This is a genomic window from Acinetobacter sp. 1566109 (assembly GCF_000582255.1).
Classification (GTDB): Bacteria; Pseudomonadota; Gammaproteobacteria; order Pseudomonadales; family Moraxellaceae; genus Acinetobacter; species Acinetobacter nosocomialis.
In genome coordinates, this window is sequence record NZ_JEYB01000031.1 from 1 (window position 1) to 43,940 (window position 43,940).

Consider the following 43,940-nt stretch of genomic DNA (forward strand, 5'->3'; position numbering starts at 1 on the left):
CTACAAAGACAATTTGTTGACCTTTACTCTTTAATCGGAAGCTATGGTGACCCGGTGTATGCCCTTGTGTATTGATTACTTCAAAACCTTGAATGACATCGCCATCTTTAAAAGTCTTGAAAGCTTTTTTCGCTTGATACGGTGCAAGCGCAGCTTTTATATTTTTAACCGTTCCTAAATAGTTTTCTTTTTTATCTGCAGGTACAGTTTTTTCAGAAGCTGGATTTAACCAATAGTCAGCTTCACGTTCATGTGCATAAATAGTTGCATTAGGAAATACAGCTTTTCCATTTTGAGCAATACCACAAACATGGTCTGGATGTAGATGGGTTAATAAAACCGTTTTCACGTTAGCAAGTTGATAGCCTGCCAATTCAAGATTTTTAGCAATTGAACCCAACTGTGGGCCAAAACAACTTGAAGCACCACTATCAACAAGAGTTAAACTTTTACCGTCATCTACCAAGAATGCATTTACCGAAGTTTGAACCCCTTTCTCATTAACAGCGGCGTATTTTGTTAAAATTTTAGTCTTCTCAGCCTGACTCAAATTTTTAAATAACTTAGGGTCTAAATAGATGGTACCGTCAAGTAATGAGGTGATGCGGTAATTACCAAATTGATGCTTATAATATCCCGGTACTTGTTGAGCTGAGGCAGGCTCTGCATAGCTTACATGTAACCCACCCATGACAAGTCCTAATGCTACAAATAATTTTTTCATCTCTTCTTCTCTATCAAGTTATAAAGTCAAAATCTTTAAAAAAGATTTAATATTTTTTTTAAGGGCCGCGATATATAATGCATGAAAAGTGTTAAAAATATAAGTGAATGAATAGTTATTCTCCCTACAAAGGCAAAAGCGGACTAAAGCGCATCTTGAATGCGACAGGTTATTCAATTTCAGGATTTAAAGCAGCTTATAAAAATGAAGCCGCTTTCCGACAAATTGTTTTAATTAATATTGTGCTTATCCCTACTAGCTTTTTTCTAGATGTAACTCGCGGTGAACATGCACTTATGGTGGTTGTGTGTTTATTTGCAATTATTGTAGAACTATTCAATTCTGCGATTGAAGCGGTAGTTGACCGTGTATCACTTGAAAAACACCAACTCTCTAAAAATGCTAAAGATATGGGAAGTGCTGCTCAATTTGTCGCGCTTTCAATTATTGCAGTAACATGGCTTATCATTTTATTAGGTTAAAAAAAACCATGCTTATAAGAGGATAAGCATGGTGTAACAAAAAAGAGGAACTACAGCTACTGTTCCTGACTATAAGTTTAAGAATATCAACTTAACTTTTTCTTAATTTATATAAGAAATAAAAAAATCCCTGCAAATGCAGGGATTTTTTTATTTAGACGTTGATGTTTATTACATCATGCCGCCCATTCCACCCATACCGCCCATGTCTGGAGCAGCTGGTTTGTCTTCAGGAATGTCAGTAATCATACATTCTGTAGTCAACATTAAGCCAGCAACAGAAGCAGCGTGCTCAAGTGCAGAACGAGTTACTTTAGCTGGGTCAAGGATACCCATTTCTAACATATCGCCATATTCACCAGTTGCAGCGTTATAACCGAAGTTACCTTCACCTTTCTTAACTGCATTGATTACTACAGATGGCTCATCACCAGCGTTCGCAACGATTTGACGAAGTGGAGCTTCGATCGCACGACGTAAAATGTTGATACCTGCAGTTTGATCTTCGTTAGCACCTTTTAAGCCTTCAAGCGCATTTACGGCACGTACAAGCGCAACACCACCACCAGCAACAACACCTTCTTCAACTGCTGCACGAGTTGCGTGAAGAGCGTCGTCAACGCGGTCTTTCTTCTCTTTCATTTCAACTTCAGTTGCTGCACCGATTTTAATTACAGCAACACCGCCTGCCAATTTAGCAACGCGTTCTTGTAATTTTTCACGGTCATACTCTGAAGTAGATTCTTCGATTTGAGCACGGATTTGTTGAACACGCTCAGCGATAGCAGCAGCATCACCAGCACCATCAACAATAACTGTATTTTCTTTAGAAACAGTGATTTTGTGCGCTGTACCTAAATCTTGAAGAGTCGCTTGTTCTAAAGACATACCAACTTCTTCAGAAATAACAGTTGCGCCAGTCAAGATCGCGATGTCTTGAAGCATTGCTTTACGGCGGTCACCGAAACCAGGAGCTTTAACAGCACATACCTTGATAATACCGCGCATGTTGTTTACAACAAGAGTTGCAAGCGCTTCACCTTCAACATCTTCAGCGATGATAAGAAGTGGTTTACCAGTTTTAGCAACTGCTTCTAAAACAGAAATCAATTCACGAATGTTGCTGATTTTTTTATCAACAAGAAGGATGAACGGATTTTCAAGTTCAGCAGTCAAAGTATCTTGCTTGTTAGCAAAGTATGGAGAGATATAACCACGGTCAAACTGCATACCTTCTACAACGTCTAATGCGTCTTCAAAGCCAGAGCCTTCTTCTACAGTGATTACGCCTTCTTTACCTACTTTTTCCATCGCTTGAGCGATAAGTTTACCAACAGTAGTATCAGAGTTAGCAGAGATAGAACCCACTTGTTCAATTGCTTTGAAATCATCAGCTGGCTTAGCAATAGAACGGATATTTTCAACTACAGTTTTTACTGCAATGTCGATACCGCGTTTTAAATCCATTGGGTTCATACCAGCAGTTACTGATTTGATACCTTCATTTAAAATTGCTTGAGCAAGTACAGTCGCAGTTGTTGTACCGTCACCAGCGATGTCGTTAGTTTTGCTTGAAACTTCACGTACAAGTTGAGCACCCATGTTTTCAAACTTGTCTTTTAATGAAATTTCTTTAGCAACAGTTACACCGTCTTTAGTGATGTGCGGCGCACCGAAAGAACGGTCGATTACAACGTTACGGCCTTTAGGACCTAAAGTCACTTTAACCGCATCTGCAAGTACGTTTACCCCTGCAATCATTTTTGAGCGAGCTGAATCACCAAATTTTACGTCTTTAGCTGACATATTAAACTCCGAATCTTTTTAAATACTGAATCTGATAATGAATTGAGTTATGGATCGATTAGCCTTCTAATACAGCTAAGATGTCTGACTCTTTCATAATTAAGAGTTCTTCACCGTTTACTTTAACTGTTGTACCTGCATAAGTACCAAATAACACCTTGTCACCAACTTTAACATCCAAAGCACGTACGCCGTTATCAGTGATTTGACCATTACCTACTGCAATTACTTCACCTTGAGATGGCTTTTCAGCAGCAGAACCTGGCAATAAAATACCGCCAGCAGTTTTGGTTTCTTCTTCTACGCGACGAATCACAACGCGATCATGTAATGGACGAATGTTGCTCATAATTAACTCCATCAGACTTAGTCTTTTTGATTAATCGTTATTGCTTTAATCCAGAGCAATAACAAAATATTTAGATGTCACTTTTGTGGGGATGAAAAAAATGGCTTCAAGGGGAAATAAGAAAAATTTTTCTGTTTTTTGAATATTTTTTAAACAATCAAATATTTAATCTCATCTAAGCCAAATCAATCTGTAGTGAATTCAGCCTGCTGTTCATTAAACCAATAATGCTGAATCTTTCCTGTATTTGAAACCGTATTAAAGCTATTTGGATTATGATGATATAAACGAGTAGAAGTTGCTGTACCCGCATGAATATCATAAATAGGATGATCTATTTCCAGATGGTAAATTTGAGTTAAATCATATATAGCCGTTTTATGAAGATGACCATGCAGCATTCCGAATAATCCAGTTGTACTCCACTTCTCTAAGGCGATTTTTCCTAAAACCGGACAATCCTTTATTCCATGCTTATTATCGGGTGGTGTATAAAAAGGTTGATGGAAAACCACTAGCTTTAATTTATCTTTAGGCCCTTTTTGTAAACGCTCATAAGTATCTTGAATTTGTTCAATCGAAATATGACCACGCGTATGGTAACGACGGCGTATGCTATTTACACCAACAATATAAAAATGTTCGGTTTCTAAAGTTGGCTCCAGTTCACCAAAAAAATATCGATAACGAGTAAATGGAGAAAAAAAACGATTCCAGACATGATACAAAGGAATGTCGTGGTTGCCTGGCACCACTAAATAAGGAATATTGAGACTATCTAAATATTGCCGACATTTAAAAAATTGTTCGTATTTGGCACGTTGAGTAATATCTCCACTTACAACAATTACTTCAGGCTGTTGCTGAATACAGAAGTGCCTAATTGCCTCTAAACACTCTTGTTTTTCCGTTCCAAAGTGTAAATCAGACAGATGTAATAACATTCGGCACCATTATATTTAAAGCATTTTTTTCTACAGTGAAATTTAAAGGTGGTTTCATCTCTATGATTTCACCATCTAAAGCAACTGTAAGTTTCGATTTTTTTGCACATTCGACTACAACATGATCTGCACAAAAACTATATACATCTTGGGCATCTTCAACTTTACCTTGAATCCACTGCCAAAGCATATTCAGTAAACTCAGCTTATCACTTTTTGTAATTACAACTCCAGCAACTCGTCCCTGTGCTGCACATTCTGCAATTCTAAGTTTCATATCACATAGTTGTAATTGATTATTCCCAAAGAAAATAAGAGGTGCTTTAACGGGATATTTTTTACCATCTACGGTTATAGATAGCTTCATTGACTTATTTTCTCTTAACAAAACATCTAAAGCTGATGTATAGGCATGTAAAGGAAGCCTTCCTAAATATTTATTGTAGAGTTCGCGCTTTTTGATAAAGAGTGGATATAGTCCTAAACTAGCATTATTTAAATAAATATGATCATTGATTGCTGCTATATGTACTGACCGAGGAATGCCTGTAGCAATCACTTGTGCTGCTTCTAAAAGATCTAGCGGAATATCTAAAACTTTAGCGACATAGTTAAAAGTACCTAAAGGCAAGATTCCCATTGGAATAGAAGTATTCTTAAGTTTAGATGCAACAGCATTTAATGTGCCATCCCCACCAGCTGCAACAACCACCCCTATATTTTCGTTTTGTGAATGCCGATGAATAACATTATTCATCAGATCATCGAACAATGTATTTTCATTTAATTCAAATACTTGTATTTCAAAACCATGTTCAGTAAATACAGTCATCAGTTGCTCATAAACATCTTCATGTTTTGAAGCGTGAAATCCTGATTTTTCGTTATAGATGATCGAAAGAGGTTTCAAGGGCCGCATTTTATTATCGTAAAGTAAGATGTTTATTCTATTTTGTATATAAAATCACCTATTAAAAGTCTCTTTATGTAAATTTTGAATGATCTTCATTTGTTTAATCAATAATAATTCTCAAAAAAAATTTAAGAGTTAATTTATTGATTTTAAATAAAATAACTTAAGTAAATAACACACATATAACATAAAAATATAAAAGCAAAAACCATATAAAATATCATAAGCAAATGATTTTTAAATAAAAACAATCGGAATTCCAAATATCTAATTGTTAGTCTTTAGTCTTATTTTTTTTATGATTTTATGCTTTAATACAGCCACTTTTTTATTTGATCTTTCATTGTACCCCAATGAATAGACTTGTACGTTGTACATATTTTGAATAGGCCTCACCATGACCACAGTGAACGCACCAGAATTCGTTCGTCATCCTAAGCTTATAGCATGGGTTGAAGAAATTGCAAACTTAACCAAACCAGCAAAAATCGAATGGTGTGACGGAAGCGAAGAAGAGTATCAACGTCTAATCGACTTGATGATCGCTAACGGCACCATGCAGAAATTAAACCAAGAAAAACATCCTGGTTCTTATCTTGCAAATTCTGACCCATCTGACGTTGCGCGTGTTGAAGATCGTACTTACATCTGCTCTCAAAATAAAGAAGATGCTGGTGCGACAAACAACTGGGAAGATCCAGCTGTTATGCGTGAAAAATTAAATGGTTTATTTGAAGGTTCAATGAAAGGCCGTACGATGTACGTTGTTCCTTTCTCTATGGGTCCTTTAGGTAGCCATATTGCTCATATCGGTATCGAGTTAACTGATTCTCCTTATGTTGCTGTTAGCATGCGCAAAATGGCACGTATGGGTAAAGCTGTTTATGATGTATTAGGTACAGACGGCGAATTTGTTCCTTGTGTACACACAGTAGGTGCTCCACTTGCTGAAGGTCAAAAAGACGTTGCATGGCCTTGTAACCCAGAGAAATATATCGTTCATTACCCAGAAACTCGTGAAATCTGGTCTTTCGGTTCTGGTTACGGCGGTAACGCATTACTTGGTAAAAAATGTTTAGCTCTTCGTATCGCTTCTGTCATGGGACGCGAACAAGGTTGGTTAGCTGAACACATGCTTATTCTTGGTGTGACTAACCCTCAAGGTGAAAAACACTACATCGCTGCTGCATTCCCATCTGCTTGTGGTAAGACAAACTTTGCAATGTTAATTCCACCAGCAGGTTATGAAGGTTGGAAAATCGAAACTGTAGGTGACGATATTGCTTGGATCAAACCAGGTGAAGACGGGCGTTTATATGCGATTAACCCTGAAGCTGGTTTCTTCGGTGTAGCTCCTGGTACAAATACCAAGACTAACCCGAACTGTATGGCAACACTTCATAAAGATGTTATCTATACAAACGTAGCAGTAACTGAAGATGGTCAAGTATGGTGGGAAGGTCTTTCTAAAGAAGTTCCATCAAACTTAACAAACTGGAAAGGTCAACCTCACGTAAACGGCGAAAAAGCAGCACATCCAAATGCTCGTTTCACTGTTGCAGCTGGTCAATGTCCATCTATCGATGCTGACTGGGAAAACCCAGCAGGTGTTCCAATTTCTGCATTCATCTTCGGTGGTCGTCGTGCAGATACAGTTCCTTTAGTTTCTGAAGCTTTTGACTGGGTTGACGGTGTATATAAAGCGGCAACTATGGGTTCTGAAACTACTGCTGCTGCTGTTGGTCAACAAGGTATCGTTCGTCGTGACCCATTCGCGATGCTTCCATTTGCTGGCTATAACATGGCTGACTACTTTGACCACTGGTTAAGCCTTGGTGCAAAAGTAAGCGAGAAAGCTGAAGCTTCTGGCAACAAATTACCGAAAATCTTCAACGTAAACTGGTTCCGTCGTGATGCTGAAGGCAACTTTGTATGGCCTGGTTTCGGTCAAAACATGCGTGTTCTTGAGTGGATCATTGACCGCTGTGAAGGTCGTGCAAACGCTGTTGAAACACCAATCGGTTTTGTTCCAACATATGAAGACTTGAACTGGAAAGGCACTGAGTTCAGTAAAGAACAATTTGACCTTATCACTACTCAAGATAAAGACCAGTGGGTTACTGAAATTGAAAGCCACACTGAGTTATTCAATAAACTTGGCGAGCGCTTACCAAAAGCATTAAAAGAACGTCAAGCAGCATTACTTGAAGCTGTAAAAACTGGCTTCTAATTGCTAAATATAAAAAAGGCCGCTTTATGCGGCCTTTTTTATTATGCGGCATCATCTTTTAGTCGACGTTCAGATAAGTAAGCTTCTAACACTTTTACCTGTTTTTCATTAAACGCCAAACCTAATTTAGATCTTCGCCAGAGTATGTCTTCTGCAGTATTTGCCCACTCATATTCGCATAAATATTTAACTTCACATTCAAATAAATCATGACCAAAATTTTGCCCCAATTGTTCTATACTATTTCGTTCATGAAGCATGTTCCAAACTCTTGTGCCATATGCATGTGCCCAACGTTTGGCAAGGGATTCTGAAACTCCATTTACACTTAATTGAATCTGGTTGATTAAATCATCTAATGTAGTCCAGTTCTCAGCACCGGGTAATGGTTCATTGGCAGTCCACTCCTCTGCCATTTCACTAAAGAACGGAGACAAATGCTCTAAAGCGGTCTCAGCCAGTTTCCGATAAGTCGTAATCTTGCCACCAAATACCGATAACAATGGTGCCGTTTTATCTTCCGTCTGTAGTGCCAAAGTATAGTCGCGGGTAATTGCCGAAGGGTTATCAGACTCATCATCACATAAAGCACGTACACCTGAGTACTGACTTACAATATCTGCTCGCGTTAACTGGTTTTTAAAATGTGAATTTGTCACTGTCAAAAGGTAATCTATTTCTACATCAGTAATCTCTACCTTTTGTGGATCACCTGTGTATTCCTGATCTGTTGTACCAATGAGGGTATATTTTTCTAAATAAGGAATTGCAAAAACGATCCGTCGGTCTTCGTTTTGCATAATAAAAGCCTTATGACAGTCATATAGCTTTGGCACAACAATATGGCTTCCTTGGATCAATCGGACTTGATAAGGAGATCTTAAATTTAGATTTTCACTAATAATTTCTTCAACCCAAGGACCAGCTGCATTTACTAAAGCTCTTGCACGTATCTGATAAACCTCTGCTCCACTTTGTAGTTCCAAATACCAAAGTTCTTGTTCTTTATAAGCCTTAACACATCGTGTTCGTGTCACGACTTTGGCACCCTGCTCTTTAGCTTGTAGCGCATTTAACACCACAAGACGTGCATCATCTACAGTACAGTCAGAATATTCAAAGCCACGCGTTATCGCTGGTTTTAAGGGACTATCTTCTTTGAAATAAATCAGATTTGAACCTAATAATTTTTCTCGTTTTCCCAAATGATCATAAAAAAATAGGCCCGCTCGAATTAACCATGCAGGACGCAAATGCGGTCTATGAGGCATAATAAAACGCATTGGTGCAATAATATGTGGCGCTTTCGCCAACAACACTTCTCGCTCTGCTAATGCTTCTCTGACTAACCTGAATTCTTTATGTTCTAAATAGCGTAGACCACCATGAATTAATTTACTGCTAGCAGATGAGGTGTGACTGGCTAAATCATCTTTTTCACACAAAAATACCGATAGTCCACGGCCTGCTGCATCGTTGGCAATACCCACTCCATTAATACCGCCACCAATTACAGCAATATCATATACTTTTGAATAATCATTAGTTTGTACTGTCATTTCTCATATTCTTTTTATTGTTGATCTTATAAAAATTAAAACATCAAATTGATGAAACAACAATCAAAAAAGTAGAATAATCAATTTTGAATAAATAAACATTGAGCCGCTAATTAATTACTCTACTTTTAATTTAACTCATTAAAGAACAAATCAATCCTCAGCCCAACTTTGACTGCGTTTCACTGCTTTCAACCAACCCTTATAAATAAACTCAGATTGTTCAGCAGACATTTTGGGTTCAAAAACTTTTTCTATGGCAGATTTATTTCTTAACTCGTGCAGATCTTGCCAGAAACCCGTTGCTAAACCTGCAAGGAAAGCTGCGCCCAAAGCAGTGGTTTCTTTCATTATTGGACGTTCTACAGGGGTTGCTAAAATATCAGACTGAAATTGCATCAAGAAGTTATTTTCCGTTACGCCACCATCAACACGGAGCGTACGAAGTTCTTCTTCTGCATCTTGCTGCATAGCATCTAAAACATCTCGAGTTTGAAAAGCAATGGACTCTAAAGTTGCACGAATAATATGTTCAATACTAGCCCCACGCGTCAGACCAAAAATTGCTCCGCGTGCTGTCGGGTCCCAATACGGTGCCCCCAATCCGGTAAAAGCTGGAACGACATATACACCATTACTGTCTTTTACTCGTGTTGCATAATGCTCAGAATCTTTAGCGTTCTTAATAACCTTTAATTCATCGCGTAACCACTGTACACAAGAGCCACCATTAAACACGGCACCTTCTAAAGCATAATTCACTTCACCGCTTGCACCGCATGCAATAGTGGTCAGTAATCCATGCTCTGAACGAACAATCTTCTTACCTGTGTTCATGAGTAGAAAGCAGCCTGTACCATAGGTATTTTTAGCCTGTCCTGACTCAACACACATTTGACCAAAAAGTGCAGCCTGTTGATCACCCGCGATTCCCGCAATAGGAATACCTACTTCTTGGCCACTAATGGTATGTGTATACCCATAGACCTCAGATGAACTACGTACCGCAGGTAGCATTGCTCTAGGAATATCTAAAGCTTGTAAAAGTTTTTCATCCCATTCAAGCTTTTCGATATCAAACAGCATAGTCCGTGAAGCATTGGTAAAATCAGTGACATGAACAGCGCCATTGGTTAGTTTCCAAATGAGCCACGTATCCACCGTACCAAACAACAACTCTCCTCGCTCAGCACGCTCACGGCTGCCTTCCACGTGATCTAAAATCCATTTAATTTTTGTGGCCGAAAAATATGGATCAATCACTAAGCCTGTGGTTTTACGAATATATTCTTGCCAACCTGCTTTATGCAATTGATTACAAATTTCAGTCGTCTGTCGGCTCTGCCAAACAATCGCATTGTAAATCGGCTTACCTGTTTTTTTATCTCAGACAATGGTGGTTTCTCGCTGGTTTGTAATCCCAATTGCTGCAACTTGCTCACTCTTGATGCCTGCTTGAGCCAAAGCCTCTACCCACACAGCGCTTTGAGTTGCCCAAATTTCCATTGGATCATGTTCAACCCAGCCCGGCTGAGGGTAAATCTGAGTAAACTCTCTTTGAGCAATACTGACAACATTTGCATCATGATCTAAAACAATTGCTCTTGAGCTTGTTGTGCCCTGATCAAAAGCAACAATATATTTCTTTGGGCAATTTGACATCTGAATGTCCCTTTCATTATCCACACACATCTAGTCCACAATGCAAAGACATTATGCCTAACTGTATTTATTTAAAATTTTCTTTGGAATATATCATTATTTTTAAGGGATATAGGTTTTCTTCGCCCAAACATTACTCATTCTTTATCGGTTTTTACTACTTGGGAAAAAATAATATTCTAAAAATCCGAGTAAGCTTATAAAAATGAACTGATCGGCTAATTTGAAATCACATAAATATTCAACTTATTCCTTTGCTTAAATAATAAACATTGTTTTACAGACATAAAAAAAATAAAGTGAAATACTCCTCTAGATAATATGTAAAAACGGAATAAATCTTCTCTTCTATAGCATTCAACCCAAGCGAAACATGGAGCGACTCATGGTTGATCAACCTTCTACCGCAACACCTCCACATTCTAATTTAGATACAAAAACCCGTCTAAAATCAATTTTGGGCGGTTCTGCTGGCAACCTTGTCGAATGGTACGACTGGTATGTATATGCCGCATTTACGCTCTATTTTGCTCATGCTTTTTTCCCAAAAGGGAGCCAAACTGCTCAACTTCTTCAAGCAGCTGCAATTTTTGCAGTAGGCTTCCTTATGCGTCCGATTGGCGCATGGATAATGGGGATTTATTCAGACCGTAAAGGACGTAAAGCTGGCCTTACGCTTTCTGTCACCTTAATGTGTGTTGGCTCTCTACTCATTGCGGTTACCCCTTCCTACGAAAGTATTGGCGTATTTGCACCATTACTTTTGGTTATTGCACGTTTAATTCAAGGCTTAAGTGTAGGTGGTGAATACGGTGCAAGTGCGACATATTTAAGTGAGATGGCTGAAAAGAACCGTCGTGGTTTTTTCTCAAGCTTCCAATATGTCACCTTAATTGCAGGACAACTTACAGCTTTATGTGTACTACTCATCTTGCAAATGGTACTCACCGAGCAGCAATTGCATGACTGGGGATGGCGTATTCCCTTTTTCATTGGTGCACTTTTAGCAATTGTGGTATTCCGTATTCGCCGTGGGCTATTAGAAACACAATCTTTTAAAAATGCTCAAACAGAGACAGATCAGCCAAAATCAGGAATGTTTGCTTTATTTAAGCATTATCCTAAAGAAGCTTTTACAGTATTGTTCTTAACTGCTGGTGGTACACTCGCTTTTTATACTTACACCACCTATCTACAAAAATATTTAGTCAATACATCTGGTTTTACCAAACCTGAAGCGACTCAAATTACTACTTTAGCATTATTTATTTTTATGTGTTTACAGCCATTGGCGGGGGCATTATCAGATCGAATTGGGCGTAAACCACTGATGATTTTCTTCGGGGTAACAGGTGTTTTATTCACATATATTTTATTTGATGCTCTCGCAAACACGCATAACTACTGGACTGCATTCTGGTTATGCTTTGGGGGCCTGATCATGGTGACTGGCTACACTTCAATTAATGCTGTCGTGAAAGCTGAACTTTTCCCAGCACATATTCGTGCTTTGGGCGTAGCTCTCCCTTATGCAATTGCAAACACTTTATTTGGAGGAACAGCCGAATTCTTCGCATTAAGTTTTAAAGAAGCTGGTCATGAATCTTGGTATTTCATTTATGTCAGTATTATGATTTTCATTTCATTGCTGATTTATATCTTTATGAAAGACACCAAACATCATTCAAAAATCAAAGAACATTAATATTTTTATTAGAGCTAATATCATGAGCCGATGTTAGCTCTAAACTAGTGAATAACCACAAACAACGCTTCTATTTTATGAGATACTGCGTATAAGAAAATAAGGACGATACTGATGAATAAAAGTATTTTATGTTTGGCATTAAGTAGTATGTTTATTTTAACTGCTTGTCAGACTACGCCTCGACAATATAATGGTTCAACTGGCTATCAGATTGAAAACCAAACTAAAACTTCAGCGACTCTAGCTTATACTTTAGCTGGCCGTAGTAACCAGCAACTTGATGAGCGCAAATTACAACGTGCTTGTCAGAATGTGTTAGGTGCCCAGAAAGTTTATAAATTATCAATTTTAAGCATCAACGAAATTCCTAATCCAGCTAAAGATGAGCATTATGGAATTCAACTCGGTGAAACTCGCGCGTCTTTTGGCTTATCAAATACACCTAGCTTAAATAATGGTGAAGATTATGCGACACGCCAAGCACTTGAAGCACGCCCAAGTACATTGAAAGTTGTTCGTTATACTTGTTCATAACATAAAAAAGACGCTGTTCTTTTACAGCGTCTTATAAAAACTTACATTTCTAAATTCTTTTGCTTCATCCAAATCTGGCCACGTTGTCGCACTTCTTTCTTCAATTTTTTCATATTTTGGATGACTAAAATTTTTAACACGGCTATCGGCTACCCATACTTCTGGTGCAAATTTTAAAAATTCGTCTAAGAAAAAGCGGTTACATTGGTCATATAACACATCAGCAGCGAGTAAAACATCAACCTGCTCAGCTTTATATAAATCATCCAGATATTCGAGCTCTACATCATTAAGTAAAGCATTTTCACGGCAAGCATTTAGACTAACCTGATCAATATCACAGCAGATTACGCGTTTTGCTCCTGCCATTTTCGCAGCAATTGCCACTACACCAGAACCTGCTCCGAAATCTAACACCACTTTATCTTTAACATGGTGCGGCTCTGCAAGTATCCACTGAGCCATCGCCAAACCTGATGCCCAACAGAAAATCCAATACGGCGTGTCATTCCAGATACGGCGAATAACTTCGTCATCTAAACGATCAGTTGGAAAAACTGGAGGAATCAACCATAAAGAAATTGGAGTTTCTGGCAACTGTTGTGCCATTAATTCACAATGAGGAATGACTTCATGTAGGGCTTGAAGTAAATGTTCAGGGGCTTTAGACAGTTGAAAGGTGCAGCTCATAAATAAGCTCAACAATTTACAATTACTATTTGATACGCGTTAACGTCATCCGCAATTGTTCGAGGTAGGACTACATTAAACTAAAATGTTTCTGCGACTCATCTATAGCTAACCAGTAGCTGACGAGTTTTGCGGATGACAAATGGTTTTGGTTACTTTTCCCGAAAGAAAAGTAACATACGAGCTCCTAACATTTGCGTTAAACGGTAGGACGCCGTCGTGAATAAATTAAATTAACCTAAAGCTTTTTCAGCAGCTTCTACAGTTTGGCGAATCAAAGTAGTAATGGTCATTGGACCAACACCACCCGGTACTGGTGTATAAGCAGAAGCAATTTCTTCAATACCTTGTAATTGAATATCGCCTACACCGCCTCCATCACGTGGGTGGAAACCAGCATCTACAACAACTGCACCCTGTTTAATCCAGTCTTTTTGAATAAGTTCAGCTTTACCTACAGCACCAACAATAATGTCAGCCTGTTTCACAAGCTCAGGTAAGTTTTGTGTACGTGAATGACAAATCGTTACTGTTGCATTTGCTTGTAACAACATCATTGCCATTGGTTTACCTAAAATTGCTGAACGGCCAACCACAACCGCGTGTTTACCAGCAATTTCGATGTTGTTTTCTTTAAGAATTGTCATGATACCCGCAGGAGTTGCTGAACCATATGCAGCCTCACCCATCGCCATACGGCCAAAACCAAGGCAAGTTACACCATCTACATCTTTTGCTAATGAGATCGCATCAAAACACGCACGCTCATCAATTTGTGCAGGAACTGGATGTTGTAAAAGAATACCGTGAACATCTGGATTGGCATTAAGCTTTTCGATTTCAGCTAATAATTGTTCTGTTGTGGTTTCTTGTGGTAATTCGATTTTTAATGAATCCATACCTACTCGACGGCAGGCATTTCCTTTCATACGTACATAAGTTGCAGAAGCACCATCATCTCCAACCAAAATAGTCGCTAAAATCGGGGTACGACCTGTTTTTGCTTTCAAAGCTTCAACACGTACCAACAAATTTTCTTCAATTTGCTTTGCTAATGCACGACCGTCTAAAACCAATGCCACAGCACATCTCCAAGGTAGACATGAATTTAATGTGCCAATAATACATGATAATTTCGACAATTTTATTCTAGATGTTGTTTTTATGTGCATCTTCGCTCAAAACAGTATTGTTTTTTTTGTAAAGGTTGCTAATATGTGCATCACCAAATGTAGGCGGGGTGGCAGAGTGGTCATGCAGCGGACTGCAACTCCGTGGACGCCGGTTCGATTCCGACCTCCGCCTCCAAATTTGGTAAAGCCCGGGTGGTGAAATAGGTAGACACAGGGGATTTAAAATCCCCCGCCCTCAAAGCGTGCCGGTTCGAGTCCGGCCCCGGGCACCATCTTCAAGTACTGAATATGGTGTCATAAAGAATCCAGCGTAAGCTGGTTTTTTTATGCCTAAAAAAAGGGTTACCTCAGCAACCCTCTACTTTTCTATAGTTTCAAGCAGTCTTTTGATCTTGTTTTAACGGCATCAAATTTAGATCCAATACAATATCGTTTTGTCGGCTTGAATCTATCTGATATTCGGTATTTTTAATTGAATCTACAAATCTCCACTCAGAATGAACTTGTGCCTGATCTAGAGTAACCAATAAGTATCCTCGTTGATTTAAATTACAGTAGGCCAATTCATCAATTAATGTAGTAAAAGCAAATTCAAACTGTTGCAGTTGAGCCAGTGGAATACTTAAATATTTTTCTAAACCTGGAGACGATACAGAACTAGTCGCCAATTCAACTCCAATATACTTTCCTTTCTGGCTATATAAATAAGATGCCCATGCGTTATGAGTATCCCCCGCTAACACAATGATCTTTTTATTAAACTCTGCCAATTTGTCATATACAAACTCTCTCTCAGCATAGTAACCATCCCAAGCATCTAAATTGTATGGTGCCACCGTCATAATTCTTGCTTTTTCTTGAGCTGTTAATGTTGGATCATTTTGTTGCAAACGAAGTTTTAAAGTAACCAACTCGGTGATTTGTGTATTCATTTTAGCAAGTGTTTCAGGCGAAGTTCCCCCTGAAGTAATTTGCCCTAAAGATGCCAATAGCTCAGCTGGAATCCACATTTTACTCATCAAGACTTGCTGCCCAACAACATTCCATGTAGCTGTAGATTGCTTTAATTTATCGACCAGCCAATCTCTTTGCGTATAACCCATTAAAGTACGCGCTGGATTAGTTAAATCTGCCTGAAATTTGGCAATATCCAAACCAGAGGCTGTCATATAGTCTTTGTATTCAAGCTGCTTATCACGCGCAATAATACGCGTATCTAGCATGGTTAATTGGACAAGTGAACCAAAGTTAAACTGACGATAAATATTTAAATGGTCAGAACTAGAGACTGGGCGAATTGGCATCCATTCAAAATAAGCTTGTAGAGCAGCTAATTTTCTATCTGAAAAAGACCCTTCATCGCTTTGATGATTTTCCGCACCCTCACGCCAAGCATCATTCGCTAGTTCGTGATCATCCCAAATTACAATAAAAGGATGACGCTGATGAGCAGCTTGCAAATCTTTATCCTGACGATAAAGTGCATAACGTTTGCGATAATCCTCTAATTTAATAATTTCTTTATTATTATCAGCAGGTAGCATACGCCCAAGCTTTATCGCATCTTCCGCCGCATAACCATCTGCACCATATTCATAGATATAGTCCCCCAAATGGATAATGACATCGACATTCTGTTTAGCCATTTCCCGATAGACATAAAAGTAACCCGCAGGATAATTCGAGCAAGAACATACTGCAAAGCTCACTTTATTCGTAGAAGTTGGTAATGTTTTCGTCTGTCCTACTGGTGAGACTTTACTACCAAATTTAAAACGGTAGTAGTACACCGTATCTGCTTGTAACCCAGCTGCATCAACTTTCACTGTAAAGTCATCAGTCTTGCTTGTTTCAACCATTCCCGTCTTTAAATTTTGTTTAAACTGATTATCGGTTGAAATTTCCCATACAACTTTTAAGCGCACCCCAGAGTCTGTCGGTGTTACTCGTGTCCACAAAATAACTTTATCTTGTAGTGGGTCCCCGCTTGCGACACCATGAAGAAAATCTGCTTGTATTTCTGGACTTTCATCATCTGAGCCATCGTTACAACCTGTAAAAGCAATAGGTATAGATAAAGCCCCAAAACCGAATAGACTTTTTTGAATTAATTCTCGGCGTGAAATTTTCTCTGACATAAAATTCTCTAAGTTTTAAGCAATGAGTGCCTTAAACTTAAGTACATAACATGAACAGCTGATCTCAGTTTGATGAACAAATCATGACAAAAATTGGTTAATTTATATAAATACCGATAAGAACTGATTGAAAATAAAGCAAACTCTCCGATTTTCTCTTGCCAATCGCGCACTTGTCCTCTATTATTGCGCACATGCCCGGGTGGTGAAATAGGTAGACACAGGGGATTTAAAATCCCCCGCCCTCAAAGCGTGCCGGTTCGAGTCCGGCCCCGGGCACCATTTTCAACTATTGAATTTGGTGCTACAATGAATCCAGCGTAAGCTGGTTTTTTTATGCCTAATGAAAATGATCCCATGATAAGAATATTAATATTTATATCCTCTCTACTCTTTATACCTTCTATAAATGCTGGAGATATTTTTAACGGCACTATCCTATTTAAAAATAAATATTGGCATTTTATACGCTGCTCTATCACTCAAGATGACTATTTAATTGAAGCTTCTCAAGATGTGATTACTCAATTAAAAGCATTACAGCAGAAAGAGAAAAAATATTGGGTAAGCTTATTAGCAGATGTCAAAGTACAGCAGAATGGAAATTTAATATTGGAAGTTGAGAAAATAGATGAAGTTCATTTAGGGTCTTCATGTCATTTATTAGATGCACTTGAAAGCTTTGAAAATCGAGAGTAATTACCACTCTCGATTCATAACCAGCTCTTCCATTTCAAGATCTAAAAATCCTGCATCTTGCACCACCATCATCATTGCCTCCGCAATATAATCAGCAGCACTATCATCAAGCGATGAATCTAGATCTTCAAACTGGGGTTTCATTTCATTAATTTCACTTATAGTCTGATGAGCATATCGATAAACATCTTGATCAGCTAAAGCAGGCTTTTGAACTTTTTTAGCAAATTGTTCAATGAGCTGCTTAAGTTCAGCGACCAAAATATCTGGATAATATTCATCATCAAACATCGGGAGAAGTAGGTCTTCGAACATACAAAAGATTACACAACAGCAAAAACTTGCCGCTTATAACATATTTTCACAAAAATCACGAGATTTTTACCCGACTCACTCATCCACTTTATTTAAGACACCCATACCCTAGTCTATTTATACAAGGGAATTTCAAGCTTGTTGCATAGCTTGCCAAACCGAGATAGCGTCATGCATTGCTTTTACATCATGTGCTCTGACAATGGATGCTCCTTGTTGAATACTAAGCAAATGCCCAGTAACACTTCCGACAGCACGTTGATCAGCGGCAGCACCTTTTAAAGCTTCCCCGATAAACCGTTTACGAGAAAGACCAGATAAAATTGGATAGCCCAATTCATTAAGTTTCCAAAATTCTTTTAATAGTTTTAAATTTTGCTGAGCATTTTTTGCAAAACCAAATCCGGGGTCAACAATAATGTTGTGCTTTTTTACCCCAACAGCCAAAGCCTCATCAATACGTTGTTGCAACTCTTGCATCACATCAAGTGTTACATCAGCGTATTGATCCAACTGATTCATTGTGGTTGGCTCACCACGCATATGCATAATCACCACAGGGATATCTAGCTCTACAGCGGTTTTTAAAGCATTAGGACGTGTTAAGGCGCGAACATCATTCCAGATATGTGCGCCTACTGCTTTTGCTGCGCGAATAACTTCTGGCTGGCTCGTGTCGATCGATAAAATAATATTATGATGAGATAAAGCTTCCACAACAGGTACCACACGGCGCACCTCTTCTTCTACTGCAACTTCTGAGGCACCAGGTCTGGTAGATTCTCCCCCAATATCAATAATAGTCGCACCTTGCTCAATCATACTCAGTGCATAATCAACCGCTTGGTCTAATTGGTTATGCTTACCGCCATCACTAAAAGAATCTGGGGTAACATTTAAGATACCCATGACATGAGGCTGAGATAAATCTAATTGAAGCTGTCCACACTGTAAAATCTGCTTAGGTAAAGAAATTAACTGCATAAAAAGCTCCGGTTCGAAATCAGCAGCTATTTTAACAAGTATGCTTTACATGCTGTCGATTTCTTTCAGCTTTATCGAAATTTAAGACAAATAAAAAAGCCACATGATTGTGGCTTTTTTATTAATTAACTTAATTCATTGCTGGTAATGGCGGTGGAGTAGATGGACCATCTTTTGGTGGTTCAAACGCAGATACCGGATTTTCAGCAATATAAACTTTAGGTGGTTGAGGCTCACGACCCTCCATGATGTCACGGATTTGATCGCGATCAATAGTTTCCCATTCCATCAAAGCTTTAACCATTGCATGTGCGATATCTTTATTATTTTCCAAGATATCACGAGCAACTTTATACTGTTCATCTAAAATACGGCGTACTTCCTGATCAACTTGCTGTTGAGTAGCTTCAGAAATTGTACGGCTACCTACGTTACCGAAGAATCCATTTTGGTTTTCATCTTCGTAAACCATAACACCCATTTTGTCAGACATACCGTACTTCGTTACCATCGCACGAGCCATTTTTGTAGCACGTTCGAAGTCATTTGAAGCACCAGTCGATTGTTGCTGAATGAAAACTTCTTCAGCAATACGTCCACCAAACAAAATTGCAATTTCATTCAACATTTTGTCTTTATAGTGGCTAATCTGATCTTGTTCAGGTAACTGCCAAGTTACACCTAAAGCCCAACCACGCGGCATAATTGTTACCTTATGCACAGGGTCAGTACCCGGTAAAATCTCAGCAACAATTGCATGTCCAGCTTCATGGTAAGCAGTTGCACGACGCTCTTCTTCACGTAAAACCATTGATTTACGTTCAGGACCCATATAGATCTTGTCTTTTGCATCTTCAAAGTCATGCATATCGACAGTGTTCTTATTACGGCGAGCAGCAAACAAAGCAGCTTCATTTACAAGGTTTGCCAGCTGAGCACCAGAGAAACCAGGGGTACCACGAGATAAAACTTTAACATCTACACCAGTAACTGAAGGCAATTTTTTCAAATGCACATTCAGTATTTGTTCACGACCACGGATGTCAGGTAAACCAACCATAACTTGACGGTCGAAACGTCCTGGACGTAATAATGCTTTATCCAATACGTCAACACGGTTAGTCGCAGCAATAACGATTACGCCTTCATTACCTTCAAAACCATCCATCTCTACGAGCATTTGGTTCAAGGTTTGCTCACGCTCATCATGTCCACCACCTGTACCCGAACCACGGTGACGGCCTACTGCATCAATCTCATCGATAAAAATGATACATGGTGCATGACGTTTTGCTTGTTCAAACATGTCACGGACACGGGACGCACCCACACCCACAAACATTTCAACAAAGTCAGAACCAGAAATGCTAAAGAATGGAACTTTTGCTTCACCAGCAATTGCTTTGGCTAATAACGTTTTACCAGTACCTGGAGGACCAACCATAAGTACACCACGTGGAATCGTAGCGCCCAAGCGTTTGAATTTTGCAGGATCTTTTAAGAAATCTACAATTTCCACAACTTCTTGTTTGGCTTCATCACAACCAGCAACGTCAGCAAAAGTCACTTTGATTTGGTCTTCTGAAAGCATTTTCGCTTTCGATTTACCAAAACTCATCGGACCATTTTTACCGCCTGCACCACCACCCATGTTACGCATAAAGAACATAAATAACAGAATGATTAACAGTACAGGGAAACTAGCAATGAGAAGTTGCATCAAAATGCCTTGACGTTGTGGTGCTGTGCCCTCTACAACAACATTTTGCTTGTTTAAGCTTGGCATAAGTTCAGTGTCTTCAACTTGCGGACGAACAGTTTCAAACTGAGATCCGTTAGTTTTTTCACCACTAATATTTAAACCGTCAATCGTGACTTGCTTAATTTGGCCAGCATTCACCGCTGCAACAAAATCTGAATATTTCATTGCAGTAGGCTTATTGCGGTCACTGATATTACTGAAAATTAAAATCAGAACACCCAGTATTATTAGCCACAATACGGCATTCTTGAAGTAATCGCTCAAAGCTTTATTCCCATATCGATCTAATTTGATCATGCCCAATCTTGGCCGATCGTCTTAAAAACAGCAATTGTCTTGCTTGCGGATAACCTAAAAGATACAAAATGCACAATTTTTAGGAGCTTGGCAAGTAAACTTTATTGCAATGCTTTCTTACGCCCTTGTCCAACCAAAAAAACTTCTTTAGATCGTGCCCGAGAAGCTGCTGGTTTTGCTGTTTTTAACACATCAAAACTATCAACGACTTGTTTACGAAACTCATCAAATCCTGCGCCTTGGAACACTTTAACAACAAACTGTCCATTTGGACCCAAGACTTTCTGAGCAAAGTCTAAAGCAAGTTCACACAAGTAAATCTGTCGAGGTTGATCAACAGCCCTATTACCTGATGTATTGGGGGCCATATCAGAAATTACAATGTCTACTTGTCTTCCGTTTAAAATATTTAACAATTTTTCAAATACAGCTTCTTCTCTGAAGTCGCCTTGTAAGAAAGTGACATCCGGCAAAGCATCCATAGGTAAAATATCGGAAGCAATAACTAAACCCTTGCTACCAACAAGTTTCCCAGCAATTTGCGACCAACTCCCAGGAGCTGCTCCCAAATCAACCACTGTCATGCCTGGCTTGATCAACTTATATTTTTCTTGAATTTCAAGAAGTTTATAGGCTGCTCGTGCACGATATCCTTCCTTTTGTGCTTTTTTTACAAAAGGATCGTCTAGATGTTCCCTCATCCACGCACGACTACTTTTAGACAATTTTTGGTTTGTGATGCGTGTTGCCATAACTCACTAAATATCAAAAAAACTTCTGATTGCTCATTGTACGTGAAAATTACTCTCATTACAGTACGGATGTAACGTAATCTCAATAACTTTTACAGTTTTTTTCCAATAATGTTGATCGATTATTTATACAGTTTTTCGTACATTTGATTTTAAGTTTTTTGCTATACTAAGTCGTTTTTAAAATCAGGTATTTTTAATGGCCGCTTTATCTATTCATGAACGTAAACGTTTACGTCAAATTGGTCACGTGCTTAATCCGGTTGTCATGATTGGTGGACAAGGCTTAACAGATGCTGTAATCGAAGAAACGCTTCGTGCTTTAAATGATCATGAACTCATCAAAGTAAAAATTGCTGGTGAAGACCGTGAAGCTCGCGCAGCTGTAATTGATGCAATTGTAGAAGCAACTGGCGCTGAAGCTGTGCAGAAAATTGGTAAAATCGTTTTACTCTACAAAAAAGCAGCTAAGCAAAACCAACACTTATCTAACCTCGTTCGTCACGCTCACTTAGCAAACTAACTTATTGACTACTTATGGCAAGTTACGAACTTTCAGCTTTTGATCGTTTTCATGCTGTTTCTGTTGTTGGCGCAATTGAACAGCAAGCCCCGCATACATTAAATGTGGGTTTTTGGATTCGTGATCCAAACCAACTTATTATCTGGCCCCAAGAAGTCGCGGCTCATCCTCGTCAAGATTTTTTGTGGGAAGATACTTGTTTTGAAATTTTTATCGGCGTGCATGATGAAGATTTCTACCGGGAAATTAACCTTTCCCCTTCTCAAGCATGGCAGACCTACCAGTTTGAAGAATATCGATATCCAGAAAGCATGCCTCCCCTCGTTGCTTACGATATCGAACTAAATCATCTCAAGCGTACCCATTATGGTTTAAATGTAAGTCTTGATTTAGGTCAGTTTATGCAACAGCACCGTTTGAAATGGGCAAACCTTTATTTAGGTTTAACTGCTGTTTTAAAAACAAAAGATGGTATGCAGTACTATGCAATGCAGCATAGTGGCAAAAATGCTGATTTTCACAATAAACGTGATTGGCTGCATCAGTTTTAAAAAAATAAAAAAGCGAGAAATTAATTCTCGCTTTTTTATTGAATTTTATTCTTCAATTCTTAGTGATCTCTTGCTTTGTTCCAAGCCTCAACCGCATTATTTTTAGTGCGTTTTAAACTTTCACTTAAAGAATCTTTATGTTTTAAAGAAATTTGACTAATGTCACCCTTAAGTTCTTTAGTCACTTTCGTTAAATCTTCAATTAATGCATTAATTTCAGCTTTTAATGTATTTTTCAGTTCATTTAGTCCTTCTTGAGAAGTATTGAACTGAGCTTTAATCACATCAAGACGTTGTAAAATATCTTGTTTAATCTGAGCAAACTGGTTTTGAATATTCTGATTCAATTCTTGAGTTTCAGCCTCAATTTTTTCTTCAGTCTCGGTAATTACAGCTTTAACTTGTTCTTGAGTTTCTGCAATAGCTTCTTTAACTTGCGAAGTTGCTTCATGAGCGACTTCTTTCACCTGTTCTGTTTTTTCAGCTACAACTTCTTTTACCTGTGTTGCTTTTGTACTCACTGCTTTTTTAGCTCGAGTTGTTGTTTTCGCTACAGCTTCTTTTGCTTCAGTTACTTCGGCTTTAACCGTCTCTGCTACAGACGAAGCATTCTCAGCTATATCTTTTGAAACTTGATTATTGCTCATGCTATTTCCTCATATTGTTTATTTTTTAGCTAGTATTACAATAAGTGGAATTGGCTTATTTCAGGCACCAGATTGTTAGACAATTTGCTAAAAGTATCAATTTCAGACAAGCGGATGAGTTTTTTTGCAAAAAGCAAGCAAGGAATTATATTTTTTAATCGAAAATAAATAGACTTTTTAGGGTTCCATGCGTATAATGCGCTGTTAAGTTACAAGCGGGCAGACCGATAGGGAGGGGCATGTTTTTTTAGAACATTGCCTATCTTTTTTAGGTCTACTCGCTTTTTTACAGCCGAAATTCAGGAGCTTTGGTTTGAGCCCCCCCGCCATTTTAGCCCTCGCAGATGGAACGATCTTTAAAGGAACGTCAATCGGCGCAACGGGAAGTACGACTGGAGAAGTCGTTTTTAACACAGCCATGACAGGCTATCAAGAAATTTTGACTGACCCAAGTTATGCACAACAAATTGTGACATTAACTTACCCTCATATTGGTAACACTGGTTGCAACGAAGAAGACGTTGAATCTGGTCGTATCCATAAAGTATGGGCGAATGGTTTAATTATTCGTGACCTTCCACTATTACACAGCAACTTCCGTTCTGAGCAATCATTAAGTGAATATCTGCAAGCACACAATGTTGTTGCAATTGCTGATATTGACACACGTAAACTTACTCGTATTTTACGTGATAAAGGTGCACAAAATGGTTGCATCCTTGCCGGCGAAAATATTACTGAAGAAGAAGCAATTGCTAAAGCTCGCGCTTTTGGTGGTTTAAATGGTTTAGACCTTGCAAAAGAGTGCTGTGATCCAACAGGCTTTGAATGGTCTGAAGGTTCATGGGTATTAGGTAAAGGCTTTACTCAACCTGAGTTAAAATACCACGTGGTTGCATACGATTATGGTGTCAAAACCAACATCTTGCGTATGCTTGCAGACCGCGGTTGCAAACTCACTGTTGTTCCTGCTGAAACTCCGGCTGAAAAAGTATTAGCACTTAATCCAGATGGCGTATTCCTTTCAAACGGCCCTGGCGACCCAGCTGCTTGTGATTACGCTATCGAAGCTGTAAAAACTATTGTTGAAACCACAACATTACCTGTATTTGGTATCTGTTTAGGACACCAAATCTTGGCACTCGCTTCTGGTGCAAAAACTGTAAAAATGAATCATGGTCACCACGGTGCGAACCATCCTGTACAAAATCTTGAAGATGGTACAGTGATGATCACCTCTCAAAACCATGGTTTTGCTGTAGATGCAGAGACATTACCGGCTAACTTAAAAGCAACGCATAAATCATTGTTCGATGGCACCTTACAAGGTATCCACCGTACTGACAAACCAGCTTTCAGCTTCCAAGGTCACCCTGAAGCAAGCCCTGGTCCACATGATTGTGCACCTTTGTTCGATCACTTCATCGAACTTATCGAAGCATCTAAACAGTAATTACGGAGCGAATAATGCCTAAACGTACGGATATTAAAAGCATCTTAATTATTGGTGCTGGCCCGATTGTGATTGGACAGGCATGTGAGTTTGACTACTCAGGTGCTCAAGCATGTAAAGCACTTCGTGAAGAAGGCTATCGTGTTATTTTGGTTAACTCTAACCCAGCGACCATTATGACTGACCCTTCAATGGCGGATGCAACTTACATTGAGCCAATTACTTGGCAAACTGTTGCTCAAATCATTGAAAAAGAGCGTCCAGATGCAGTCCTTCCAACTATGGGTGGACAAACTGCATTGAACTGCGCACTTGCACTGGATGAAAACGGCGTATTAGCGAAATACAACGTAGAACTTATTGGTGCAACGAAAGAAGCGATTGAAAAAGCTGAAGACCGTAAACTCTTCGACATCGCTATGCGCAAAATCGGTTTGGAATGTCCAAAAGCTGCTATTGCTGAAACCATGGAAGAAGCTTTGGAAATCCAATCTCGCTTTGGTTTCCCAGTAATTATCCGTCCATCATTTACAATGGGCGGTTCAGGCGGCGGTATTGCATATAACCGTGAAGAATTCCTTGAAATTTGTGAACGCGGTTTCGACCTCTCTCCTACTCACCAGTTATTGATTGATGAATCTTTAATTGGCTGGAAAGAATACGAAATGGAAGTTGTTCGTGACAAAAACGACAACTGTATTATCGTATGTGCGATCGAAAACTTTGACCCAATGGGTGTTCACACAGGTGACTCAATCACTGTAGCACCAGCTCAAACATTAACTGACAAAGAATACCAATTGATGCGTAATGCTTCAGTTGCGGTTCTTCGTGAAATTGGTGTTGAGACAGGTGGTTCTAACGTTCAGTTCGGTATTAACCCGAAAGACGGCCGTATGGTTGTGATCGAGATGAACCCTCGTGTATCTCGTTCGTCTGCTCTTGCTTCTAAAGCAACTGGTTTCCCGATTGCAAAAATTGCTGCGAAACTAGCTGTTGGTTATACCCTTGATGAATTGAAAAATGACATCACTGGCGGCGTAACTCCTGCGAGCTTTGAACCATCAATCGACTATGTTGTAACAAAGATTCCTCGTTTTAACTTCGAGAAATTCCCACAAGCAGAACCAGTTCTTACCACTCAGATGAAATCTGTTGGTGAAGTCATGGCAATTGGCCGTAACTTCCAAGAATCTGTACAAAAAGCATTACGTGGTCTTGAAGTTGGTGTAAGCGGTTTTGATGAAAAAATCGAAGCTGGTGCAACAAACGTAAAAGAAACCATTTTAAAAGAGCTTAAAGTTCCGGGTCCTGAGCGTATTTGGTACGTAGCAGATGCATTCCGTCATGGTTTCTCTTTAGATGACGTATTTGAAGCAACTAAGATTGACCGTTGGTTCTTGATCCAAATTCAAGATATCGTTAAGACAGAAGCTCAAGTAAAAACTTTAGGTTTTGGTGATCTAACTGCTGAAAATATCCGTTCGTTCAAACGTAAAGGTTTATCTGACCTTCGTATTGCGAACCTTATGGGTATTTCTCAAAAGCAATTCCGTAAGCAACGTTGGAACTTGGGTGTTTATCCAGTTTACAAACGTGTTGATACATGTGCTGCCGAGTTTGAATCCGGTACTGCATATATGTATTCAACTTACGATGAAGAGTGCGAAGCAAATCCATCAAACCGTGACAAGATCATGGTAATTGGTGGTGGTCCAAACCGTATTGGTCAAGGTATCGAATTTGACTACTGCTGTGTACACGCTGCTTTAGCAATGCGTGAAGACGGTTATGAAACAATCATGGTGAACTGTAACCCTGAAACTGTTTCTACCGACTATGACACATCTGACCGTTTATACTTCGAACCTGTAACACTTGAAGATGTTCTTGAAATCGTACGTACTGAGAAGCCAAAAGGCGTAATTGTACAATACGGTGGTCAGACTCCACTTAAGTTAGCACGTGCTTTAGAAGAAGCTGGTACTCCTATTATCGGTACTTCTCCAGATGCCATTGACCGCGCAGAAGACCGTGAACGTTTCCAACAAATGATTCAACGTTTACAGCTTCGCCAACCAAACAACAGCATCGTAAAATCTGCTGAAGAAGGTATCTCTGAAGCTGCGAAAGTTGGTTATCCGTTAGTTGTTCGTCCATCTTATGTATTAGGTGGTCGTGCAATGGAAATCGTATATAACGAAGATGAACTTAAACGTTACCTTCGCGAAGCAGTACAGGCTTCTAATGAAGCGCCTGTTCTTCTTGATCACTTCCTTGATGATGCAACTGAAGTTGACGTTGACTGCGTATCTGACGGTAAAGATGTCGTAATCGGCGGTATCATGCAGCACATCGAACAAGCTGGTATTCACTCTGGTGACTCTGCATGTTCTATTCCTCCTTACTCTCTTTCTAAAGAAGTACAGGATGAAATGCGTCGTCAAACAGTTGCTATGGCGAAAGAACTTGGTGTAGTTGGTTTGATGAACGTTCAGTTCGCAGTTAAAGGCGATGATATTTACGTTCTTGAAGTAAACCCACGTGCATCACGTACTGTTCCGTTCGTATCGAAATGTATTGGTGAATCTTTAGCAAAAGTAGCTGCTCGTTGTATGGCGGGTCAATCTCTTGAATCTCAAGGCTTTACTAAAGAAATCATTCCAACTCACTTTGCTGTGAAGGAAGCTGTTTTCCCATTTGCTAAGTTCCAAGGCGTAGACCCAATGCTTGGGCCTGAGATGAAATCTACAGGTGAAGTAATGGGCGTTGGTAAGACATTTGGCGAAGCGTTCTATAAAGCCGTTCTAGGTTCAAATGATCGTTTACCTGGTCTACCAACTGAAGGCGAAGAAAAGATTGCTTTCTTATCTGTTCGTGAATCTGATAAGAAATATATTGCTGATATCGCTAAAAAGTTCGTAGCTTATGGCTTCAAACTGGTAGCAACAGGTGGAACGTATAAAGTACTTAAAGAAGCAGGTTTGGAATGTGAATCTGTAAATAAAGTAACTGAAGGACGTCCACATATTGTTGACCGCTTGAAAAATGGTGAAATACACCTTATTGTCAACACTACTGAAGGCAAACAAGCTCAATATGATTCTGCAATGATTCGTCGTGCTGCCCTCCAAGGCAAAGTTTATTACACAACGACTATCAATGGTGCAGAAGCAGTTTGCCAAGCCTTTGCTGTGAAATTGCCAATGGATGTATACCGCTTGCAAGATTTAACTGTAGGTTAATTTTTTTCCGATAAGTCCCGCCACCTTATCGGTGGCGGGATTTTTTCATTTTTTTAACTGTGTTTTCTCAACTTAAGAGGGACCGAAATGCAACGTTATCCAATGACCCCTGAAGGTAAAATCGCCTTAGAGAAAGAATTACAACATCTGAAATCTGTTGAACGTCCACGTATTACTCAAGCGATTGCTGAAGCACGTGAACATGGGGACTTAAAAGAAAACGCAGAATACCATGCTGCTCGTGAACAGCAAGGTTTCTGTGAAGGCCGTATCCAAGATATCGAAGGGAAATTGGGTGCTGCACAAGTCATCGATGTTAAAGACTTAGAACAAAACGGTCGTGTTGTATTCGGTGTTACGGTAACGATTGAAAACCTTGATACTGAAGAACGTAAGACTTATAAGATTGTTGGTGATGATGAGGCTGATTTTAAAATCAATAAAATTTCAGTAAATTCACCAATTGCACGTGGCCTTTTGGGTAAAAATGAAGGTGATGAAGTAAAAATTACCACTCCTCAAGGCGAAGTTGAATACGAAGTTGTAAGTGTAGAATATCTTTAATTTTTAATTAGATATACTTAGGCTATAAGACCCCTCAATTGAGGGGTTTTTACATTTAAGACAAATAGTAAAAAATTCACTATGCGTCTTTTAAAAAACCTGATGCAAAGATTTGAAAAGCATTTAATGCTTCAGGAAGTACCTGTTCAGGATATTCACTAGAAGCCACCCATAAGGCTGCATTCATGGCAGCACCATTTAAAAGCACTGCTGCTGCTTCTGGATCTACAATTTTAATTCGTTCCTCTATCAAAAGCTGTTCAACGCACTCACGAGTAGACTGCAAACATCTATTTTGACTTGGCCAATGCGCCGGATCACCCAACACTGCAGGGCCATCACGTAGCACAATACGCTGAAATTCAGGCTTCAAAGCATTTTGAATATAAGTCTGCCCTTCAACTAGTAATCCTTCCCAAAGATCATCAAGCTGCTCTCGATGCTGCTGGGCATATTCGGCCATCTGTGAATCAATTTGTTCTACAACTGCTGCAAATAAACCACGCTTATCGCCAAAATGATGATAAAGCGCCCCACGAGTCAATCCTGCCTCGGCCGTGAGTTTATCCATTGAAGTATCGGTATAGCCATATTCCGCAAATGCATGACGTGCTACTTCAATTAGTTTTTTGCGGGTTTCCGCCATTTTTCTTTCACGAACAGACATATATTTCACCAGCTAATCATCACAAAAAATATTAATTGACATACGCCTCGTATGTCAATTAAGTTTACATACGAGGCGTATGTGAAAATTAACCGACATTTATTGATTAGAAGTTAAATACTGAAGGAGAACAAACCTGATGAGAACTGCAATATTTCCCCAAAATCGTCATGCCTTATATCAACAGCATGGCTATTCAGCCGCAATTCAATCGAAAGATTTACTCTTTGTTTCAGGGCAGGTTGGTAGCCTTGAAGATGGCTCGCCTGTACCTGATTTTGAAAAACAGGTAACACAAGCTTTTAAAAACTTAGAAGAGACATTAAAAGCAGCAGGTTGCACTTTCGATGATATTATTGATGTCACTACCTTTCATACGGATCCCGAACGGCAGTTTGAAAGTATTATGAAGGTTAAAAATCAAATCTTTACACAAAAGCCTTATCCCAACTGGACAGCTGTTGGCGTAACTTGGTTAGCAGGTTTTGATTTTGAAATTAAAGTCATTGCACGTATTCCTCATAAGTAATGAAGACAAATTAGTACGTGCTTTAGTATTCGATTCACTAGCTGAACTAAGATTATTGGTTCAGCTTGAATCGCAATTCGGTATAATGACCTATTCCCTTTTTATATATTCCTTATGGCTGAAAAGTTAATTAACTCTCCTGTCCGCCATTGGTGCGAATTTGAATTTATTTCCAAAACTGTAAAAAATCCGAATATCCATATTAAAGGTAATTACTCTTACTACTCAGCCTATTGGGATCAAGGTTTTGAACGCTGTGTCGTACGCTATTTACACGACAAACCATCTACTCCCGATAAACCAATCGATCAGCTTTATATTGGTAATTTTGTATGTTTTGGCGCTGAGTGTGTGATTATGATGGGTGGTAATCAGCTTCATAGACCAGACTGGATTTCGACTTTCCCTTTTGATACCCGCAGTTTTTTAGCAGCTGGCGACACCATCATTGCAGATGGTTGTTGGATTGGAAGCCGTGCCATGATTATGCAAGGTGTAAAAATTGGTGAAGGTGCTGTTATTGCAACTGGAGCCATCGTAACAAAAGACGTCCCACCCTATGCAATTGTAGGTGGAGTTCCGGCAAAAGTTATTAAATACCGTTTTCCTCAAGAACAAATCGACAAACTACTTGCTTTAAAACTTTATGATTTAGATGAAAAACAAGTTTTAAAAATGCGTGAATATTTGCAAACTGATGATATTGACGCTTTAACAATCCATATTGAAAATTTAAGAGATAAGTAAAATATATTCTCAAGTTTTTCTTGTTTAAAAATCACAAATGATTACGTGGCCGAATTTAAATCGTAAGAAAAGAAGTATAAAGTATTGAATAAATAAGTATCATTACAATAAGGAACATTCTCATGTTATACCAACATATTCTTGTACCAATTGACGGTTCTGAAACTTCTATGGTTGCGATGAAAGAAGCAATCAAACTTGGCAAAGCATTAAATAGTAAAATTACTATCGTACAGGTCATGGCACTTGATCCAATTATTGCAGATCTTTATGTAAAGACTGGCCAAACCAATGAACTAATTGAGCGGACTAGAACATACTTACTTGATATTTTAGAACAAGCCAAACAACAGTTTTTACAAGAAGGTCTTAGCGTAGAAACCAAATTACTTGAAGGTTTCGTTGTGCATGAAGAAATTATTCAAGCTGCACAAGAGCTTAATGCTGACTTGATTATAATGGGCTCTCATGGCCGTACAGGCGTAAGAAAACTTGTATTAGGAAGTGTTGCACAAAAAGTTTTAGGTGAAAGCCATATTCCTGTTTTAATTGTTCGCTAAAAAATGCCTGTCTGGCTCAATTCGGCCAGATAGGCACCTATTTTTTAAAAGGAATAACGTCTTCTCTTGATTGCTCAACTGTTATTGTTTTTTTACTTTTAAAAGCATCCCAAGAATAATTTTTATAATTTAACTGCCATAAATAGTAAGATTGACCGATATCTTTAAACCTAATATTTAATGTCATCCATGTTTCATCATGGCAATGCTGTGACTTCTTATACTCTCGTTCTGAAAAACATGCCCGAATCATTTTACTCGAAGAAAAATTAATATCTTTTAAGGCAACTTGATACTGCCCTTTAGACTTAAGCTCAATAAAATCAGCGTTTTCCTCAAAGCGTCCTCCTCCAGAATAACCAGTAAACCATGTGTTTAGCACTGCTATCGCATGCTCATTTTTATTGAGTGGATATAGTGCTGGAAAGATTTTGAGTCCATTAGGGCCTAAATCATCAGAATGTGGCTCTTTATTACTATGTTCATAATTTTTAAAATTCCACTGATTCAGCACTGTATATTGATTATTTTGCTTTTTAACTTCAGCAAGTTGTGGAGTTCCATCTATTAAATAATAAATCTGATCTTGTGTGTTTTTGGCTTTCCATAGCTTAGCTTCATCGCTACATTTATGACTTAACTGCTGACAAATCGAATGTATATCTTGTAATGAGACTTTTACATTTATAAAAGGTTGAGCTGAAATAGCCTGCTCTGCAAAACTCGATTGCACTGTTAAACCTAGTAATAATATGGCTAGACTCTGCCATTTATAATTCTGCATTTGTATTTGTTCTCTATTAATAATTTTAAGGTTGCCATGCGAACTGCTTTAAGTTCACTTTGCCATTCAACAAATAGACTCCTTCAGCTTCAAGCTTTAACTGCTGAACATTTTCACCTTTTTCATTAAACTTACTTAGGCTAATTTTACCTTGTGAGTTAATAACACGGTACCAAGGAACTTGATGATCTGCATCAAGATGCTTAAGAACATAACCTACTAATCTGGCGTGTTTGGGTAACCCTGCCATACGTGCTATTTGTCCGTAAGTTGCTACTTTTCCATATGGAATTAGAGCAATCACTTCTAAAATCTGTCGATGTAGTTCATACTGAGTTGTCAAAATGGAATCCATAAAAATTGACATCGTTCATATCATATAAAAATTTACTTTAAATCTCTTTAAAAGAATATGCAGAGACATTGCGATGAATATGAAAAAAACCTTACTGATGATTACAGGGACACTTCTGTGTGTTTCTTGTACGACCCGCCCTCCTCTACAAACGCCAGATTTATCAGAGGAACCTGCCAATAATAGACCTGTAGTTCCAGTTACTTTCGTTTTTACTACAGACAATCCTTCTGCTGCACGCTTTGATAACCTTACACAAATGCGAAAAGAAGTCCGCATCTTAAATAAATATTATTTAGATGACCAAGGCAATAAAATCTTTAATTTCAAATTAAACCGTTATATTTCTTACCAAGATTTTTCAAAAATGCATTGCGAACTTGGTAATGAAATAAACCAAGCTCGTCCTATTTCTATAGGCTCGATCCCTGCAAGTGTGAATGCATGCTTTCCTAAACGAACAGCACGTAAAGAGGTCATAGTCTTTATATACGATGCGTATTCAAAAAACTTAGAATTTGATGATGTTACTAGTCGTACATTCCGTAATAATGGAAAACCCTTTATTTTATTAGACTGGAATCGATTAAATTACAATATTCAAGCGGGTAGTATTCATGAAATGGGCCATGCTTTCGGCTTAAAACATGTATGTGTACCTAATGCAACTAAAACCACCCCCACCAATATTATGGCCAGTGCTGAGTGTAAATTAGGCAGTGGCGGCTTAAGAAATTTGGGGTTTACTCAAACACAGCTTCAAACCATCTTATCAACTTATAAACAATATTCTTAAAATTTAATTTCAACATATCTCCCCAAGTTATCTTGGGATGCCATGTAATTCTCATGGGTCAGTAAAGATGTCATATAAGTACTGGCCTTTGAGAAATCTTCAATATCTACTGGATACGGTTGCCAAAAAGTTTTTAAGTTATCCGTATAAATTGGATAAAGACGAAGTAAGTCATTTGCCAAATCGAGTTTGGCTATACAACCAAATGGCAAAGCATTTTGCTGTTCATATTCTCCATCACTATTAAACACAGCATTACCAATACCAAACACAACAGGCTTTTGATTGATGATCTGGATTGGCTGAATAGTATGAGCGCCATGACCAACTATAAGATCAGCTCCTGCTTGAGTAAGAATAGTCGCGAGTTTAGTTTGGTCTTTTGTAATAGGCTTAAAGTCGATACCCCAATGACAAATAACAATAATTTTGCGCTCTGGATGATTCTGCTTATAACGCATTATTTGTTCAAGTAAAACACCATTTAAACAAGCTACTCCACTTTTTGCACCTAGTGCATAAAAGTCATAATCCAGATAAGCACTGTCTCTATGCCAATAACCATTAAAAATCGCATAGTGCTTAGCTTCAAAAGCTATTTCAAAGTAATTGTGAGCAACTTTTTGGTTCAGTCCAGCGCCAATATAAGCAATACTCGCCTGATCCAACTGTTGTAATGTATGGGCTACTCCTTCATCGCCATAATCCTTCAGATGATTGTTCGCCAACACCAAATAATTCAAATGAATGCTCTTAAACTCTTCTAATGTTTTTTTAGCGTCGGCTTTTAGAATGAATGGCTTTTTATCTTTTAACGGCGATTGATTTTCTAAAGAAAAGACTGCTTCAAAGTTAGCTATGTTTATGTCATTTTTACCTAAAAATGGCTGTATTTTTTCAAATGAATAGTGATATCCATACTGCTGTAAAGCATCTGTTTGTCCTCTAGACTTACGCTTTTCAGTGTACATTTCACCGAAATAGGTATCTCCCAGAATATTGATAATGCCTGTTTGAGAAGAACATTTTTTTGCCTCGACATACTTTTCTTGAAAAAAATGGTAGTACGGAACCAAATGCTCAAGACGGTGAATATCATCTAAAAAAGAGAAAATTCCAATGCTCTGATTCTGTTCAGAATAAGTGATATAAATCTGTCTAAAGGTATGTGAGAGATATAAAACCGAGGTGAGTACTGGATGAGCAAGCAAAGGCGTAATCGGTTGATATACTTTATTTTTAAAAAAAAGTGTTTTGATAAAGAAAAGGTTCTTTAACTCGGCTGGATAGCTATAAATATTTTTTGCCAACAAAAATAGATTTTTTAATTGATTAGGTGCTTTTAAAGTTAATTTGTAGTTTTCCGCTCTTTTAGACAAGATCAATTGAGCTTGCTCAACGGAATCAAACAGTATATTGCTTAAGGCATCTTTAACATCATTTGCCTGAGTAAAAATTAAGAATTGTAAAAGCTGGGCAAATGTATAAGATTCATTTTTTTCCAAGCCCAAATATTGTTCACCAATTTTCTTATTTTTTTGTTCAGAAACCCGATAGACTTTATCAGCTTGAACTTTTTTTTGATGGAATTGTTCTAATGCATAATCAATCAATAATAAAGTAGAAATGTCTCCATCAATTTCAAATGTCCAAATTGCCTCTTCAAATTGGGCATGATCAAGAGCGGCTAGCAGCTTAATTTCAAATAGAGGATCAGTCATATCTCCTCTCCTTCGAAATCTTTTACGTAGGCAATGTAGCCAGACAAGTTATGTTCCTGATCATCAATTCTTACTCTAAAGCGATCATGTCGTACATAAAAAGCATTTAATATTTTATCTGGACGCGCCATGTACATCGCTATTTCCGGATAGAAAAAACCTGTGGTTTGAAACTCAGCCCGAAATGTAATGAGTTTTTTTAATTCGTGCATATAAGCTTGTTCAAAAAGTTTTTGATGGCCTTGCTCTTTTAAACGATTTACCATTTTATAAGCAGCCATTAGCATTTCTAACAAAGTTGCATACGTTGTTTTTCTATTTCGAATAAAAATAAAATGTTTTAAATAATTATTTAAACCAAAAATAAAATATTTTTCTTCAGGACATATTTTTGTAAGCTCATTGGTACAGTAACTTAACCAATGATCATGATATTTTTCATATCTTTTATAAATAAAATTTTCAAACATTAATTTAACAGTGTCTAATAATCTTTTATCCTGATTTATTTGATACAACCTGAGTAAAGCTAATGCTGCTTCTCCATCATAATAAATGATTCTAAACTTTTCTTTTAAATCATAGTCTGGATAATTTAATACATGAGTAGTTAATCCATCTGAATCAACTAATTTTAAAATACCATTTGCAAGTTTCTCTGCATATTTTAAATAATCTGTTTTTTGAGTAATTTCCTGATATTTCGTTAACATTAAAATAGCTGCTGCGTTTGCACCTAATTTAATTTCAAATTCCCCTTCTTTACCATCAATCATAAAAGCAGTTGTAGAGTCTTTTTCTTTATAGAAAGTAGTAAGAGCGTATTGAATTGCTGCAATAATTTTAGGCCAGTACTCAGGTTTATCTTGTAATTCGAAAGTTTCTAATAGTGCATAAAGTGATGTGCAATGACGTACAGTATTGTAGTTGCGGATATCACGATCATAAGCAGGAAAATAGCCATAAATGAATTTGCCATTTTCTTGAATCTGGCTGTGCAAAAACGCTGCATTTTTCTCAATGAGCTCTCTAAAATGCAGCTTCTTATTGGTCGCAATACCTCTAATACCATTTGCATCATAACGGCTTGCTAAATTAATAAACTGTCCATTTTCATAAAAAGTTGCATAGGTATCGAAAGTCCAAATGTCTTGCAGCTCTTGTAGTCTAATTTGTGGTTTAGGAGCGTTATATTTTTGCTTAATTGCATAGTTGAGATTGGTTTCATCAAAAAAGTTAGGTTTGTCATAACTCAAACCTCGAATAATTGCTTTGCCATATATCTCTTGCTCCAGAAAAACCACCGAACATGCTTCATCAAATGCAATTCCTCTGCGGTAATGATTATTATGAAATTGATGATGAACAAGTTGTTCTATTTGACTCCAACTTTGTTTTTCTAGATTGTACGCAACATCAATTTTTATATAGTCTGGAAGTTGATCTGGAGAAAACTGTCTATTAATAAAATCGAATAACTGTATAGTTGCTTGTGAAAAAGCTGTTTTTTCGGTATGCCACACACTACATCTTTGATCTTTAGGACCAAATGATATAAACAAAATTGTTTTTTCCGGAAGGTCTGGAACATGCTGAACGAAATGTTCCAACCAAAGCTTAAGTTGTCTTTTAAAGTCTAAAAATACCGCCACTCGAATTAAGTCCCTATCCGTTATTTGTTGTTCTATAAAATTTTCAATGCATCATAGCATGAACTCTCTAAAAGCTAAGTTAACGTATTGTTTAAACATAAAAAAAGAGAACCCTAGGGTTCTCTTTTTATTTGGTTAATTATCTATTAATAGATAATTTGACCATTGTTAAGAAGATCATTAAGCGTTAATGATGTTCTTGGTTCATCTATATGAATCGTCAACAATTGTGTGCTTGTGTAAGTCGTACCTAAGCCATCACGGTCTACACTAATTGTGGCATTTTGTGTCGCTGCGTTATAGCTTACAGATACATACTGACCAATAGTTAAACTGTTCGGATGAGTAAGTAACAAGTTACTAATATCGATCTTATCAGCTTGGTTATCAGTTGCTGTATTACCTACATGGAAATCAGTCCATGTATCTACACCACCAGTTGTTGTGTTGCCCCCTGTTGGATTGTTCACGCCAGCCGCAGTTAACGTATTGTAAATCAAGGTATCTGCGCCATTTCCAAGCGTGAATGTATCATTCGCTCCTGTACTTACAGCTAGGCTATTCAACTCTTGACTTAAGTTGATGGTCAATGTGCTAGTTGACTCTGCACCAGTCACGGATACGAGTTTGTAGTTAATCGTATCAATCGTAGCACTTGCCGCGCTATCAAGTGGTTTGTAATAGTACGAACCATCATGGTAGAGATACAACGTACCTTCGCCAGTATTGATCGCCTGACCAGCAGCAATTTGGTAATTTCCTGGTGTAACTTCAACATATAGTTGAGAAGCAGCTGAAGTATCTGCAACTCCACCAGTTGTATCGCCTAACAAGATATTGCCGTGAATCCAATCTGTTAAACCATCAGGTGTGTATTGATCTAGATGTGTAGCTTTTGTAGTTACTACAGAATCTAGAGTCACCGTTCCTAAAGAAATCAGACTAGATAAACTAAATACCACTCGATAAGTACCAGCAGATAAGTGAGATACGTCAGCTGAGTATGCTGGTGCACCTAATACTCCTGCCAAGGCTGTCGCAGAACCTGAGTAAACAGTATCTACCCATGTTGAACCCACCAATTGCTGGATTTTATAACCAGTTGTTGGAAGAGCCGACAAGCTTAATGATGCCGTATAGTCTAATTCAACATGAACATCACTTACCGTATTAGCAGCAATAACGAATTGATTCGAAGTGACTGTATTGCTTAATACAGGTAATGGCGGGAAGCCTGCAAGGTTACCAATAGTTACCGTGCCACTTGGTACGTCAACAACAGCATCCGTTACTTGTTTCATACTAACAGTTGCATGATTAGTATCAGCATTTGCTACAGGTAACGGAATTACCGCATCTGCACCAGGGTTAGCATTATTCCAAGTGATATTCACATCTGGAGAACCAATTTGGATATGCAATGTTGCTGTGTCTGTTCTACCAGTTACAGGGTCTGTCACTGTATAGGTAAAGCTATCAACTTTTCCTATATTTTGTGTGTTCGCTGTAGCTTGATAACTATAAGTACCATCAGCATTAATCGTTAAGGAACCATAAGCACCCACAATAACTGTTGATGAACCTACATTTACAGCCTGCGTATTACCAGTTTCAGAAGTGACAGAAGTCACAACTGTCGTAGTCGTAATATAGTCTGGCGTATAGTTTGGTCCATATACAGCAGAGTTGTCGTCTGAAAGAACATTGCCTGTAACCGGAGTTACAACCAAGTTAGGTACTTGCGTAATATCACCATTATTCAAAGTAATACTTGCTGTAACGCTACCTAGAGCTGTTAGAAGCGTATTGCTTTCCATAAATAGCTCATAGCTACCAGAACCTAAATTATCAACTTTGAATTTCACTTCAGAGCCAAAGATACCTAATAAGTCAAGCACTCCAGTATTCGCGCTATCTGCAATTACTGTACGAGTACCGTCTGGATTTACTCGTGTTAATACCACATGTAAACCATCAACAACTGTAGCTACTGAACCAAAGTTAACCGAGATAATGGCTTCAGACACATGTCCTTCAGCTACATTAAAGGTTGCTGTACCTTGTTTAGAGCCAATAACGACTCCGCCAACTCCTAACAACCAGTTATAACTGATCGCGTTACTAAGAACTTGTTGTGTAGTTGGGTAAACCATGTCAATTGCTGCTGAAGCAACGTTATCCATTGCATCAACTGGAACATGACCTGTAATCACTGCAGGCTGAGATGGATCTGCTGCATTCCAAGTCATAGCAACCTTGTTACTATCCAAGTGGACATACAAGACAGCTTGAGATGTATTACCTGTTGCTGGGTCTAGTAACGTATACGAGAACTGATCAACTTTACCAAGGTTTAGACCATCTGCATTTGGTGTATAGGTATAATTACCATGTTGATCAATCACTAACGTACCGTAAGTACCAGTGATTGTAGTTGTACCCGTTGCGTTAACGGTAATTCCATTCACTGCTGAGATCACTGCATTATTACTTGCAGCATCTACTGCACCATTAATACCAGCATCTTTGATGACGTTACCAGAGATCGGATCAACTGAATATCCAGATACAACATATGGGTTATACACATCCATTGTACCTGTCAATGTACCACCAATACCCACACCTAGTAGACCACTGTAGCCCATAAATGCACGATATTGTCCTGGATCTAGCCCTTCAATGACTGCTGTTGGAGTACCTCCTATTAGAGATAGACTAACTAAAGTCGCTTGTGGGTTATTTCCGCCAATAGATACCCATTGTCCTGTTGCAGCATCATATTTTTGAACAACAATCGAATAATCATTCAATACACCAGCGTTGAGTAAACCACTGAATGTAAATGTCGCAGTACCTTGACGGTCAGCATCCACATTGAATGCAACTGTTGGTTTACCAAGGAGCTGTAAATCTAGACCTGCTAACGATATTGCAGCTACATAACTTGCACTACCAAGTGCTACGTCATTCGCAACAAGTAAAGATTCCGGATTAATTTCAGCAACTGCCAAGTTATCTGCTGCTTTGACAGAACTTAACTGAATGTTAAGAGCTGCTTGAGCTACATCACCAGTTACAGAATCTTTTAACGTATATACAAAGTGATCAACCTGTCCAACTCCAGAAGCATTTTGATTTGGAGTGTAAGTGTATGAACCATCAAGGTTAATCACCAATGTACCGTATGTACCATTAATGATTGTGCCATTAGCAAGAACAGGTTGGTTATTAACTTCACTCACAACTGTATTTGGAGTTACGACATCAGCTTGACCGTTTGAGTTAACATCTACGATCACATTACCATCTGCAGCTTCTGTATAGAAACCACCGATTTGGGTTGTATCATAAATGTCCATAGTACCTGTTAAAGTACCTAGTAAACCAATACCTGCCAGACCGTTATAAGTCATAAAGGCACGATATTGTCCTTGCTCAAGCCCATCGATAACAACACCTGGTGTAGAACCTAATAAAGTCAGGTGAAGAATATCTGCTTGACCACCGCCATATATAGAAGTCCATTGACCAGTAGCTGTATCAAATTTTTGTACAACTAATGAGTAATCAGATAGAGCATTAACCCCTATTAAAGCACTGTAGGTAAATGTCGCATTACCTTCTTGGTTGGCAGCTACATTAAAGTTAACCGCTTCAGAACCAAGCTGTAAGTTAAGTCCAGCAAGTGATACAAGCGCCAAGTAAGTTTTACTACCAAGAGCCGCATCATTTGCGATTTGTAATGGCTGTGGAGCAAGAACAGCTGTATCAAAGTTGTCATATGCAATGATAGAAGAACTTGCAATTGTATAACTTTGTGTAGCTTGCAAATTACTACTGTTGCCAGCAGCATCCGTAAAGGTTGCTTTTGCATCAACTGTCAAATCAGTATCAGCTACAAGCTGGCTACCAGGTACACCTATTGTCCATGTTCCATTCGCCGGATCTACTACAGCCGTGTAATCCGTGCCATTAACGTTAACAACAACCGAGGTAACAGTTGCATCAGCAGGAATAGTCACTGTTCCAGTAATATTTACTGTTCCTGCAGTCTCAACCGGACTAAGGATGTTATCACCTGTAATCGGATTAATCGCAATTGCAGCAGCATTAATGTCTGGTGGCGTAGTATCCACACTTACTGTGACATCAGTAGCATTATCGATATTGCCTTGCGCATCTACTGCTTGGGCATGGATAGTCACTGGGCCATCTGCAGTTACTGCGATCGCAGCAGTGATATAACCATTGCTTAAGTCAGTTGCATTGACTGTATAGTTAGTGCCATTAACATTTACAACAGTACCCACCGCTGCATCTGGACCTAATCCTACACGGGCATTAAAGCTACCGTCTGTACCAAGTTCTGATGCATTGATGATGCCGTCAATGTTTAAATCATCCGGTACTGTAATCGCAGTGATTAAATCAGCTGGTGTGGTATCTACAGTTACAGTGACATCTGTTGGACTACTGATGTTGCCTTGCGCATCCACTGCTTGGGCATGGATAGTGATCGGGCCATCTGCTGTTACAGGAATCGCTGCTGTGATATAGCCATTGCCAAGGTCAGTTGCATTCACTGTGTAGTCAGTGCCGTTAACATTCACAACAGTACCTACCGCTGCATCTGGACCCAATGCTACACGGGCATTAAAGCTGCCGTCTGTGCCAAGTTCTGATGCATTGATGAAGCCATCAGCATTTAAGTCATCCGGTACTGTAATCGGGCCAAGCAAGTTCGCTGGAACAGTATCGACAGTCACGATTACATCTGTTGGACTGCTGATATGACCTTGTGAATCCACTGCTTGTGCATGGATGGTGATTGGACCATCTGCAGTTACAGGAATTGCTGCGGTGATATAGCCATTGCCAAGGTCAGTCGCACTCACTGTGTAATCAGTGCCGTTAACGTTTACGACTGTGCCTACCACTGCATCTGGACCCAACACTACACGGGCATTAAAGCTGCCATCTGTGCCAAGTTCTGATGCATTGATGATACCGTCAGCATTTAAGTCATCCGGTACTGTAATCGGGCCAAGCAAGTTCGCTGCTGCAGTATCTACAGTCACGACCGCGCTACCTGTGCCCACATTACCTGCAGGGTCGGTTGCTGTCACAGTCACAGTATGCGGACCGTCAGCCAACACTGGAAGTGTATTGTCTGCAAGTGTCCAGCTACCATTGCCATTGTTCACCGCAGTATAGTTCACACCATTTACAGTCATCACAACAGTCGCTGTTGGATCATTCACTGTACCTGTTAATTCAGGTGTACTGTCATTGGTAGTGACATCACTTAAACCAACTGTCGGCGCAGTAGCGTCTAAAGTTACCGTCACATCTGCCGGGCTACTGATATTACCTTGTGAATCCACTGCTTGGGCATGAATGGTGATCGGACCATCCGCTGTTACAGGAATCGCTGCGGTGATATAGCCATTGCCAAGGTCAGTTGCACTCACTGTGTAGTCAGTGCCATTAACATTCACAACAGTACCCACCGCTGCATCTGGACCCAAGGCTACACGGGCATTGAAGCTACCGTCTGTGCCAAGTTCTGATGCATTGATGATACCGTCAGCATTTAAGTCATCCGGTACGGTGATCGCACCAAGCAAGTTCGCTGGTGTGGTATCTACAGTGACAGTGACATCGGTAGGACTGCTGACATTGCCTTGTGCATCCACCGCTTGTGCATGGATGGTAATTGCACCATCGGCTGTCACAGGAATCGCTGCTGTGATATAGCCATTCGTCAAGTCAGTTGCATTGACAGTGTAGTCAGTGCCGTTAACATTCACAACAGTACCCACCGCTGCATCTGGACCCAACGTTACACGGGCATTAAAGCTACCGTCTGCGCCAAGTTCTGAAGCATTGATAATGCCGTCAGCATTTAAGTCATCCGGTACTGTAATCGGACCAAGTAAGTTTGCTGGTGTTGTATCCACAGTCACAGTGACATCTGTTGGACTGCTGATATTACCTTGTGCATCCACTGCTTGGGCATGGATGGTGATCGGACCATCCGCTGTTACAGGAATTGCTGCGGTGATATAGCCATTCGTCAAGTCAGTTGCATTTACTGTGTAGTCAGTGCCGTTAACGTTTACTACAGTACCCACCGCTGCATCTGGACCCAATGCTACACGGGCATTGATGCTGCCGTCTGTGCCAAGTTCTGATGCATTGATGATGCCATCAGTATTTAAGTCATCCGGTACTGTGATCGCACCAAGCAAGTTCGCTGGTGTGGTATCTACAGTCACGATTACATCTGCTGGACTGCTGATATGACCTTGTGAATCCACTGCTTGTGCATGGATGGTGATTGGACCATCTGCAGTTACAGGAATTGCTGCGGTGATATAACCATTGCCAAGGTCAGTTGCACTCACTGTGTAATCAGTGCCGTTAACGTTTACGACTGTGCCTACCACTGCATCTGGACCCAACACTACACGGGCATTAAAGCTGCCATCTGTGCCAAGTTCTGCTGCATTGATGATACCGTCAGCATTTAAGTCATCCGGTACTGTAATCGGACCAAGCAAGTTCGCTGCTGCAGTATCTACAGTCACGACTGCGCTACCTGTGCCCACATTACCTGCCGGGTCGGTTGCTGTCACAGTCACAGTATGTGGACCATCAGTCAACACTGGAAGTGTATTGTCTGCAAGTGTCCAGGTACCGTTGCCATTGTTCACCGCAGTATAGTCCACACCATTTACAGTCACGACAACAGTCGCTGCTGGATCGTTCACTGTACCTGTTAATTCAGGCGTACTGTCATTGGTGGTTACATCACTTAAAGCAACTGTCGGCGCTGTCGTATCTAAAGTTACAGTGACATCTGTTGGACTGCTGATGTTGCCTTGCGCATCCACTGCTTGTGCATGGATGATAATTGGGCCATCTGCTGTTACAGGAATCGCTGCTGTGATATAGCCATTGCCAAGGTCAGTTGCATTCACTGTATAGTCAGTGCCATTAACATTCACAACAGTACCCACCGCTGCATCTGGACCCAATGCTACACGGGCATTGAAGCTACCGTCTGTGCCAAGTTCTGATGCATTGATGATACTGTCAGCATTTAAGTCATCCGGTACTGTAATCGAACCAAGCAAGTTCGCTGCTGTAGTATCTACAGTTACAGTGACATCTGTCGGGCTACTGATATGACCTTGTGAATCCACTGCTTGGGCATGGATGGTAATTGGGCCATCCGCTGTTACAGGAATCGCTGCGGTGATATAGCCATTGCTTAAGTCAGTTGCACTCACTGTATAGTCAGTACCGTTAACATTCACAACAGTACCTACCACTGCATCTGGACCCAACGCTACACGGGCATTAAAGCTGCCATCTGTGCCAAGTTCTGATGTATTGATGAAGCCATCAGCATTTAAGTCATCCGGTACTGTAATCGGACCAAGCAAGTTCGCTGCTG

At 39.2% G+C, this 43,940-nt stretch carries 32 protein-coding genes, 3 tRNA genes and 3 pseudogenes; 17 read left to right on the forward strand and 21 right to left on the reverse strand.

The annotated features are described in order from the left end of the window. The coding region (locus tag J582_RS17185) for an MBL fold metallo-hydrolase (protein WP_050674846.1) at positions 1-724 on the reverse strand (724 nt) is incomplete at its 3' end. Between the two features lie 107 nt (positions 725-831). Between J582_RS17185 and J582_RS17190 the strand changes: the two genes are divergently transcribed. Continuing rightward, complete coding sequence (locus J582_RS17190; protein ID WP_004707370.1) at positions 832-1,206, forward strand: diacylglycerol kinase; 375 nt, start codon at positions 832-834, stop codon at positions 1,204-1,206. A gap of 171 nt (positions 1,207-1,377) precedes the next feature. On the opposite strand, the gene groL is transcribed toward J582_RS17190, so the two are convergent. The 4 genes from groL to J582_RS17210 all read right to left on the reverse strand — a co-directional run bounded on the left by groL (position 1,378) and on the right by J582_RS17210 (position 5,224). Then, positions 1,378-3,012 (reverse strand): chaperonin GroEL, encoded by a 1,635-nt coding sequence (groL, locus tag J582_RS17195; protein WP_002048605.1) that lies wholly within the window; start codon positions 3,010-3,012, stop codon positions 1,378-1,380. 58 nt (positions 3,013-3,070) lie between these two features. Further along, positions 3,071-3,361: a co-chaperone GroES gene (locus J582_RS17200; protein ID WP_000065579.1), complete on the reverse strand. Its 291-nt coding sequence runs from the start codon at positions 3,359-3,361 to the stop codon at positions 3,071-3,073. Positions 3,362-3,546: 185 nt separating this feature from the next. Continuing rightward, positions 3,547-4,305 (reverse strand): metallophosphoesterase family protein, encoded by a 759-nt coding sequence (locus J582_RS17205; protein WP_002048510.1) that lies wholly within the window; start codon positions 4,303-4,305, stop codon positions 3,547-3,549. Next, positions 4,286-5,224, reverse strand: a complete 939-nt coding sequence (locus tag J582_RS17210; protein WP_032048293.1) for a diacylglycerol/lipid kinase family protein — start codon at positions 5,222-5,224, stop codon at positions 4,286-4,288. Before J582_RS17210 ends, J582_RS17205 begins: the two co-directional genes overlap by 20 nt. 391 nt (positions 5,225-5,615) lie before the next feature. Between J582_RS17210 and J582_RS17215 the strand changes: the two genes are divergently transcribed. Continuing rightward, positions 5,616-7,448: a phosphoenolpyruvate carboxykinase (GTP) gene (locus J582_RS17215; RefSeq protein ID WP_004707365.1), complete on the forward strand. Its 1,833-nt coding sequence runs from the start codon at positions 5,616-5,618 to the stop codon at positions 7,446-7,448. A 41-nt stretch (positions 7,449-7,489) separates the two neighbouring features. Here J582_RS17215 and glpD read toward each other — a convergent pair whose 3' ends face one another. Both glpD and glpK read right to left on the reverse strand, forming a co-directional pair. Beyond that, the gene (gene glpD / locus J582_RS17220; protein WP_031982944.1) at positions 7,490-9,007 is read right to left on the reverse strand and encodes a glycerol-3-phosphate dehydrogenase; all 1,518 of its coding nucleotides are present in this window, start codon (positions 9,005-9,007) and stop codon (positions 7,490-7,492) included. Positions 9,008-9,160: 153 nt separating this feature from the next. Then, a pseudogene (gene glpK / locus J582_RS0104920) lies at positions 9,161-10,669 on the reverse strand (glycerol kinase GlpK). A 373-nt stretch (positions 10,670-11,042) separates the two neighbouring features. Here glpK and J582_RS17225 point away from each other — a divergent pair. Together J582_RS17225 and J582_RS17230 are read left to right on the forward strand one after the other, a co-directional pair. Next, complete coding sequence (locus J582_RS17225) at positions 11,043-12,374, forward strand: MFS transporter (protein ID WP_080593569.1); 1,332 nt, start codon at positions 11,043-11,045, stop codon at positions 12,372-12,374. 114 nt (positions 12,375-12,488) lie between these two features. Next, positions 12,489-12,911, forward strand: coding sequence for a hypothetical protein (locus J582_RS17230; RefSeq protein WP_001043188.1), 423 nt, complete (start codon positions 12,489-12,491; stop codon positions 12,909-12,911). A 21-nt stretch (positions 12,912-12,932) separates the two neighbouring features. On the opposite strand, the gene J582_RS17235 is transcribed toward J582_RS17230, so the two are convergent. Both J582_RS17235 and folD read right to left on the reverse strand, forming a co-directional pair. After that, positions 12,933-13,601, reverse strand: coding sequence for a class I SAM-dependent methyltransferase (locus J582_RS17235; protein ID WP_001278008.1), 669 nt, complete (start codon positions 13,599-13,601; stop codon positions 12,933-12,935). Between the two features lie 233 nt (positions 13,602-13,834). After that, positions 13,835-14,683: a bifunctional methylenetetrahydrofolate dehydrogenase/methenyltetrahydrofolate cyclohydrolase FolD gene (gene folD, locus J582_RS17240; protein WP_001229846.1), complete on the reverse strand. Its 849-nt coding sequence runs from the start codon at positions 14,681-14,683 to the stop codon at positions 13,835-13,837. A 152-nt stretch (positions 14,684-14,835) separates the two neighbouring features. Here folD and J582_RS17245 point away from each other — a divergent pair. Further along, positions 14,836-14,909, forward strand: a tRNA-Cys gene (locus J582_RS17245). A gap of 11 nt (positions 14,910-14,920) precedes the next feature. Continuing rightward, positions 14,921-15,006, forward strand: a tRNA-Leu gene (locus tag J582_RS17250). Positions 15,007-15,108: 102 nt separating this feature from the next. On the opposite strand, the gene J582_RS17255 is transcribed toward J582_RS17250, so the two are convergent. Beyond that, positions 15,109-16,872 (reverse strand): alkaline phosphatase D family protein, encoded by a 1,764-nt coding sequence (locus J582_RS17255; RefSeq protein ID WP_031982945.1) that lies wholly within the window; start codon positions 16,870-16,872, stop codon positions 15,109-15,111. Positions 16,873-17,068: 196 nt separating this feature from the next. On the opposite strand from J582_RS17255, the gene J582_RS17260 reads away from it, so the two are divergent. Next, positions 17,069-17,154: transfer RNA gene (locus J582_RS17260), tRNA-Leu, on the forward strand. 75 nt (positions 17,155-17,229) lie between these two features. Beyond that, the gene (locus J582_RS17265; RefSeq protein ID WP_200004095.1) at positions 17,230-17,571 is read left to right on the forward strand and encodes a hypothetical protein; all 342 of its coding nucleotides are present in this window, start codon (positions 17,230-17,232) and stop codon (positions 17,569-17,571) included. On the opposite strand, the gene J582_RS17270 is transcribed toward J582_RS17265, so the two are convergent. The 4 genes from J582_RS17270 to rlmE form a co-directional block, all read right to left on the reverse strand. Then, entirely contained in the window at positions 17,572-17,886 is a 315-nt protein-coding gene (locus tag J582_RS17270) for a DUF5713 family protein (RefSeq protein WP_004707350.1), read from the reverse strand. Positions 17,887-18,018: 132 nt separating this feature from the next. After that, positions 18,019-18,870, reverse strand: a complete 852-nt coding sequence (folP, locus tag J582_RS17275) for a dihydropteroate synthase (protein WP_031982949.1) — start codon at positions 18,868-18,870, stop codon at positions 18,019-18,021. A gap of 130 nt (positions 18,871-19,000) precedes the next feature. Continuing rightward, positions 19,001-20,896, reverse strand: coding sequence for an ATP-dependent zinc metalloprotease FtsH (ftsH, locus tag J582_RS17280; protein WP_001286662.1), 1,896 nt, complete (start codon positions 20,894-20,896; stop codon positions 19,001-19,003). Positions 20,897-21,030: 134 nt separating this feature from the next. After that, the gene (gene rlmE, locus J582_RS17285; protein ID WP_000235573.1) at positions 21,031-21,681 is read right to left on the reverse strand and encodes a 23S rRNA (uridine(2552)-2'-O)-methyltransferase RlmE; all 651 of its coding nucleotides are present in this window, start codon (positions 21,679-21,681) and stop codon (positions 21,031-21,033) included. 199 nt (positions 21,682-21,880) lie between these two features. On the opposite strand from rlmE, the gene yhbY reads away from it, so the two are divergent. Together yhbY and J582_RS17295 are read left to right on the forward strand one after the other, a co-directional pair. After that, positions 21,881-22,204 carry a ribosome assembly RNA-binding protein YhbY gene (gene yhbY / locus J582_RS17290; RefSeq protein WP_000729551.1) on the forward strand — a complete coding sequence of 108 codons (324 nt, stop codon included), beginning with the start codon at positions 21,881-21,883 and terminating at the stop codon, positions 22,202-22,204. A gap of 14 nt (positions 22,205-22,218) precedes the next feature. Continuing rightward, positions 22,219-22,755, forward strand: a complete 537-nt coding sequence (locus J582_RS17295; protein WP_004707346.1) for a DOMON-like domain-containing protein — start codon at positions 22,219-22,221, stop codon at positions 22,753-22,755. A 59-nt stretch (positions 22,756-22,814) separates the two neighbouring features. Here J582_RS17295 and J582_RS17300 read toward each other — a convergent pair whose 3' ends face one another. Further along, complete coding sequence (locus tag J582_RS17300; protein ID WP_002048572.1) at positions 22,815-23,402, reverse strand: flagellar basal body-associated protein FliL; 588 nt, start codon at positions 23,400-23,402, stop codon at positions 22,815-22,817. Positions 23,403-23,715: 313 nt separating this feature from the next. Here J582_RS17300 and carA point away from each other — a divergent pair, with 313 nt between their 5' ends. The 3 genes from carA (at position 23,716) to greA (ending at position 28,664) form a co-directional block, all read left to right on the forward strand. Continuing rightward, positions 23,716-24,855 carry a glutamine-hydrolyzing carbamoyl-phosphate synthase small subunit gene (gene carA / locus J582_RS17310; RefSeq protein ID WP_031950607.1) on the forward strand — a complete coding sequence of 380 codons (1,140 nt, stop codon included), beginning with the start codon at positions 23,716-23,718 and terminating at the stop codon, positions 24,853-24,855. 14 nt (positions 24,856-24,869) lie between these two features. After that, positions 24,870-28,100, forward strand: coding sequence for a carbamoyl-phosphate synthase large subunit (gene carB, locus J582_RS17315; protein WP_004707343.1), 3,231 nt, complete (start codon positions 24,870-24,872; stop codon positions 28,098-28,100). 87 nt (positions 28,101-28,187) lie between these two features. Continuing rightward, the gene (greA, locus tag J582_RS17320) at positions 28,188-28,664 is read left to right on the forward strand and encodes a transcription elongation factor GreA (protein WP_002048557.1); all 477 of its coding nucleotides are present in this window, start codon (positions 28,188-28,190) and stop codon (positions 28,662-28,664) included. 69 nt (positions 28,665-28,733) lie between these two features. Here greA and J582_RS17325 read toward each other — a convergent pair. Next, positions 28,734-29,331: pseudogene (locus J582_RS17325) on the reverse strand (TetR/AcrR family transcriptional regulator); the annotation flags it as partial. A 139-nt stretch (positions 29,332-29,470) separates the two neighbouring features. Between J582_RS17325 and J582_RS17330 the strand changes: the two are divergent. From J582_RS17330 to J582_RS17340, 3 genes are all read left to right on the forward strand, one after another. Beyond that, complete coding sequence (locus J582_RS17330; protein ID WP_081404922.1) at positions 29,471-29,860, forward strand: RidA family protein; 390 nt, start codon at positions 29,471-29,473, stop codon at positions 29,858-29,860. A 114-nt stretch (positions 29,861-29,974) separates the two neighbouring features. Beyond that, complete coding sequence (locus J582_RS17335) at positions 29,975-30,607, forward strand: CatB-related O-acetyltransferase (RefSeq protein ID WP_031982957.1); 633 nt, start codon at positions 29,975-29,977, stop codon at positions 30,605-30,607. Positions 30,608-30,729: 122 nt separating this feature from the next. Next, positions 30,730-31,167, forward strand: coding sequence for a universal stress protein (locus J582_RS17340; protein WP_004885516.1), 438 nt, complete (start codon positions 30,730-30,732; stop codon positions 31,165-31,167). A 37-nt stretch (positions 31,168-31,204) separates the two neighbouring features. On the opposite strand, the gene J582_RS17345 is transcribed toward J582_RS17340, so the two are convergent. Next, positions 31,205-31,951 carry a hypothetical protein gene (locus tag J582_RS17345; protein WP_031982959.1) on the reverse strand — a complete coding sequence of 249 codons (747 nt, stop codon included), beginning with the start codon at positions 31,949-31,951 and terminating at the stop codon, positions 31,205-31,207. A 25-nt stretch (positions 31,952-31,976) separates the two neighbouring features. Then, positions 31,977-32,306: an MGMT family protein gene (locus J582_RS17350; RefSeq protein ID WP_004707331.1), complete on the reverse strand. Its 330-nt coding sequence runs from the start codon at positions 32,304-32,306 to the stop codon at positions 31,977-31,979. Between the two features lie 79 nt (positions 32,307-32,385). Here J582_RS17350 and J582_RS17355 point away from each other — a divergent pair, with 79 nt between their 5' ends. Further along, entirely contained in the window at positions 32,386-33,102 is a 717-nt protein-coding gene (locus tag J582_RS17355) for a metalloprotease (RefSeq protein ID WP_022575206.1), read from the forward strand. On the opposite strand, the gene J582_RS17360 is transcribed toward J582_RS17355, so the two are convergent. The 3 genes and pseudogenes from J582_RS17360 to J582_RS26120 all read right to left on the reverse strand — a co-directional run. After that, positions 33,099-34,823 (reverse strand): CapA family protein, encoded by a 1,725-nt coding sequence (locus J582_RS17360; RefSeq protein ID WP_031982961.1) that lies wholly within the window; start codon positions 34,821-34,823, stop codon positions 33,099-33,101. The genes J582_RS17355 and J582_RS17360 overlap by 4 nt on opposite strands. Then, positions 34,820-36,475: a poly alpha-glucosyltransferase gene (locus J582_RS17365; RefSeq protein ID WP_032048294.1), complete on the reverse strand. Its 1,656-nt coding sequence runs from the start codon at positions 36,473-36,475 to the stop codon at positions 34,820-34,822. The genes J582_RS17360 and J582_RS17365 overlap by 4 nt, the downstream gene beginning before the upstream one ends. A gap of 146 nt (positions 36,476-36,621) precedes the next feature. After that, positions 36,622-43,740: pseudogene (locus tag J582_RS26120) on the reverse strand (beta strand repeat-containing protein); the annotation flags it as partial. Positions 43,741-43,940 lie beyond the last annotated feature (200 nt).

Bases quoted from the DNA above. Each gene is read 5' to 3' on its own strand.
- J582_RS17200 (WP_000065579.1), bottom strand. From the start codon at position 3,361: ATGAGCAACATTCGTCCATTACATGATCGCGTTGTGATTCGTCGCGTA.
- J582_RS17335 (WP_031982957.1), top strand. From the start codon at position 29,975: ATGGCTGAAAAGTTAATTAACTCTCCTGTCCGCCATTGGTGCGAATTT.
- J582_RS17215 (WP_004707365.1), top strand. From the start codon at position 5,616: ATGACCACAGTGAACGCACCAGAATTCGTTCGTCATCCTAAGCTTATA.
- J582_RS17190 (WP_004707370.1), top strand. From the start codon at position 832: ATGAATAGTTATTCTCCCTACAAAGGCAAAAGCGGACTAAAGCGCATC.
- J582_RS17235 (WP_001278008.1), bottom strand. From the start codon at position 13,601: ATGAGCTGCACCTTTCAACTGTCTAAAGCCCCTGAACATTTACTTCAA.
- yhbY (WP_000729551.1), top strand. From the start codon at position 21,881: ATGGCCGCTTTATCTATTCATGAACGTAAACGTTTACGTCAAATTGGT.
- groL (WP_002048605.1), bottom strand. From the start codon at position 3,012: ATGTCAGCTAAAGACGTAAAATTTGGTGATTCAGCTCGCTCAAAAATG.
- J582_RS17270 (WP_004707350.1), bottom strand. From the start codon at position 17,886: ATGTTCGAAGACCTACTTCTCCCGATGTTTGATGATGAATATTATCCA.
- J582_RS17265 (WP_200004095.1), top strand. From the start codon at position 17,230: ATGATAAGAATATTAATATTTATATCCTCTCTACTCTTTATACCTTCT.
- greA (WP_002048557.1), top strand. From the start codon at position 28,188: ATGCAACGTTATCCAATGACCCCTGAAGGTAAAATCGCCTTAGAGAAA.
- J582_RS17330 (WP_081404922.1), top strand. From the start codon at position 29,471: ATGAGAACTGCAATATTTCCCCAAAATCGTCATGCCTTATATCAACAG.
- glpD (WP_031982944.1), bottom strand. From the start codon at position 9,007: ATGACAGTACAAACTAATGATTATTCAAAAGTATATGATATTGCTGTA.
- J582_RS17230 (WP_001043188.1), top strand. From the start codon at position 12,489: ATGAATAAAAGTATTTTATGTTTGGCATTAAGTAGTATGTTTATTTTA.
- J582_RS17210 (WP_032048293.1), bottom strand. From the start codon at position 5,224: ATGCGGCCCTTGAAACCTCTTTCGATCATCTATAACGAAAAATCAGGA.
- J582_RS17345 (WP_031982959.1), bottom strand. From the start codon at position 31,951: ATGCAGAATTATAAATGGCAGAGTCTAGCCATATTATTACTAGGTTTA.
- J582_RS17340 (WP_004885516.1), top strand. From the start codon at position 30,730: ATGTTATACCAACATATTCTTGTACCAATTGACGGTTCTGAAACTTCT.
- J582_RS17350 (WP_004707331.1), bottom strand. From the start codon at position 32,306: ATGGATTCCATTTTGACAACTCAGTATGAACTACATCGACAGATTTTA.
- carB (WP_004707343.1), top strand. From the start codon at position 24,870: ATGCCTAAACGTACGGATATTAAAAGCATCTTAATTATTGGTGCTGGC.
- J582_RS17255 (WP_031982945.1), bottom strand. From the start codon at position 16,872: ATGTCAGAGAAAATTTCACGCCGAGAATTAATTCAAAAAAGTCTATTC.
- J582_RS17205 (WP_002048510.1), bottom strand. From the start codon at position 4,305: ATGTTATTACATCTGTCTGATTTACACTTTGGAACGGAAAAACAAGAG.
- folP (WP_031982949.1), bottom strand. From the start codon at position 18,870: ATGCAGTTAATTTCTTTACCTAAGCAGATTTTACAGTGTGGACAGCTT.
- J582_RS17360 (WP_031982961.1), bottom strand. From the start codon at position 34,823: ATGACTGATCCTCTATTTGAAATTAAGCTGCTAGCCGCTCTTGATCAT.
- J582_RS17355 (WP_022575206.1), top strand. From the start codon at position 32,386: ATGAAAAAAACCTTACTGATGATTACAGGGACACTTCTGTGTGTTTCT.
- J582_RS17300 (WP_002048572.1), bottom strand. From the start codon at position 23,402: ATGAGCAATAATCAAGTTTCAAAAGATATAGCTGAGAATGCTTCGTCT.
- rlmE (WP_000235573.1), bottom strand. From the start codon at position 21,681: ATGGCAACACGCATCACAAACCAAAAATTGTCTAAAAGTAGTCGTGCG.
- J582_RS17295 (WP_004707346.1), top strand. From the start codon at position 22,219: ATGGCAAGTTACGAACTTTCAGCTTTTGATCGTTTTCATGCTGTTTCT.
- J582_RS17225 (WP_080593569.1), top strand. From the start codon at position 11,043: ATGGAGCGACTCATGGTTGATCAACCTTCTACCGCAACACCTCCACAT.